The organism is Microbacterium marinilacus (genome assembly GCF_019753765.1).
GTDB classification, from domain to species: Bacteria; Actinomycetota; Actinomycetes; order Actinomycetales; family Microbacteriaceae; genus Microbacterium; species Microbacterium marinilacus.
In genome coordinates, this window is sequence record NZ_JAIJZW010000011.1 from 9762 (window position 1) to 65068 (window position 55307).

Sequence of the window (55307 nt, forward strand, 5' to 3'; positions counted from 1 at the left end):
CCCCCCCGCCCCCCCCCGCCCCGCTGCGCGCCCCGCACTCCCCTCGCGCTGCCGCCCCGGGCCTCTTCTCGCGCCGACCTCCAGCCGCTCGTGAGCGCGTACCGTTCTGGAGGCTCCGCTGCGGGAAGCAGAGTGGTCGCGCGAGCCTCTCGTCAGCGGCGATGGGACGAACGTCGCCGTGCTCGCGGGAGGCAGAGGATCACCCCGACGGCGAGGAGCGCGACGAGCCCTCCCGCCGCGAGGGCGAGCTGGAAGCCCTGCAAGCTCGGCACGGTCGCGCCAGCGGACGTGGTGGTCAGTGCCGCGAGGATCACGCCGCTGACCGCGGATGCGGAGCTGCTGCCGACGGACCGGATGAGCGTGTTGAAGCTCGTGGCCGATGCCGTCTCGTTGCCGGGGACGGCGCTCATGATCAGCATCGGGATCGCTCCGTACGCCAGCCCGACGCCGACGTTGATGACCACTATCGCCCCCATGACGCCCCAGGTGGAGCCGAGGAGCAGCAGGCTCGCGCCGTACCCGAGGGCGATCGCCAGGGCCCCGAGGGCCAGCGTGGTCCTCGGGCCGCGTGCCGCCGTCAGGCGCGCGCCGAACGGCGAGACGAACATCATCACGACGCCGCCCGGGGCGAGCCAGAGCGCCATCTGCAACATCGACTGCCCGAGCCCGTAACCGGTCTCGGCGGGCAGCTGCAGGATCTGGGGCAGGATGAGCGACTGCCCGTACATCGCGAAGCCGACCAGCAGCGATGCGAGGTTCGTGAGCGACACCTGGGGGTCGTGCAGGCTGCGCAGGTTCACGAGGGGCTGGGGCGCCTGGAGCTGCTGAAGCACCCAGTAGCCCAGCAGGAAGACGGCCGCCGCGAAGAGGCCGAGCGTGAGGGGGCTCGACCATCCCCACGCCGCGCCCTTCGAGACGGGCAGCAGCAGCGCGGCGAGGGCACCGGAGAGCAGAAGGGCGCCCGGCAGGTCGAAACGCGCACCGCGGACACGACCGGAGCCCGCTGGCACCAGCCACAGGACCAGGACGAACACGACGGCGCTGAGAGCCGCGAACGCCGCGAACATGATGCGCCAGCTCGCGTACTCGGCGATCGCCGCGGCGAAGGGCAGCGCGACCGCACCGCCGATGCCCATCGAGGCGCTCATCGTCGCCACGGCCGAGCCGATGCGCTCCGCGGGCACGACCTCGCGCAGCAGGCTGATGCCGAGAGGCACGACGCCCATGCCCAGCCCCTGCAGTGCCCGTCCGGCGATCATCGGCCCGAGGGACGTCGCCAAGGCGCACAGCACGGAGCCGGCGATGAGCGGGATCAGGCTCGCGAGCAGCACACGCCTCTTGCCGAGCATGTCTCCCACCCGACCGGCGATGGGCACGGCGGCGGCGGACGCGAGAAGGGTCGCGGTGACAGCCCAGGCGGTGTCGTCGGCAGCGGCACCCAGCAGCGCCGGCAACCGGCCGATGAGCGGGACGATCAGGGGCTGAGTGCCGGCGGCGATGATTCCGGCGAGAGCCAACACCGCGACGATCGCCGACGGGGTCTTGGCGGGACTCCTCTCTTCGGTGGACGGAGCGGGCGGGGCGAGAGCGGTCATGGGGATTCCTTGGATCTGCGGAAGGATCGGTCGCTGGTGGTCCTGCCGCCGCTCAGCGAAGGAGACGTGCAGCCTGCCCCGTGGTCTCGTACAGCGCATCGAACTCGCGGTCGATGAGGGGAGCCACCGTCGCGGCCCGTCGGCTCTTCACCGCCAGGTAGGCGAGGAACCCGCCCACCCAGCCGACCAGCCCGACGACTCCGAGAAGGATCGACAGCACGAGCAGCCCCCCGTTCATCAGGAAGATCGACCCGGCGAGCAGGGCGGCGCCGACGATGCCGAGCGTGACGGCCACGGCGATCGCGCGGGTGGTCTTCGACTTCTCGAGCCGGCTGATCGTCGCCAGCGACCCCTCCGCCTTGCGCTGGAGCGACTGCACCATCTGCCGGCTGCGGATGTTCCGGTCGCGCTTGAGCTTGAGGGTGATCGTCGTCGGCTGGATCGCCGGCGTCAGCGGCAGGGGGCGCACCGGGTCGGCGAGCTCGGTGGACTCGACGATCCAGCCGAAGCCGCGGTATGTGTCCTGGTAGAGCGACTCGAGGTCGCGAGGCGCCCGCACCGAGGCGTACTCGAAGGCGGTGAAGCCGCTGGTCTGCTCGGTGGTGGCGGGCTGCGGGGTCATGATGGTGATCTCCTTATGTGGGTCGGAAGTCGGCGCCGTCGGTGGCACACATCGATCGTCAGCGAGCAGACCGCCGCGCGAATCGTCCCCGCGGAGCGACGTCCCTACTGCGTGCGCAGTACGCGAGGACGGTAGGTACGCGAGAGGATGAGCCCATGGGCACAGCCGGCGACCTTCGGGCGGGACCACGGGGTGCCGTCTGGAAGGTCCTTCCTCGCGCGCTGGAGTCCGCGGTTCTGGTGATCCTGGTCCTGGCGGCGGGCACGGAGATCGTCACGGCCGCCGTCGGGGCGGCGACGGTCGTGCAGTACGCGCCCGTGGCGGTGATCGTGGCGGCGGTGATCGCCGGCTATAGATACCCGTACATCGGCCTCGTTCTCGCATGTGCGGCTCCTCTCCTGGCCGTGTGGGTCGGGCGCGCCCCCACGACGGGGATCTGGTCGATGGCGTGCTTCCTCGCGTTCCTGTTCACGCTCCGCGGGCTGCCGGCGCTGCTGACCGGCGCGGCGATAGCCCTCGCCAACTTCGGCGCGGTGGCGTGGGAGCTGGGCACCATCGACGTCAACACCGATGCCACCGCGTCGATCGCGGCCTTCGCGGCGGTCGTGTGCGCGGCGATCGGTAGTGCCGTGCGTGGGAACCATCGCTACCGGCTCGAGTCCGAGAGACGCGTTCTCGAGGCGGAGACGACGCGGCGGACCGCCGTCGAACGCGGCGTCGCACAGGAGCGACTGCGCATCGCCCGCGACCTGCACGACTCCGTCGGTCATCAGATCGCCGTGGTCAACATGCGTCTCGGGGCGGCGGAGGTGCACCTGCCGGACGGCGCGGAGGAGGCGAGGGCAGATCTGGCGGACGCCCGCGAGGGGGTGCAGGCGGTCCTGCGCGAGACCCAGCAGATCCTCGCCGTGCTGCGGGTGGGGGAGGGCGACGAGCGCTCCCGGCCCGCCCCGGGCCACGCGACGCTGCGGCAGCTCGTGGAGACGTTCCGGAACGCGGGGATGTCGATCGAGGCGAGCGTCGAAGACGTCACGAACGCGCTGTCCGCGTCGGCGAACGTCGCCGTCTACCGCATCCTGCAGGAAGCGCTGACGAACGCACAGAAGCACGGCACGGGCACGATCTCCGCTGCGGTGAGGCGACGCGACGACAGCGTCGAGATCGAGGTCGTCAACATCCGCGGCGCGCGTGACCTATCGACGAGCGGAGGCGGCAACGGCCTGGTCGGCATGGGCGAACGGGCGGGCTCCGTGGGCGGTACGCTGACCACCCGCGCGGATGAAAGGCTCTTCTGGGCGACCGCGTCGATTCCCGTGGAGAAGTCGATTCCCGTGGAGAAAGAGAGTCGTCGATGATCACCGTGATGCTGGTGGACGACCAGGAGATGCTGCGGACGGGGCTGAAGGTCATCATCAATGCGCAGCCCGACCTCGAGGTCGTGGCGGAGGCGGGCGAGGGCATCACCGCCGTCCATCTGCTCGAGTCGACGACCGTCGACGTCGTTCTGATGGACCTGAACATGCCCGGGATCGACGGCGTGGAGACGATCCGACGGATACGGGCTGCCCACGGGAGCCGGTCGCCGCGCATCCTCGTGCTGACGACCTTCGACCAGGACGACAATGTGCTGGCTGCGCTGCGTGCTGGAGCGGAGGGCTTCTTCAGCAAGGGTGCGTCGCCGGCAGAGCTCGCGGACGGGATCCGGCGCGTCGCATCGGGCGAGCACGCTCTGTCTCCGACCGCCATCGATGCGCTCGTGGTGCATGTCTCGGAGGATCCGGTGTCGCCCGCCGACCCCGAGAAGGAGGCGCTGTTCGCGGCGCTCACGCCGCGCGAGCACGAGGTGGTCGAGCTCATCGTCGCGGGCCTCGACAACGCCGAGATCAGTCGGCGTATCTTCATCTCCCCGTTCACCGTGAAGACCCACGCCAACCGCGCGATGATGAAGGTGGGCGCGCGTGACCGCGCGCAGCTCGTCTCCCTCGCCATCCAGGCGGGCGTTCGGGGATGACGACCCGGTGGCGTACTGCACGTGCAGTACGCGCGCCGCTTCTGCGAGACGACGTGAGCATCCCGGGTCGTTGAGACGGTGGACATGTCGCCGCCGGGCGGCCGAGAGATCAGCAGGGAGCAGACATGTCCACGAAGGCCAAGGTCCTCAACATCGGGATCGTCGTGGCCGTTGCCGCGATCGACGGTGCGATCGTCGCCGTCACGCGTCGGTCTCGGTGACGGCGGTGCCGCTCGCCGCGCGCGGTCCGTCGGCGCCCGGCGCCGCCGAGGCGGCGCCGGGCGAGCCGTCCGCTCGCAGTGGACCTCTCGCACGCGGCACGCAGCGGCTTTCGGCCCTGTTGCCCGCGTCCGGCCGCGCGGGACGCGTCGTCGCCGCGATGCGCGACACGGGACGGCGCAACATCTACTTCTCCCTCGCGGCGATTCCCTCCCACCTGCTGATGGCGGCGTGGAAGGGTGCCCTGACGATCGCCAGCCCGTCCCTGTTCATGTTCGCCAACGTCCTGTTCACGCTGGGGCTGGCCGCGGTCAAGCTACTGGTCGTGCTCGCCGACCGGCAGTCGCGTCGACGGGGTGACGGGGCCGTGCTCGCGCGCGCGTATCGCTGGAGCGGACTGGTCCTGGTGGTCTGCTCCCTCGGCTACGCGGCGCTGTGCCTTCCACTGGTGTTCGGCGAGGGCAGCACCGAGCGCTACTCGTACGAGGTCGCGATCGCGATCGCGACGGTGACCTTCGTCGAGCTGGGTTTCTCGATCCACGGCTTCATGTCGTCACGTCGTCGCCACGACCTGCTCATGGAGGCGGTGAAGCTCAGCAACGTCGCGGCTTCTCTGATCCTCTTGGTGCTCACCCAGACGGCGCTGCTGTCGATGACGTCCGAGACGGATCACTCCCGCTACAACGGCGTGTGCGGCATCGTCATGGCGGCCATCGCGCTGCTGATCGGCCTCCGGATGTGCCTGCGCAGGCTGCCGTCGCGCACCGACGCGCCGAGCTGAGGCGCCTCTCCGTTCTCTCGCGGGCCTGTGCGCAGCGGAGTGGGCGGCTGGCGTCGAGCCCACGGCGCTCGATCGGGCCGCCTCCGTGCGCACGCGCTCCACGCGTGCGCACCTACCGCCGGACCGAGAACGCCCGCGTGCTCGCGATCCGCCGCCGGCGGCTCCAGCGGCGCACGTGCTCGATCCGATCCAGTGCGGCGACGCCCAGCACCACGAGGCCGACTGCGCCGACGCTGCCGATGAGCGTCGCCACGTACATCTGCGCCAGTACCGGCATCTGTCCGTTCCCTTGTGAGCAGTCTCCATGGGTTCCTCCGTGTGCTTCCAGCCTCGTCGGCGCGCGCCTCGCGCGCGTCGTGCGGATGAAGCGCCACGCATACTCCGATGGATGTACACAAGGGGGCGCCGGGTGGTCCCGGCGCCCCCTCGTGGCGGTCGTGAGCGGTTCAGTCCTCTTCGCCGGAGTCCTTCTTGACGCCGGGGAGGTCGTCGAAGCGGCTCTTCGCCCCGGAGACGTGCTTCTCGAGGCGCTCGGTCTGCGCCTCGACGTGAGCGTCGATCTTGCGCTTCGCCGACGCCGCGGTGTCGCGGGCGAGGTTCTCCAGCTTGTCGGTGAGGCGGGCGTCCTTCTCGGTCATCGTCTTTGTCTCTCTCTTCCGCGGTGCCCTCGTGGGCTCCGTCATGTCTTCATCGTGGACGCCGGGTGCTTCGAGCGCGTCGTCCCGACGAAGCGTGCCGACTACTGCGATCGCAGCAGTCGGGACGCGCCTCGGGATCGCGAGGCAAGGCCTACCGCGCGGGCCGAGAAGACGGAATCGACCCGTGCGGATCGGGAAGTGGCGCGGCCCCTCACCTGCCCGCCGCGATCGTCGGTGCGATCAGCGCGCCGGTGCAGCGGCGGTCGACGCCCTCGGGTGCAGCTGCGGGCGGGGATCGTCGACGAGGATCTCGGTGCCGCCGGGGGAGTCGGCGAGCAGCTGACGCACCGCCAGGGCTCCCATCTCGTACAGCGGCAGACTGACCGTGGTGAGCGGCGGCACCAGATGCTCCGAGATCCAGGTGTCGTGGACGGCGGCGACCGACAGGTCGGTCGGGACCGACAGACCGCATCCGGGCGCCGCGCCGAGGATGCCCACGCCGATGAGGGAGTTGCCGGCGATCACCGCGGTAGGCCGGTCGGCTGAGCCCTGCCAGCGAGCGGCGAGCTCGATCATCGCCGCCCGGCCACCGGCGGACGACCAGTCGGTGTGCACGCGGTCCTCCTCGCGCAGTGAGAGCCCCGCGTCGGCCAGCGCGGAGGAGAACCCCTCTTCGCGCAGCATCCCGGTGGTCGAGTCGCGCGGGCCGGACACCAGGCCGATCCGGGTGTGCCCGAGGGCGAGCAGGTGCTCGGTGAGCAGCCGCGTGCCCCCGGGCTCGTCCGGGAACACGCTCGTCACCCGGTCGCGGGCGACCCGGCTCGGCGCGTTCACGATCACCGTCGGCAGCGCCTGCGCGATGTCGGCGATGCGCTCGTCGAAGCCGCCGTGGCCGCCCTGCACGATCAGGCCGTCGACGCGATTGCCGCTCACGAAGGTGCGGAAGCTCGTGTCGTCCTGCAGCAGCTCGTCGACGTCGCCCAGCACGAGGAAGTGCGCGTGCGCGGCGGCCTCCGCCCGGGCGCCCCGCATCAGCTCGAGATGGATCGGGCTCGACAGGTCGTGCACGACCAGGCCGATGAGCCCGTTGCGCCGCAGCCGCAGGCTCTTGGCGGCCACGTTCGGCACGTAGCCGAGCTCCGCCGCCGCCTCGAGGACGCGCGTCCGCGTCGCCTCGGTCGCGCGTGCCGCCGGGTCGCGGTTCAGGATGCGGGACGCGAGCGGGACGGACACGCCCGCCGCTGCCGCGACGTCCGAGAGGCGCACCTTCGGGCGCCGGCCCGGGCTCTTCGCGTTCGCGTGCGGCGACGTGTCCATCCCCCCACTATGCCCGCTCGCGTCAGGGCGTCGCGTCCTCGGCGACGGCTCGCGCGCCCGAGGCGCGACGCGTCTCCGGCAGGAAGAACATCCCCACGGCGGCGAGCAGCATCAGCACCAGGCAGTAGAGCGCGACGAGCCAGGAGCCCCCGCCGACCGCCCCGGTGAGGGCCGCGGCCACGAAGGGCAGCGTGCCGCCCACGATCGCGCCGGTGATCTCACGGCTGAAGGTGACGCCGGTGTAGCGGTAGCGGACGTCGAACAGCTCCGACATGAAGCCCGACTGCGCGGCGAGCATCGCGTCGTTGCAGAGCGTGAAGATCATCACCAACGCGATCCAGACGAGCAGCGGCGTGCCCGTGTCCAGCAGGAAGAAGAACGGGTAGACGAGGACCACCGCCCCGATCGCGCCCGCCAGGAACACCGGGCGGCGGCCGATGCGATCGCTCAGCCACCCCGCGGTCGGGATCGTGACGAACTTCAGCAGGTTGCCGATCAGGATGCCCGTGAGGCCGATCCAGGCCGGCGCCCCCACCACCGTCGTGAGGTAGGTGATGGCGTAGACCGAGGGGAGGTAGCTCGCGACGTTCGGGCCGATCGAGGCGAGCATGGCCAGCGGGATCCGGCGCCCTGCCGACCGGAACAGGTCGCGGATGGCAGCGCGCGGCACGCCGCCCTCCGCCTGCGTCCGCACGAACTCGGGGCTCTCCGGCACGCGCAGACGGATCACGATGCCGACCACGCAGACGGCGATGCTGAGGAGGAACGCGATGCGCCACCCCCAGGAGAGGAACGCCTCCTCGGGCAGCACGGTGTTCAGCAGGGTGAGCACGCCGGTGGCGAGCAGCGCGCCGGCCGCGTTGCCGGCTCCCGGGATCGCCGCGTTCAGCCCTCGGGACGAGTCGTTCGCGTGCTCCGCGGCGAGCAGGGTGGCGCCGGCGTACTCCCCGCCGGCGCCGAACCCCTGGAGGATGCGCAGGATGATCAGGATGACGGGCGCGGCCATCCCGATCGCCGCGGTGCTCGGCACGAGGCCGATGAGCGTCGACGATGCGCCCATCAGGATCAGGGTGAGGAAGAGCATCTGGCGACGGCCGAACCGGTCTCCCAGGTTACCGATCACGACGCCGCCGATGGGGCGGGCGAAGAAGCCGACGGCGAACGTGGCGAAAGAGGACAGCGTCGCCACGAGCGGGTCGCCGGACGGGAAGAAGACCGCCGGGAACACGAGCGCGCTCGCGGTCGCGTAGAGCGAGAAGTCATACCACTCGAGGGCCGTTCCCACGGTGGCGCCGATCGTGGCCTTGTTGATGCGAAACGTCATTGTTCTCTCCGTCATCCTTTCAGGGCGAGCCGGACGGAGACCGTGGCCCGCGTGGGGCGCCCGTCCTGCCCGGTCGCGGTGCCGGCGAGCCTGAGGAAGCCGCCGAAGTGTGAGACGCGGGCGAAGGCAGCACCGAGCGTGTCGACGACCGTCCCCTCGTCCAGCCAGCGGATGCCGTCCGCGCTCAGCTGCGTCTGGAGCACGAGACGGGTGCCCGGCTCGGGGTCGTGGAGCTCGACGAAGAACACCGCCTCGTCGGCCCAGCCGCACTCGTAGGGGTGGGTCTCGATCGTGCCGTCGAACTGCTGCCGCAGCTCGACCACGGACGTGTAGAAGGTCTTCACGCGTCGTCCCCCGTCTCTGTCGAGATGACCACCGAGTCCAGATAGAGGCTGACCCGTCGATCCGTGTCCGCCTCGACGAAGAAGACCGGGTTCAACAGACCCTCGATGTCGTCGTAGGCCGGCGCCCAGGTGGGGTGCGCGTCCTCGGGGAAGCGCAGGGTGCGGCCGCCGACGCGGAACTCCTCGTATCGGCGGGTGCGCAGGTCGATCGTGAGGGACAGCGGCGTCCAGTTCAGCTTGTCGTCCGACTCGTTGTAGATGAGGTGCTGCCGCCCCTCGTCGAACCACGTCGTCGCCGCCGTCGAGCCGTCGGGCTGCCGCGCCCCGAACCACTGCGGGTCGATGCCGGCCTTGTGCCAGCCGTCGACCCCGTAGCTCCACTCCGCGTCGGTCGCGTCGGTGGCGCTGTAGAACTGCCAGGCGCGCACCGGCCTGCCGGCCACGGCGTTCACGTAACGCACCCCGGGCATGTACCGGAACTCGCGGTCCTGCAGGTCGACGAACATGCCGAAAGCGCGCACGTCGTCGATTCCGAGACCCGGCCGGTCCTGCTCCGCCTTATACGTGAGGAGCGCCTCGACCCGCAGGCGCCGCGTCCGTGGCGGCACCGCGAGGCGCTTGATGGACAGGCCCATGGATCCCGGGGCAGGCGGCTGGTCCGGCGGCGCGGCGGCGGCGCGACTGGAGATCTTGAGCGAGTAGGTGCCCTGCGCCGAGCCATGGGTGCCCCCGAAGGTGAACGTCGCAGAGCTGAGCATCGTCGGCCCCCAGTGGATGAGGTCGATGTCCTCCGAATGCTCTCGGAAGCCGGGGGCCACGAAGTTGGGACGCAGATCGAGCCAGCCGCTCATGCCGCGGTCGAAGTCGTCGGCGACCAGCACCCGCGGGAGCGGATCGAAGTATCCGGAGAGCGCCATGCTCCTCCTTGAGCGATCGGTGAACAAACGATTTACCAGACGGTATCACTCGTCCTCGGGAGGGTCAACGGGAGGTGCGGGAGTGGGTCGGTGGTCGGAGTTCTAGCGCGCGCCGGCGTGCGCGAGCAGGGTCTCAGCGGCGCTGCGGGCTTGGCCTGCCACCGTGGGGTCGCGCAGGATCGCCGCCGTGGTCTGTGCGCCCTCGGCCAGGAGTGCGATCTGGACGGCGACGTCGTCCGTGGCGCCGTGCTCTCTCACGAGGCCGAGCACGTGCGCCCGGAACGCCGCCTTCTGCGCGCGGATGGCGCTCGCGACCTTCGGGGATCTCGCGCCGAGCTCCCCGAAGGAGTTGATGAAGGCGCAGCCGCGGAAGTCGTCCTCGCGGAACCAGTCGGACAGGAAGTCGAAGACCGACAGCAGCTTGCCCTCGGGAGACGCCTCTGCGGCGGCGGCCCGTGTGACGCCCTCGTTCCAGATCTCCGTCCGGTGCGCGAGCACCGCGACCACCAGGTCGTCCTTCGAGGGGAACAGGCCGTAGATCCTCTTGAGGGAGACGCCGGCCTCCGCCCGCACGGCGTCCATGCCGACCGACTGGATGCCGTGCGCGTAAAACAGGCGGTCGGCGGCCGCCACGAGCCGCGCCCGTGCTGCCTCGTCGTCGGTCGTCATCTCTTCCCCTTGCGCTGAGAACGTTCGTTCTCTAGTGTAGGGGACATCGCGGAGAACGATCGTTCTCCACTGGGTGCAAGGAGACATCATGGCCACCATCGCTGTCGGGCAGCAGAACGGCACGGACATCGAGCTCTACTACGAGGACCACGGCGCGGGGCAGCCCGTCGTCCTCATCCACGGCTACCCGCTGGACGGGAACAGCTGGGAACACCAGGCACGCGAGCTGCTCGCGGCGGGCTTCCGGGTGATCACCTACGACCGCCGCGGATTCGGCGGCTCCAGCAAGGTGTCGACCGGGTACGACTACGACACCTTCGCGGCCGACCTCGACACCGTGCTCGAGACGCTCGACCTCCGCGACGTCATCCTCGTGGGCTTCTCGATGGGGACGGGAGAGCTGGCGCGGTACGTCAAGAACCACGGCCACGACCGCGTCGCCAAGCTGGCGTTCCTGGCGTCGCTCGAGCCGTTCCTGCTGCACACCGAGGACAACGCGGAGGGCGTGCCGCAGCAGGTCTTCGACGAGATCGTCAACGCCGCCCGCACGGACCGCTACGCGTGGTTCACGCAGTTCTTCAACGACTTCTACGGCCTCGACGACAACCGCGGCTCGCGCATCAGCGACGAGGCGGTGACGGCGTCGTGGAACACCGCGACGCGATCGGCCCCGGTCGCGGCGTACGCCGTGGTGCCGACGTGGCTCGAGGACTTCCGTCCCGACGTCGCCGCCGTGCGCGAGGCGGGCAAGCCGACCCTGATCCTGCACGGCACGAAGGACGACATCCTGCCCATCGACGCCACCGGCCGCCGGTTCCGCGACCTGGTGCCCGACGCGGGGTACGTCGAGATCGACGGCGCGCCCCATGGGCTGCTGTGGACGCACTCCACCGAGGTGAACGAGGCGCTCTTGGCGTTCGTGAAGGCCTGACGGCCGACCCGTCGGTCCGGGTGCCCTCCCGCCATGCGCGGGAGGGCACTCCTGCAGCCAGACCCGGTCCGTGTCAAGCTCCTGGGGCCGCGGATCGAGGATGCGTAGCGTGGCCTGCACCACGAACCACAGGAGGAAGCGACATGGAGAACCTGCCCCACGCCACGGACGACGACCGCGCGACGATCGCGAAGATCGTGAAGGCCGCCAAGGTCGGGCTTCTGACCACCGTCAGCCCCGACGGGCAGCTGCACAGCCGGCCGCTCGTGGCCCAGGACGTGGAGTTCGACGGCGACCTGTGGTTCTTCGCCCAGGACGACAGCGCCAAGGTCCGCGACATCGCCGCCCACGGGCAGGTGAACGTCGCGTTCGAGTCCGGAAAGGGCTACCTGTCGCTCGCCGGCACCGCCACGGTGGTGCGCGACGAGCAGAAGATCGAGGAGTACTGGTCGCCCGGGGTGGAGGCCTGGTTCCCCGAGGGACGCGAGGACCCGACCGTGGCGCTCATCCGCGTGCACGCCGAGACGGCGGAGTACTGGGCCAACGACGAGCCGCGGATCGTGTCCGCCTTCAAGATCGCGAAGGCCGCGGTCGGCGGGGGCCAGCCGGACGTGGGCGAGAACCGCACCGTCGACCTCAGCTGACCTGAGCCGGCCGGCGCAGGGAGCGCGGCTCAGTCGATGCCGAGCTCCTTGCGCAGCCGCGCGACGTGTCCCGTCGCCTTGACGCTGTAGAGCGCCTTGACGACCGTGCCCTGCTCGTCGATGACGAAGGTCGAGCGGATGACGCCCTCGACGACCTTGCCGTAGTTCATCTTCTCGCCCCAGGTGCCGTAGGCGCGGTGGACCGCGGCGTCGGGATCGCTCAGCAGCTCGAAGGTGAGCCCGTCCCGCTCGCGGAACTTCGCGAGCTTGGCGGGCTCGTCTCGTGAGACGCCCAGCACGGTGTAGCCGGCGCCGGCGAGCGAGGCGATGCTGTCGCGGAAGTCGCAGGCCTGCGTCGTGCAGCCGGGAGTCATCGCCGCGGGATAGAAGTACAGCACGACCTTGCCGCCCCGCAGATCGCCGAGTGAGACCTGCTCGCCGTCCTGATCCTGCAGGGTGAAGTCGGGGGCGGGGCTTCCGGGTTCCAGGCGCGTGTCGGTCACGCCTCCAGCCTAGGCCGTGTCTCCCGGCCGCGGGATGGCCCGCGGCCGGGCGCGCATCAGCCGACGGGCACGGAGCCGACGACCACGCCGACGGCGAGCATCGCCAGCGACACGAGCAGCGCGCGCCACAGCACCTTGCGGTGGTGATCGCCGAGGTTCACGCCGGCGAGCGAGACGAGCAGCAGGATGGCCGGCACGAGGGGGCTCTGCAGGTGGACGGGCTGGCCGATAATCGACGCCCGCGCCATCTCCGCGGGGGAGATGCCGTACGAGGCGGCGCTCTCGGCCAGCACCGGCAGGATGCCGTAGTAGAACGCGTCGTTCGACATGAAGAACGTCATCGGGATCGAGAGCAGGCCGGTGATGACGGCGAAGAACGGGCCGAGCGACGGGGGCACGATGTCGACGACCCAGTCGGCCATCGCCGTGACCATCCCGGTGCCGTCCAGCACGCCGACGAGCACGCCCGCCGCCAGCACCATCGAGACCACGCCGACGATGCTCGGCGCGTGCGCGACGATCTCGGCGCTCTGCTGCTTCAGCCGGGGGAAGTTCACCACGAGGGCGAGCGCCGATCCGATCATGAAGACAAACGGCAGCGGCAGCACGTCGAGCACCAGCAGCGTCATCACCGCGAGGGTGAGGACGAGGTTGAACCAGACCAGCTTCGGCCGCAGCGTCTCGCGCTCCGGGTTCAGCATGGTGTCGGCCATCGCCGTGTCGCGCTCGTCCTCGGCGATCCGTGCCGGTCCTGCGGCCCCGGCGCCCTTCACGGTGAGGATGTTCCGCGTGCCGAGCGTGGCACGCGCCCCGGGGGTGCCGGCCGCGCCGACGCCGCCCGGCACCCGCATCGCGAAGCGGCCGGCGCGCTCGCCGACGCCGTCGCGGCGCAGCTCGAGCCGGCCGATGCGGTTGCGCTCCGAGACGCCCAGCAGCCAGCTCAGCCCGAAGGCGAGCAGGAGGCCGACCCCCAGCGAGGGCAGCATCGGGACGAACACCTCGGTGGGGGAGACGCCCAGGGCGGTCGCCGCGCGGACGGTGGGGCCGCCCCACGGGACGATGTTCAGGGTGCCGTTGACGAGGCCCGCCACGCAGGTGAGCACGACGGGGCTCATGCCCAGCCGCAGGTAGACGGGCAGCAGCGCGGAGGTGGTGATGATGAACGTCGTCGATCCGTCGCCGTCGAGCGAGACCGCACCGGCGAGCAGCGCGGTGCCCAGCACGACCTTCGCCGGGTCGTCGCCGACCAGGCGGGTGATCAGCCGGATCAGCGGGTCGAACAGCCCGACGTCGATCATGATGCCGAAGAACATGATCGCGAACATCAGCAGGGCGGCCGTGGGCGCCATGTCGGAGATCGCGTCGATCACCATGTCGCCCATGCCGAGTCCGGCGCCGGCGAACAGGCCGAAGATCGTCGGGACGAGGATGAGGGCGACCATCGGCGTGAGGCGCTTGGTCATGATCAGCACCATGAACGCGAGGATCATGGTGAAGCCGAGTGCGACGAGCATGTTTTCGACGTCCTTGTCTGTTCCGGCGACGTTGCGGTACCGAAGGAATCTAGGGCGATGCCCGCGGAGCCCCCGAGGTAGCGCGCATTGCGCGGGAACTGCGCGTTGCGCCAGTTGTGCGCATTCTGCGCACCGCGTCGGCGAGCGATACTCGGGAGATGCGGTTCGCGACGAGGGTGCTGGCGATGCAGCTGGCGGCAGCGGTCGTCGTCGTCGCGGTCTGCGCGCTCGCCTTCGGCGCCGTGGGGGTGCGCCAGCTGCGCGCGGAGACCGAGAGCACGGCGCTGGGCATCGCGCGCACGGCGGCGTCGGACCCGCAGGTGCGCGCCGAGGTCGCGGCGTACGCGGGGCCGGGCGGATACGACACCGCCGCCCTGGCCGACGGACCGCTGCAGCAGTACGCGCTCGCGGTGGCCGAGCGGACCGGTGCGCTGTTCGTCGTGATCGCCGACGACGACGGCATCCGTCTCGCGCACCCGGAGGACGCGCGGCTCGGCCAGCGGGTGAGCACCGGCTACGAGGCGGTGCTGGCAGGGCACGAGGTCGTCGAATGGGAGAGCGGAACGCTCGGGTCGTCGGTGCGGGCGAAGGTGCCCGTCCCAGGCCCGGACGGCGACGGCATCGTCGGAGAGGTGAGCGTCGGGTTCGCGACCGACCGGGCGTTCGCCGACGCGCCGGCGCTCGCCGGGGCCGTCGCGGCGATCGCGCTCGTGGCGCTCGCCCTGGCGCTCCTCGTCGCCCTCGTGATCCGCCGCCGGCTCGAACGCCTCACCCGGGGCGTCCAGCCCGACGAGCTCGCCGCCCTCCTGCAGAGCCGCGCGGCCGTGCTCGAGGGCGTGCACGACGGCGTGATCGCCGTCTCGGCCGACCGCGTCGTCCGCGCCTGCAACCCCGCCGCGGCCGAGGCCCTGTCGCTGGACGGCCACGAGGCCACCGGGCGTCCGATCGACGACCTGGACCTGCCGCCCCGGTTGCGGCGCACCCTCGACGCCGCCCTCGCCGGGGAGAGCACGGTGCACGGCGAGCTCGTGCTGACCGATCGGGTCGTCTTCCTCGAGGTGCACGGCGTGCGGCACGACGGCGACGACCTGGGCGTCGTGGCGGTGCTGCGCGATCGAACGGACGTCGTGGCCCTCGCGGAGCGCCTCGACGCCGTCCGGGCCGCGACGAACGCGATGCGCGCACAGCGCCACGAGTTCGCGAACCGCATGCACGTCGCGTCCGGCATGCTCGCGGCCGGCCGCGTCGAGGAGACGCGGGCGCTTCTCGCCGAGTTCGCCGACCGCGGCGCGCTTCCCGAAGAGGGACAGGTGGGCGTCGCCGAGCCCTTCCTGCGCTCCTTCCTCGCCGCGAAGGCCGTGGAGGCGGGCGAACGCGGCGTCGATCTGCGCCTCGGCGACGACACGCTCGTGCTCGGCACCGTGCACGAGCCGGAGGACGCCGCCGCAGTGCTCGGCAACCTGATCGACAACGCCGTCACCGCCGCCGTCGCGGCCGGCGCCCCGCGATGGGTGGAGGTCACGCTGCTCGACGACGGCGACCAGCTGGCGCTCACCGTCGCGGACTCCGGGCGGGGTGTCGACGCGCCCGAGAGCGTCTTCGAGCGCGCCCGCGCGCGCGAGGACGAGGCCGAGGCCGGCGAGGTGCACGGGCGCGGCATCGGACTGCCGCTCGCGCGGCGGTTCAGCCGACGGCGGGGCGGTGAGCTGTGGGTCGTCTCACCGGGCGGCGAGGGGCACGGGGCCGTGTTCGGCGCGCGGCTGCCCGGTGTGATGCTCCCGGCCGCCATCGCGACGGAGCCGGACCGGACGGGATCCGAAGACGATGGAGGACAGCGATGACGGTGCACGTGCTGATCGTGGACGACGACTTCCGGGTGAGCGGCATCCACCGTGACCTCGTCGAGGCGCGGCCCGGCTTCGTCGCGCTGCCTCCGGTGCGCGACGCCGCGTCCGCGCGGCGCGCGATCTCGGAGGACCGGCCCGATCTGCTGCTGCTGGACGTGTACCTGCCGGACGGCGACGGCATCGAGCTCGGTCGCGAGTCCGGGATCGACAGGTTCGTGCTGAGCGCGGCGGGCGACGGTGCGACGGTGCGGCGCGCGCTCGCCTCCGGCGCGCTGCACTACCTGATCAAGCCCTTCGACCCGGCGGCGCTGCACGACCGCCTCGACCGCTACGCGCGCTACCGCAACCTGCTGGCGGCGGGCGAGCTCACGCAGCACGCGATCGATCGTGCCGGGGCCGTGCTCCACGGCGGGCAGTCGACGTCCCCGGTGCGCGAAGGGACGCAGCAGCTGCTCCTGGGCGCGCTCGCCGAGGGCGAGGCGTCGAGCGCGGAGGTCGCCGAGCGCATCGGGGTGTCGCGGGCGACCGCGCAGCGCCACCTCTCGGATCTCGCTGCGCGCGGCGTCGTCGCCGTGACGCTGCGCTACGGAACGGCCGGGCGCCCGGAGCACCGCTACCGCGCGAAGTGACGAACGCGTCGCGAGTGCCATCTGGCACTCGCGCACCGCCGCCGAGCGCCATGTGGCACTCGCAGCCCGCAGCGGGCAGCCTCAGTAGTCCGTGCGGTCCTTGAACGTCTCGAGCAGGCGCTGCAGCGAGTCGACGCGGGAGGCGGACAGCCGGCCCTCCTCGACCGCCTCGTTGAGCGCGCAGTCGGGTGCGTCCGGCAGATGCGTGCAGCCGCGGGGGCACTCGTCCGCGACGGCGCCGAGATCCCGATACGCCCGCAGGATGTTCGTCGGGTCCACGTGGCCGAGCCCGAAGGAGCGCACCCCCGGGGTGTCGATCACCCATCCCGACCCGCCGGGGCCCTGATAGCGCAGCGAGACGGTCGACGAGGACGTGTGCCGTCCCCGGCCGGTCACCTCGTTGACGTGTCCGGTGGCACGGCCGGCGCTCGGGACGAGGGCGTTGACGAGCGTCGACTTGCCGACGCCCGAGTGCCCGACGAACACCGTGCTGTGGCCGACCAGCGCCTCGCCGATGGCCTCCAGCGGGGGCTCGTCGCGCGCGCTGGTGAACACGCGCAGGTCGTCCAGGCCGTCGAAGTGGGCGAGGAACGGGCCGGGATCGGCCAGGTCGGTCTTGGTGACCACCATGAGCGGCCGGACGCCCGCGTCCAGCGCGGCGACGAGGTACCGGTCGACGAGCCGCGGGCGCGGCTCGGGGTCTGCCGCCGCGACGACCACGAGCATCTGGTCGGCGTTCGCCACGATCACGCGCTCGACCTGGTCGGTGTCGTCGGCGCTGCGGCGCAGCAGCGACGTGCGCTCCTCGATGCCGACGATCCGCGCGAGCGTGCCCTCCTGGCCCGTCGTGTCGCCGACCACGCGCGCGCGATCGCCGGTGACGATCGGCGTGCGACGCAGCTCGCGGGCGCGCGTCGCCGTCACCTGCCGCTCGTCCGGCGCGTCCTCGTCCACCAGCACCGCGTACCGGCCGCGGTCCACGCCGAGCACCCGCGCGATGGTCGCGTCCTCGTGCGCCGGGCGCCGCTTCGTGCGGGGCCGGTTCGCCTTCGGGTTCGGACGGACGCGCACGTCGGTCTCGTCGAAGCCGAGGTCGTCGTCCTCGTCGTCGTCGGGCAGCCAGCTCACGAGCCCGACCGCCTCATGCGCCCAGCATCTCGTCCCACAGCTGCGTGAACTGCGGCAGCGTCTTGGCGGTGGTGCCGATGTCGTCGACGACCACGCCGGGCACCCGCAGGCCGACGAGGGCGCCGGTGGTGGCCATGCGGTGGTCGTGGTGCGCGCGCCACGACCCGGCCCGCAGCGGCACCGGGCTGATGCGGATGCCGTCGGCCATCTCCTCCGCCGCGCCGCCGAGCGCGTTCACGTTCGCCGCGAGCGCCGCGATCCGGTCGGTCTCGTGGCCGCGGATGTGGCCGATGCCGTGGAAAGTCGTGGGAGCGTCGGCGAACGCCGCGAGACCGACGAGGGTGGGGGTCAGCTCGCTCACCGCCGACAGGTCGAGGTCGACGCCGTGGATGGCCCGGCCGCCCGACACCGTCAGCGCGCCGCCCCGGCGGCTCACCCGCGCTCCCATCAGCTGCAGGATGTCCACGAGCTGCCCGCCCGGCTGCGTCGAGTGCGGAGGCCACCCGGCGACCGTCACCGAGCCGCCCGCGATCATGGCCGCCGCGAGGAAGGGGGCGGCGTTCGACAGGTCGGGCTCGATCGCGATGTCCTTCGCCCGCAGGGGTCCGGCCGGCACGATCCACTCGCCGGGCGCGGGGCGCTCGACGTGCACGCCGCGCCGGGCGAGCGCCTCGACGGTCATGTCGATGTGCGGCACGCTCGGCAGCCGGGCGCCCGTGTGGCGCAGATGCAGGCCCACGTCGAAGCGCGGCGCCGCCAGCAGCAGGCCGGACACGAACTGGCTGGACGCGGACGCGTCGATCGAGATCTCGCCGCCGCGGATGTGACCGTGACCGCGGACGGTGAACGGCAGCGACCAGTGCCCGCCGTCGTCGATGTCGACGCCGAGGTCGCGCAGCGCGCGGATCATCTCCGCCATCGGGCGGTGCAGCGCGCTCTCGTGCGCGGTGACGAGCACGTCGCCCGAGGCGAAGCCCGCCAGCGGCGCCAGGAAGCGCATCACCGTGCCGGCCTGCCCGCAGTCGACGGTGGCGCCGCCCGTGAGCGGGGAGGCGGGGTGCACGAGCAGGTCGGGACCGAAGGCCCCGTCGCCCGCGACCTCCTCGACCTCGACCCCCAGCGCGCGCAGGCCGTCGACCATGCGGCGGGAGTCGTCCGACTGCAGCGGCGACAGCAGGCGGCTGGGGCCTTCGGCCAGCGCGGCGAGGATCAGCTCGCGGTTCGTGAGCGACTTCGAGCCCGGAATCGTGAGGGTCGCCTCGATGGCGCCGCTCGCCGCGGGCGCGGCGTACTCGCCTTGCGGGGCCTCGGGGGAATACTCGCGCGTGCTCATCGGTTTCAACACTACTGAAGGTGCGCGCTCTCGCCGCGGGAAAGGAGACGGATGACCGCCACGATCGACGCCCCCGTCGGCGCACTGTCCGTCGACCTAGACTGGCTCGCGATGGATGACGTGCCAGGATCGGCGGACGAGTGGGCGGCTGACGGCCGAGACCGGTCCGAGGCGAGCCCCCGCGACCAGTTCGAGCAGCAGGCGCTGCCCTTCATGGACCAGCTCTACGGCGCGGCGATGCGGATGACCCGCAACCCCAACGACGCCGCCGACCTGGTGCAGGAGACGTTCGTCAAGGCGTTCGCGTCGTGGTCGTCGTTCACGCAGGGGACCAACCTCAAAGCGTGGCTGTACCGCATCCTGACGAACACGTACATCAACACGTACCGCAAGAAGCAGCGCGAGCCGTACCAGGGCACCATCGACGACCTCGAGGACTGGCAGCTCGGCGGGGCCGAGTCCACGACGGCCACGAGCAGCCGCTCCGCCGAGGCGGAGGCGATCGACCGGATGCCCGCGTCCGTCGTCAAGGACGCGCTGCAGTCCATCCCCGACGACTTCCGGATGGCGGTGTACCTCGCGGATGTCGAGGGCTTCGCGTACCAGGAGATCGCCGACATCATGAAGACCCCCATCGGCACGGTCATGAGCCGTCTGCACCGCGGCAGGCGTCTGCTGCGCGACCTGCTGAAGGACTACGCGGCCGAGCGAGGCATCCAGGCCGCCCCCACGAAGCGCCGAGCCTCTACCAGGAGCGAGAAATGACCGACTGCGGTTGCGAGAAAGCGCGGCAGGACCTCGAGGAGTACCTCCGCGACGAGGTCTGCAAGACCGAGCACTCCGACATCAAGGAGCATCTCGCCACGTGCGACGCGTGCCGTGATGAGGCGCTGGTGGCGCGCACGCTGACCGACGTGGTGGCACGCGCCTGCAGGGAGACCGCTCCCGAGGAGCTGAAGAACCTGGTGCTGGCGCGTCTGCGCGACGCGCAGGCCGCGCACTGAGGCGTCGGCGGCCCTGGGTACGCTCGGGGAATGGCCGACACCCTCGACGCCCGCACCCTCCCACTGGACGAGACCTCGCGCTCCGCGCTCGATGAGCGCGGTCTCGCCTACCGGCTGATCGACCACGCCGACGGGCTCGTGCTCGACGCGTGGTCGCGCGCCGTCCACCGCGGCTTCACGCACGGCGAGATGCCGGCGGAGGAGGTCGCCGAGTGGCGCGAGCCGATGTCGTGGCGCCGCCTGCTCGGCGTCTACGACCCGACCGTGCCGCAGGCGGATCTGCCGGTCGCGACGCTGAGCTCGTGGGTCGCGCCGATGTCGGTGCCCGGCGGCGAGCTGCCGATGTGGGCGATCAGCACGGTGACCGTGGCGGGCACGCACCGCCGGCGCGGGATCGCCCGGTCGCTGCTCGAGGCCGAGCTGCGCGATGCGCGTGCGGCCGGCGTCCCCATCGCGGGCCTCACCGCGAGCGAGGCGACGATCTACGGGCGCTACGGCTTCGCGCCCGCCACGACGATCGCGACCTGGAGGGTCGACACCGGGCGGGCGGCGTGGCGCGCGCCCGACGCGCCCGGTCGCGTGCAGTACCTCGACCGCGAGGCGGCGGCCGCGCTGATGGGCGAGGTGCACGAGCGCACCCGCACGGCGCGGCTGGGAGAGATCCCCGGCTGGCCGCGGCGGTGGCGTGGTCGCGTCGCGCTGGCGGAGAAGAAGGACGAAGAGGTGGTGACCGTCCGCTACGTGGACGAGTCCGGCGAGCCGCGAGGCGTGATGGCCTACCGCATCGAGGGGCACGCCGAGGAGGACGGGCGCGGCGTGCTGACCATCCGCTACCTCGTCGCCGACGATGACGTGGCGCTCGCCGCACTGTGGCGCTTCGCGCTGGAGCACGACCTCGTCGGCGAGGTCGTCGCGCCGATGCGCCCGGTCGACGAGCCGCTGCCCTGGCTGCTGGACGACCCCCGGGTGCCGGTCTCGTCGGTGACCGATCACGGCTGGCTGCGCATCCTCGACGTGCCGGCGGCGCTCGAGGGCCGCGCGTACGCGGCGTCCGCCTCGCTGGTGCTCCGGGTGACCGATCCGCTCGGCTACGCCGACGGCACGTGGCGCGTCGAGATCGCCGACGGTCGCGCGTCGGTCGCATCGACGGAGGACGAGCCCGACGTCGAGCTGTCCGTACTCGAGCTCGGCTCGGCCTACCTCGGCGGGTTCTCGCTGGCGGCGCTGAGCGCGGCCGGCCGGGTGGCCGGCACCGCCGACGCGATCGGCGCGCTGGACGCGGCGCTGCGGGTGCCGCGCGCGCCGTTCCTCAGCATCGTGTACTGATCCGGGACGGCCCGAGCGCGTGGCCGCCGCACTCGGGCGTTCTCCTGAGAGGATCCGAGTATGACGAGTTCCACGGTCGATGCGCTGTTCGCTGATCGGATCCCGGTTCTAAACGCCCCGATGGGCGGTGTCGCGGGAGGCGCGCTCGCCTCGGCGGTGTCGCGTGCCGGCGGCCTCGGCATGATCGGGATGGGAAGCTCCGGCAGCACGACGTCGCTGCGGCGCCAGCTCGCGGCCGTGACCGACGGCGTCGAGGTCGGCATCGGCCTCGTCGACTGGGTGGTGCAGCGCGACCCGGAGATGCTCGAGACCGCCCTCGACGCGTCGCCGCTGCTGCTCTCGGTGAGCTTCGGCGAGACGTACGAGTGGATCGGTCGCGCGCACGAGCGCGGTGTGCCGGCGGTGGCGCAGGTCTCCGACGCTCCGACCGCGGAGCGCGCGCTCGCCGCGGGGGCCGATGCGCTCGTCGCGCGAGGGAGCGAGGGCGGCGGGCACGGTCGGCCGCTGCACGATCGCGACACCCTGCTCGACGCGTTGCTGGCGCTCACGGACCGCCCGGTGTTCGCGGCGGGGGCGATCGCCACGGCGGAGGACGTGCGGCGGGTGCTCGGCCGCGGCGCCCGCGCCGCCTGGGTCGGCACCGCGTTCACGGCGTGCCACGAGGCGCTCTCGAGCCCCGGATCGAGGCGCGCGCTGCTGGCGGCGGGCCCCGAGGACACGGTGCTGACGTCGGCCTTCGACCAGGCCTCGGGATACGGCTGGCCGTCGGACATCCCGGAGCGCGTGATCGCCAACGACGCCACCCGTCGCTGGGGCGCCGCGCTCGACGACGGGGACGTCGACGTCGCGGGCCGCGAGCTGCGCGCCGCGACGGAGGCCGACGACCCGAGCGGCATGTCGGTGAACGCCGGGCTGGGAGTGGGCGAGCTGCGGGCGGAGCGCAGCGCCGCGGAGGTCGTCGCCGCGCTCGACCCGCGCTGACGTTCGGTTCGGCGAGTGCGTTTCCTTCGCCGAGCAGCGCCGGAGAGCGGGATCCCACGCCGAGCACGGCGCAGCGGCGGGGACGATGAGTCAATCCTGTCGGACCGCCGCCCAGGCGCCCGTCGGCACAGGGGTGCTGAGCTGGCTGCTCGTGAAGCGATCCGCGCGGAACGTGCGCAGCGCAGGGGGCACGCCGCCGGTGAGGATCTCCTCAGTGAGCAGCTCGCCCAGGATGAGGCCCAGTGTTGCGCCGGAGTGCGTGAACAGCACGTACAGGCCGGGGACCTGCGGCACGGCGCCCGCGACGGGGTTGCCGTCGCCCGGGATCGGCTTCCAGCCCGCACCGATCCGCGCGACCTTCAGCTCGGGTGAGCCGAGAAGCACGCGGGAGGCTTCCTGCAGCAGGCCCTCCACCGACGTCTCCGGGACCGAGAACGTCCTGTCCCCGGCCACGACTACGGTCTGCTCCGCCCAGTCGGCGTCCAGCACCAGTCCGCCGTCGGCTGCCGGCCTGACGGCGACGCGCGGCGTATTGAGCACTGTGCGGATGGGAACGTCGGTCGGCTCTGTGAAGAGCACGAACGCAGCGGGCGACGAGTTCGGCACGTTTACCCCGAGCCGAGCGAGCTCGGCGGGCGCAGCCGGACCGGTGGCGAGAACGACACTGTCGGCTCCCAGGATGTCGCCGTTCCCGAGGATCACCCCCGTTACTCGACCGTGCTCGGTCGCCACGTGCGTTTCGCCCGCATGCTCGAGGACTCGTGCGCCGGCACGCCTGGCTTGCTCTGCCAGCGCTGCCACGATCGCCGGGAGATCGACCCAGCCTTCGCCCGCGTTGAAGATCGCGCCCTCGTCTGCCACCGCCTCCGGATTCACATGGGGCGCCACGCGTGCGATGTCGGAGCGATCGACCCAGACCGCGTCGTAGCCCGCTGCCCTCTCGAACGCGAAGGTGTCACGCAGCGTCTCGCCGGGAGCGGCCCACTTCACCGCGCCGTCAAAGCGCAGATACGCGCGCCCGTCGGGGTGCTGTGACGCCCATGTTCGGTAGCGGTCGATGCCCATGAGCCGCAGGTGGTGATACTCGCGCGAGCGGTCACCGGACGAGTTCAGCCACGCGATCGATCGCCCGGAGGCGCCGTCGGCGAGGGCTCCCGCGGTGACGAGCGTCACGGTCGCGCCGGCACGGGCGAGGTGGGCGGCGGTCGATGCGCCAAGGATGCCGCCTCCGACGACGACGACCTTCTTCGCTGCGGACTCAGGCATGTCTCTCTCCTACTTCCTCTGTGTTGCTGTCTGTATTGCGGTGCGCCGTGCCATGGGGCGTTGCATCGTCGCGTTCTGGGTTGTGGTGCCGCGTGCCGGGCCGCTGTGTGGCCCGGCGTCTGGCGGCCGCGATGATCCGGAGGCCCGCCACGGCGTCTCGTGGATCGACCGGCGGTGCGGCGCCGCGAATGGCTTCGGCGAGCCTCGCGTAGAAGGCACCGTAGCCGCCGCTCCGCATCGGAACGGGCTCCGATCGGTCACCTCGGGTGAGCGTGCCCCACCGTTCGGGCGGCGTCTCGCCGAAGCCGGGATCGCCCGGTCGCGCGCCGGCGAGGAGCGCGGCCTCCTGGCCGTCCAGCCCCCAGGAGGTGAACGTGGCGTCCGAGCCCACCGCGCGGAAGCGCGGACCGGGAGCCGACGCGACGGCGCTCATCCACAGGTGCGAGATCACACCGGAGTCGTGCTCGAGCGCGACGAACGCGTCATCGTCGGCCGCGGCGCCCGCGCGGCGCGTGGCGAGCTCCGCGTGCGCACAGCGCGCGGGGCCGAACAGCCGCAGGGCCTGGTCGATGACGTGCGGTCCGAGGTCGAACAGGATGCCTCCGCCGTCAGCGGCGGCAGTCTGCGACTTCCATCCCTCCGGTGCCTCGGGCTGCCACCATTCGAAGCGCGACTCAAAGCGTCGCACCTCGCCGAGTCGTCCACCATCGATCAGCTCCTGCACGGTGAGGAAGTCGCCGTCCCAGCGACGGTTGTGGAACACCGTCAGCACGCGGCCGTGCTCATGCGCCCGCGCGATCAGCGCCTCGCCGTCGGCAGGGTCGGCGACGAGCGGCTTGTCGACCACGACGTGCAGACCGTGGTCCAGCGCGCGCTCGGCCAGCGCGCGATGACGGTGGCTGGGCGCTGCGACGACGACGAGATCGAGGTCGTCGGCGCGACGCCACAGCTCGTCGAGATCGGCGAACACGCTCGCGCCCGGGTGCTCGGCGTGCGCCGCGGCGGCGCGCTCGGCGTCGCTGCTGACGATCGCATCGAGCCGATAGGCCGGGTCGGTGGCGAGAAACGCGGCATGGAACCAGCGGCCCGCGACGCCGAAGCCGACGACCGCGGTCCGGATCGGGGCGTTCACAGCACCTCGGACAGGAACAGTCGCAGCCGCTCGCTCTGGGGGTCGTCGAATATTCGCGAAGGCGTTCCCGACTCGACGACGCGCCCCTCGTCCATGAAGACGACCTGGTCGGCCACCTTGCGTGCGAAGTTCATCTCGTGTGTCACGACGAGCATGGTCATGCCGCGCCGGGCCAGGCCGGCCATCAGCGTGAGCACTCCCTTGACAAGTTCCGGATCGAGAGCGCTCGTGGCCTCGTCGAAGAGCATGACCTCCGGCTCCATGGCAAGGGCCCGCGCGATCGCGACGCGCTGCTGCTGGCCGCCGGACAGGTCGCGGGGCCGGTGGCCCTCCCGTTCGGCGAGCCCCACCTCGGTCAGCCGCGCGAGCGCGATCCGCTCGGCCTCGCGCTTCGGCAGCCGCTTCACGTCGTGCAGCGCTAGCGCGACGTTCTGCAGCGCCGTGTGGTCCGGAAACAGGTTGAAGTGCTGGAAGACCAGTCCGACCCGACGGCGCAGCTCATCCGGGCGCAGGCTGAGCGCATCGTCGTCCGCAATGCGGACCGACCCTGCTTTCGGCTCGTGCAGGCGGTTGACACCACGGAGCAGCGTCGACTTCCCGGATCCGGATGGACCGATCACGCACGTCGTGGTGCCGGGGGCGACGGACAGCGAGACGTCGCGGAGCACCTCGACATCGCCGTAGGCCATCACGAGGCCGGAGATCTCGAGCGCCGAGCCCTCGTAGAAGCGGCCGTCCGTCACCGGAACGGGTGAGGTGTACGTCATGTGTTCTCTCCTCGGGTGAGTGCCGGGCTCAGGGTCTGCTCCTCGACCTCTTCCAAGCCGCTCTTCGGAGGCGCCGCCTTGCGGTGTCCGACGCGGAAGCGATTGTCGAAGTGATTGACGAGATGCGTCAGCGGCACGGTGATGACGAGATAGAAGACGCCCGCGAGCACGAGCGGCGAGAGGTTGCCCGTCAACACCGCGGCGTCCTGCCCGACGCGGAACAGCTCGCGCTCGCTGACGAGGAGGCCGAGGAAGTAGACCAGGCTCGAGTCCTTCACGATCGCGATGAACTGGTTCACGAGAGCGGGCAGCACGCGGCGGACGCCCTGAGGGACGACGACGAGGCGCATCGCGCTGCCGTAGCTCATACCGAGCGCCCGGCACGCCTCCAGCTGCCCGCGATCCACGCTCTGGATGCCGGCGCGGAAGATCTCGCCGATGTAGGCGCTCGCGATCAGGCTGAGCGCCAGGATCCCGAGCGGGTAGGGCGAGGGGCCGAACAGCTGCTGACTGAACCGTGCGAAGCCCTGGCCGATGAGCAGGATGGTGAGGATGGCGGGCAGGCCTCGGAACACGTCTGTGTAGACGCGCGCCGGGATCCGTAGCCAGGGGGTCTTGGCGATGCCCATGATGGCGAGGATCATGCCCATGACCGTGCCCAAGAGGGTCGCCCAGACCGAGATGACGAGGGTGTTGAGGAGCCCCGTTCCGAGCAGTTGCGGCAGTACCTGCAGCATCGAGTCGAAGTTCAGGAACGTCCTGATGACGTTGTCGAGCCAATCCATGTCGGTCTCCGCTTGTCGCGCCGCTGGGTGCCCGATCACTCGCCGTTCTGCTCGTCGCTGGGCAGGTACTGCTCGGGCATGGGGGAGCCCGGGAACCACTTCTCGTACAGCTCCTTCCAGGTGCCGTCCTCCATCGCCGCGTTCAGCGCCTCGTTGAGCGCCGCCTGGAACTCGGGCTTTCCCTTCGCGATCGCGAAGCCCGCCGGGGCGTCGAACGAGGGGATGTCGATCGCGTTCACCAATCCGTACTGCTGCGCATACTCCTTCGCCGCCTCGTAGTCGAGGAAGTGCGCATCGATGGTGCCGCTGTTCAGGCCCGAGACGGCCGCGTTGTTGTCGGGGAAGCGGACAAGCTCGGTCTCGGTGAAGTTCTTCTCGGCGTAGGCGTCCTGAAGCGTGCCCTGCACGACACCCAGGCGCTTGCCGGCGAGATCCTCCGCGTCGGAGACGCCCGCGTCGGGAGAGGCCATCACGGTGAGGTAGCCGGCGAGGTATCCGTCGGAGAAGTCGACTGTCTGCTCGCGCTCCTCGGTGATGCCGATCGCGGCGACGCCGACATCGAACTGTCCGTTGGCGACCGCGGCCAGCAGGCCCGAGAAGTCCTGCCCGGTGAAGACGACGTCGTCGATGCCGATGCGCTCCGCCACGTCGGTGAACAGCTCGACATCGAAGCCGGTGAACTCGCCGGACTCGTCGGTGAATGCGTAGGGCTTGGCATCTCCGAGCGTGGCCACGCGGATCTGGCCGGGGGCGATCAGGCCGTAGGGGTTCGCATCTGCCGTGTCCTCGGTCGAGTCCGAGGCGGCGGGTGCGCACGCGGTGAGCGCCAGCAGGCCTGCGAAAGCAACGGACCCGGCGATGCGGGTAAGACGGGTGCTCTTCATGATCGGGTGGGTCCTCTCGGTGGTGTGGCTCTGGGGGCCGCTGGTGGGGTGGGGAGGTGCCATGCAAGTGAGACCGGTCTCAATTGACTGTTTGAACAGTACATGCATAAATGCCATGGCGTCAATGCCCGGTCCGCCTCGGTAGAGTACGCAAGAACGGCCGAAGGGGGTCATCGTGATGCGGGAGCCGGGGCGGCGTGCGGCGACGGTGGCCGATGTCGCCGCAGCCGCCGGTGTCTCCAAAGCCACTGCCGCACGTGCTCTCGGCGCCTATGGCGCCGTCAGCGAGCGGGTTCGAGAGCGTGTGCGAGGAGCCGCTGACGACCTCGGCTACCGCCGCAACGAGGTCGCGCGAAGCATGAGCACGGGCCGTTCTCGAACGATCGGAATGATCGTCGGGGACATCGAGAACCCCGCGTTCGCACAAGCGACCCGAGGTGCAGCCGATGTCGCCGACGAGGCGGGGTTCGATCTCATCCTCTCCAACTCGGGGGAACGCGTGGACAGCGAGCGGAAGGCGATCGACGTGCAGCTGGCCAAGCGCGTGGACGGACTGGTGGTCGCGCCGGCCTCTTCCTCCACACTCGCCAATTACGCTCCGATCATCGAGTCAGGTCGACCAGTGGCGTTCTTCGATCGCCTCGTGCACGGCTTCGAGGCCGACGCGGTGATCGCCGCAAACCGCGATGGGGCGGCTCGTCTGGCCCGGCTTCTGCTCGGCTTCGGGCACCGACGTATTGCCTTCATCTCGACGCTCAGCGAGCTCGGTGACCTGGAGAGGCGGATCGTCATCGGCCGGGCGGGCGAGATCTTCTTCGAACCGCGCCTGGAGTCGTCTGCGATCGAGGATCGCGTCGCCGGATTCGCTGCCGCGCTTCGAGCGGCCGGCGTCGTCCGGCCTCTCGAGCACGTGCGCCTGGATGCGAGGACCCAGGGCATCGCGTACATCGTCCGGCAGCTGACCCGCGGCCCCGCTCCCGTCACTGCGATCGTTGCCTCCGACAGTATCGTGGCGATCGAGGCCTTCCGGGCTCTTCGAGAGTCGGGGCTGTCTGTGCCGGGAGACGTCTCACTGGTCGGATTCGACAATGCCGACTGGACGGCCGTGAGCGAGCCCGGCATCACCGTCATGTCACAACCATTGCGCGAACTCGGTGCGACCGCTGCACGGATGCTGATCGAACGGATCCAGGGCGTGCAGCGTCCGGCCACGGTGCGGGTGCTGCCGCAGGAACTCATCGAACGGGCGTCGGTCGGTCCCGCGTCTGTTGGCTGAACCTCGGAAGACATGAGCCCCGGTGGTGATGCCGATGCCGGTCCCTTCGGGAGCGCAGCGCCGCCGCGGTCGTCCTTTCCTCACCCTCATCCCGCCCTCGTAGCCGAGGAGCTCTCGCGCAGGGGAGCGGGCATGTGCAGGATCTAGGGCCGCTCGTGCCAGGCAGTCCTCGATCCCGCGCTTGTCCGCTTCCGCGCGGGCGCTCTCCTCGATCGTGTGCGCCGCGGAACGAGAGACGGGCGGCCCCCGGGGGCCGGCCGGCGCGCGGGGGGGGGGGGGGGGGCGCGCGCGCGGCGCCACAGGGGGCCGCCGCCGCTGGGGGGCCCCCGCCGCCCCGCCCGCGGCCGCCCGCGGGGGGCCCCCCCGTCTCTCGTCGGGCGTGGGTCAGGCGAGCGCGCGTCGCATCAGGTCGGCGTGCTCGTTGGCGTGCACCTTCGACGAGCCGGACGCCGGCGACGCCGACGCGGAGCGCGAGGCGACGCTGATCGAGCGTCCCTTGAGGCTCTTCGCGACCTCGAGGGCGATGAACGGCCAGGCGCCCTGGTTCTCCGGCTCGTCCTGCACCCACACCAGCTCGGCGTTCGGGTACGTGTCGAGCACCGCGTTCAGCTCGTCGACGGGCGCCGGGTAGAACTGCTCGAGGCGCACCAGGGCGATCGCATCGTTCGGGCGCTTGTCGAGCTCGCCGCGCAGGTCCCAGTGGATCTTGCCGGAGTGCAGCAGAACCTTCTTCACGCCCGCCTCGTCGAGGCCCCGGTTGTCGTCGAGCACCGGCTCGAAGCGACCCGAGGTGAAGTCCGCGACCTCGCTCGTGGCACCCCGCAGGCGCAGCATCGCCTTCGGGGTGAAGACGATCAGCGGCCTGCGCGGGCGGGCGTACGCCTGACGACGCAGCAGGTGGAAGTACGACGCGGGCGTCGAGGGACGCGCCACCGTCATGTTGTCCTGCGCGCACATCTGCAGAAAGCGCTCGATGCGGGCCGACGAGTGGTCGGGTCCCTGCCCCTCATAGCCGTGGGGGAGCAGCAGCACGACGCTCGACTGCTGGCCCCACTTCTGCTCGGCCGCCGAGATGTACTCGTCGATGATCGACTGGGCGCCGTTGACGAAGTCGCCGAACTGCGCCTCCCACAGCACCAGAGCCTCGGGGTTCTCGACGGAGTAGCCGTACTCGAAGCCCAGCGCCGCGTACTCGCTCAGCAGCGAGTCGTAGACCCAGAAGCGGGCCTGGCTGTCGGACAGGTTCACGAGCGGCAGCCATTCCTGGCCGTTCACGCGGTCGTGGAACGTCGCGTGACGCTGCACGAACGTGCCGCGGCGGGCGTCTTGGCCGGCGAGGCGCACCGGCTTGCCCTCGAGCAGCAGGGAGCCGAACGCGAGCAGCTCGCCGTAGCCCCAGTCGACCTGGCCGTTGCGGCTCATCTGCACGCGCTTGTCGAGCAGCTGCTGCAGCTTGCTGTGCACGGTGAAGCCGTCGGGCTTGTTGGCGTGCGCGTCGCCGATCTGGTGGATCACCTCGGTCGGGACGCCGGTGGTCTCCGGCGCGCCGACGGGCTCGGTCGAGACCGGGCCCGACGCGTCGACGATGGGGATCGAGCCGGTCTCGGCGGCGTGCGTCTCGGCGAAGGCGACCTCCAGGCGGTCCTGGAAGTCGCGCTTGGCCTGGTCGTACTCCTCCTCGGTGATGTCGCCGCGGCCGACGAGCGCCTCGGTGTACAGGCGGCGGGTGGAGCGCTTGGCCTCGATGAGGTTGGTCATCAGCGGCTGCGTCATCGACGGGTCGTCGCCCTCGTTGTGCCCGCGGCGGCGGTAGCAGACCAGGTCGATCACGACGTCGCGGTGGAACCGCTCGCGGTACTCGAACGCGAGCTCCGCGACGCGCACGACGGCCTCGGGGTCGTCGCCGTTCACGTGGAAGATGGGGGCCTGGATCGTCTTGGCCACGTCCGTGGCGTACACCGACGTGCGGCCGTCCTGCGGCAGCGTCGTGAAGCCGACCTGGTTGTTGACGACGACGTGGACGGTGCCGCCGGTGCGGTAGCCGCGCAGCTGCGACATCTGCATCGTCTCGACGACGACGCCCTGGCCCGCGAAGGCCGCGTCGCCGTGCACCAGGATCGGCAGCCACGTGAACGAGCCGACCGGCTTGCGGTCCTGCTTGGCGCGGACGATGCCCTCGAGCACTCCGTCGACGGTCTCGAGGTGCGACGGGTTCGCGGCGAGGTAGACGTCGAGCTTCTCGCCCTGCTCGGTCACGAACGTGCCCTCGGTGCCGAGGTGGTACTTCACGTCCCCCGAGCCGCGCTTGTTGCCGGGCAGCGCGCCCTCGAACTCCTGGAAGACCTGTCCGTAGGTCTTGCCCGCGATGTTGGTGAGCACGTTGAGACGGCCGCGGTGCGCCATGCCGATCGCGGCGCCCTCCAGGCCGGCCCCGGCCGCGCCCTCCAGGATGCGATCGAGCAGCGGGATGAGCGATTCGCCGCCCTCGAGCGAGAAGCGCTTCTGGCCGACGTACTTCGTCTGCAGGAACGTCTCGAACGCCTCGGCCTCGTTCAGCTTGCGCAGGATGCGCAGCTGGTCGTCGTGGTCGGGCTTGGTGTACTTGACCTCGAGCTTCTGCTGGAACCACTCCCGCTGCTCGTAGTCGTGGATGTGCATGTACTCGTAGCCGGTCGTGCGGCAGTACGAGTCGCGCAGCACGCCGAGGATGTCGCGGAGCTTCATCGTGCGGCGTCCGCCGAAGCCGCCGGTGACGAACTCGCGCTCCAGGTCCCAGAAGGTCAGGCCGTGCGACTCGATCTCGAGGTCGTGGTGCAGGCGCTGCACGTACTCGAGCGGGTCGATGTCGGCCATAAGGTGGCCGCGCACGCGGTACGAGTTGATGAGCTCCTGCACGCGCGACTGCTTGTCGACGCGCTCGGCGAGGTCGACGGCGACGTCGTTGTTCCAGGCGATCGGCGCGTACGGGATGCGGAGCGCGGCGAAGATCTCCTCGTAGAAGCGGCGCTGGCCGAGCAGCAGCTCGTGCACCTTCTTGAGGAACTCGCCCGATCCGGCGCCCTGGATCACGCGGTGGTCGTACGTGCTCGTCAGGGTGATCGTCTTGCCGATCGCGAGCTCGTTGAGCGTCTTCGCGCTCGCGCCCTGGAACTCGGCGGGGTACTCGAGGGCGCCGGCTCCGATGATGCAGCCCTGGCCCTTCATCAGGCGCGGGACGGAGTGGACCGTGCCGATGCCGCCGGGGTTCGTGAGCGACACCGTCGTGCCGGCGAAGTCGCCGGCCGTGAGCTTGTTGCCGCGGGCGCGCTTGACGAGGTCCTCGTACGCGGAGAGGTACTCGGTGAACGAGAGCGTGTCGGCGTTCTTGATGCTCGGCACCATCAGCGCACGCGTGCCGTCGGGCTTGGGCAGGTCGATCGCGATGCCGAGGTTCACGTGCGCGGGGGCCACGACGGAGGGCTTGCCGTCGACCTCGGCGTAGAACACGTTCTGGCTGGGGAACTCCTTCAGCGCCTGGATCAGCGCCCAGCCGATCAGGTGCGTGAAGCTGACCTTGCCGCCGCGGGTGCGCGACATGTGGTTGTTGATGACGATGCGGTTGTCGATCATCAGCTTCGCCGGGATGGTGCGCACGCTCGTGGCCGTGGGGACCGTGAGCGACTCGTCCATGTTCTTGGCGAGCGTCTTCGGCATGCCCCTGAGCGGCGTGACGACGTCCTCGGCGGGCTTCGGCTCGGCCGACTCGGCGGGAGCCGAGGCCTTCTGCGGCGCGTCGGCGGGGATCGGCGCGGGCGCGGCCGGCTTCGCCGTCGTGCGCGCGACCGGCTGCTGGCCCGTGCTCGGCGTCGGCGCGGCGGCCTGGGCCGGGGCGGCGGCCGGCGCCTGTGCCTGCGCGGAGGCCGGCTGCGTGCTCTGAGCGGCGGCGGACGGAGCCGCCGGCTGCGGGGCGGCGGCTTCTCCCTGAGAGGCGTCGTAGGCCTCGAGGACCGGCCACCACTCCTTGTCCACGGAGTTCCTGTCCGCCTTGAACTGCTGGTAGAGCTCATCGACGAGCCATTGATTGGCCCCGAACTCCCCTTCGTTCGAAGTCCCGGTGCCCGTTACCTGGCTCGACACGGCCGATTCGCCTTCTTTCATCGATGAAGTCATGTCCGAATGCACGCCTGTGCGCGCCTCGCGTACGCCTTGAAAGCCTAGCCCAGATCGCGGATCGGCCCACCCGCCGGGGCGTCATGAGGAGACCCCTCACAGGCGGGCGACGGGCCTGGTGCCGCTGGGCGGGAGCGGCGTCGGCGAGCGCATCGTGTGACGGGATGTCCCGGCGCGTCCTCGGCACCCGATAGGTTGAGCGGCAGAAGCGGGCGCAGGGCAGACGCTCGCCGTATCGAACGGAGAGACCCGGTGGATCCCTTCTCGCTGTTGTTCACGGTCGGACCGATCGCGGTCGGCGCGGTCATCCTGGCGCTGATCATCCTGTTGCTGTTCCGCGCCTGGTATCGCATCGCGAAGGCCGACGAGGCGCTGGTGATCGTCGGAAAGAACCAGCGCGGCGCCGACGGCGAGACCTCGCGGATCACCGTCGTCACCGGTGGCGGCGCGATCGTCAACCCGATCACGCAGCGCGCCGAGCTCATCTCGCTGCGCGCCCGCCAGATCAACGTCGAGCCGACCGCGCAGTCGTCGAACGGCGTCACGGTCGACGTCACGGGCGTCGCGCTGTTCAAGATCGGCTCCGACGCCGACCAGGTGCGCCGTGCCGCCGAGCGCTTCGCCTCGCAGGACGGCGCGATCGAGCAGTTCACGCGCGAGCAGCTCGAGGGATCGCTGCGCGGAGTGGTCGCGATGCTGACCGTCGAGCAGCTCATGCGCGATCGCCAGCAGCTCTCCGACCAGATCGCCGAGAACATCAAGGGCGACCTCGAGGCGCAGGGACTCATCCTCGACTCGTTCCAGATCCAGGGGATCACCGACAAGAACGGCTACATCGAGGCTCTGGGAGCCAGCGAGATCGAGCGCGTCAAGCGCGACGCGCAGGTCGCGAGCATCACCGCGCAGCGTGAGGTGCAGCGCAACAAGATCGCGACCGACGAGCAGAACCTCGTCGAGTACACGGCGTACCAGAAGAACACGGCCAACGCGAAGGCCGAGATCGGACGGGCGAACGCCGAGGCCGAGGCCGCCGAGAAGCTCGCCCGCGAGAAGCTCGAGCAGGGCGTCCTCGAGCAGGCCGCGATGAACCAGGCGGCGAAGCTCGACGCCGAGGTGCGCCGCGTGGCGGAGGCGGCGGCCTACGAGCGCCAGCAGAGGGCGGACGCCGAGGCGTACGAGCAGCAGAAGGCGGCCGACGCGGAGGCGTACTCGCGCATCAAGGAGGCCGAGGCCCAGGCGAAGATCGCCGAGCAGAAGGCGCTCGAGGTCAAGACCCGCGCCGCCGCGGACGCCGAGACCGTGCGTCTCTCCGCCGAGGCGGACGCGGGCGCCCAGCGCGCCGCCGGTGAGGCGGCCGCGTTCGTGGCCCAGCAGGACGCGCAGGGAACGAAGTTCCGCGCCGAGGCCGACGCCGAGGCGATCCGGCTTGCGGGTGACGCCAAGGCGTCGGCGATCAAGGCCGAGGCCGCGGCGATCGCCGAGCACGAGGAGGCGCTGATGGCGCAGCGCGCGATCGAGGCCGTGGTGCCGATGATGGCCGAGTTCGCCAAGGGCTACCAGCGCGTCGGGTCGATCACGGTGCTCGGCGGCGAGGGCGGCGCCTCCGCCCACCTCGCGAGCGAGCAGGCGGTCGGGATGCGGGCGACGTTCGACGCCGTCAAGGCGGCGACCGGCGTCGACCTGGGCGCGATCATCTCGGGCCGCGCGGTCGGCGAGGGCATCGGGGAGGGCATCCGCGCGGCGGGAGGCGCGGACGCCGCCGCTCCCGCCGCGAAGGCTCCGGCACGGCGGCCCGCGGCCGCTCCCGCCGACGGCCCGGAGGCCTGATCGCGCATCCTGCGACGGGGGGGGGGGGGGGGGGGGGGGGGGGGCGGGCGGGGGGGGGGGGGGGGGGGCGCCGCCAAGCAACACGCCCCGGCGCCGCGCGGCCCTCCCGCCCCCGCCCCCCGGGGCGGCCCCCCCGCCCGCCCCCCCCCCCCCCCCCCCCCCCCCCCCCACGCCCCTAGACTGCTGAGCACGATGGACGACCCTCCCAGTTGCAGTAGTTCGCCCCACAGCCGCACCTCGCCCCTTCGGGGAGGTGATTCTTGATGGACGTCATCCTGATCGGCGTGGGGCTCCTCCTGACGGTGGGCACCGGCCTCTTCGTCGCCAGCGAGTTCGCGCTCGTCAACCTCGACCGTGCTGAGCTCGAGGCCCGGCAGCAGCGCGGCGAGCCGCGCCTGACCATGACGATCTCCGCGCTGCGACGCACGTCGACCCACCTCTCCAGCGCGCAGCTCGGCATCACGCTGACCACTCTTCTGACCGGATACACGCTCGAGCCGGCGTTCTCGCACCTGATCGCGCCCGTCCTGCTCTCGTGGGGGATCGCGGAGGGCGCCGTCGCGCCGATCGCGACCGTCGTGGCGATGACGGTCGCGACGATCCTGTCGATGATCCTCGGCGAGCTGGTCCCGAAGAACTTCGCGCTCGCGGTGCCGCTCGCCACGGCGAAGATCGTCGCTCCCTTCCAGATCGCGTTCACCGCCGTGTTCCGGCCCGCGATCGCGCTGCTCAACGGCAGCGCCAACGCGGTGCTGCGCTCGATGGGCATCGAGCCGAAGGAGGAGCTCTCGGGGGCCCGCACTGCCGAGGAGCTCTCCTCGCTCGTGCGGCGTTCGGCGGTCGCCGGCGTGCTCGAGGAGGACACGGCCACGCTGCTCGACCGCACCCTGAACTTCTCGCGGCTGTCCGCCGGTGACGTGATGACGCCGCGCCCGCGCGTGCACGCCGTCGCCGCCGGCGACTCGACGGACGACGTGATCGAGCTCGCACGCCAGACCGGCCACAGCCGGTTCCCGGTGTTCGACGAGTCGATGGACGACATCGTCGGGATCGTGCACCTCAAGGCCGCCGTGTCGGTGCCGCGCGGTCGGCGGGCCGACGTGCCGGCCGCCGCGCTCGCGACGGAGCCGCTGCGCGTGCCCGAGACCGTCCACCTCGACCAGCTCGTGTCGGAGCTGCGCTCGCGCGGCTACCAGATGGCGATCGTCGTCGACGAGTACGGCGGCACCGCGGGCGTCGTCACGCTCGAGGACCTCGTGGAGGAGATCGTGGGCGAGGTCGCCGACGAGCACGACCGGCGCCTCGCCGGCGTCGTGCGCCACCGCGACTCGCTGACCTTCCCGGGTCAGCTGCGCCCCGACGAGCTGCGCGACCGCGCCGAGATCGTGGTGCCCGAGGACGACGCCTACGACACGGTCGGCGGCTACATCATGAGCGTGCTCGAGCGGATCCCCGTGGTCGGCGACGCGGTGCGCGTCGAGGACGGCGTGCTGGCCGTCGAGCGGATGGACGGGCGACGCGTCGATCGCGTGCGGTACACCCCCGACCCGCTGCCGAGCGACGGGAACGACGACCTGCCCGGCATGGTCTCGGAGAAGGGGGGCGAGGCATGAGCGACTGGATGGGAATCGTCTGGCTGGTGGTGCTGCTGCTCGCGAACGCGTTCTTCGTGGGCGCCGAGTTCGCGGTGATCTCCGCGCGCCGCTCGCAGATCGAGCCGCTCGCCGAGCGCGGCTCGCGCGCGGCGAAGACCGCGCTCTACGCGATGGAGCATGCGACGCTGATGCTCGCGACGTCGCAGCTGGGCATCACGATCTGCTCGCTGCTGATCCTGAACGTGTCGGAGCCCGCGATCCACCACCTCTTCGCGGTGCCGATCGGCCTGCTCGGCCTGCCGGAGGCACTGGTGGACACGGTCGCGTTCGTGATCGCGCTGCTGCTGGTGTCGTACCTGCACGTGGTGTTCGGCGAGATGGTCGCCAAGAACATCGCGTTCTCGGTGCCGGACAGGGCGGTGCTGATCCTCGCCACGCCTCTGGTGTGGGTGTCGAAGGTCTTCCACCTGGTCATCTGGGCGCTGAACTGGGTCGCCAACGCGGTGCTGCGGCTGTTCCGGGTGGAGCCCAAGAACGAGGCCGCGTCGACGTTCACGCTCGACGAGGTCGCCACGATCGTCACCCAGTCGCGCCGAGAGGGCGTGCTGGACGACGTGTCGGGCGCCGTCGCCGCCGCCGTGGAGTTCACGGACAAGAAGGCCGCGGACGTCGCGGTGCCGCTGGGCGACATCGTCGCCCTGCCCGAGACGACCACGCCCGAGCAGATCGAGCGCGCCGTCGCGAAGCACGGCTACTCGCGGTACGTGATCGTCGACCCCGAGGGCGAGCCGATCGGGTACGTGCACCTGAAGGACGTGCTGCGCGCGGCCGGCGACGGGGACGTGCCCGAGAAGGCGCTGCGCCCGATCCCGGCCAAGCGGATCCACCACATGGTGCCGGTGCAGGAGACGACCGACCTCGAGGACGCGCTGGCGCTCATGCGCCGCGCGGGTCGTCACCTCGCTCGCGTGCGCGACTCCGAGGGCCGCACCACGGCCGTGCTGTTCCTCGAGGACATCCTGGAGGAGCTGATCGGCGAGATCCACGACGCCACCCGGCGCACCCGATGACGCACCGGTGAGAGACGGCCCCTGCCCGACCGGGTGGGGGCCGTCTCTCGTACGGGGTCAGCGCGTCGGGCGGAAGGCCCTGATGTACTGCGGTGGCCAGATGCTCTCCGGCGCCTCGCCCAGCTCCCCGGCGGCGCGCAGGCCGAAGTGCGGGTCGCGCAGCCACTCTCGCGCCGCGAAGATCGCGTCGGCATCGCCGTCCCGGAGGATCTGCTCGGCCTGGACCCCCGACGTGATGATGCCCACCGCGGCGACGGGAGCGTCCGAGAGCTCGCGCACCCGCGCGGCGAACGGCACCTGGTACCCCGGGCCCACCGCGAGCTGCTGGTGGGCGACGAGCCCGGCGCTCGAGACGTCGATGAGGTCGGCGCCGGCGTCGACCGCCCAGCGCGACACCTGCGCGACGTCGTCGGGCTCCAGGCCGCCGGGCGCGGCGTCGGACGCCGAGAAGCGCACGAGCACCGGCACGCCCTCGCCGGCCTCGGCGCGCACCGCGCGGACGACGTCGACGACGACGCGCGCACGGTTCTCGAGCGTGCCGCCCCATTCGTCGGAGCGACGGTTGCTGAGCGGCGAGAGGAACTCGTGCAGCAGGTATCCGTGCGCGGCGTGCACCTCCAGCACGTCGAACCCGGCGTCGAGCGCGCGGCGCGTCGCGGCGCGGAACGCCTCGACGAGCGCCTCGATCCCGGACGCGTCCAGGGCGACCGGCTCGGCGAAGCCCTCGTAGGCGACCGCCGAGGGGGCGACGGCGGTCCAGCCGCCGTCTGCGGCCGGCACGCTGCCGTGGAGCGCGAGGCCGTCGCGCGTGGCGAACGGCCACCACGTCGACCCCTTGCGGCCGGCGTGCGCCAGCTGGATGCCCGCGAGCGACCCGCGCGCGTGGATCGCGTCGACGACCGGGCGCCAGGCGTCGCGCTGGTCGTCGTTCCAGATGCCGGTGTCGCGCGGGGAGATCCGCCCCTCGGGAACCACGGCGGTGGCCTCCGCCACGACGAGTCCCGCGCCGCCCGACGCGAACTGCGCCAGGTGCACGTGGTGCCAGTCGTTCGGCACTCCCTCCTCGGCGGAGTACTGACACATCGGCGCCACCCACAGGCGGTTGCGGAAGGTCGTCTCGCGCAGGGTCAGGGGGCTGAACAACAGGCTCATGTATCTCCGATCGCACCGGACCCCCGGCGGGGGACGTCGCGGTGGGCGTTATCGTGGCGGGCATGACGGCACGCGAGTGGACCGCGCGGGACGCGGCAGGCGTCCTGCAGGTGCCAACGGCGACCTCCCACAAGTATTCCCGGGGAGTGGTGGGCCTGCGCACCGGCTCGCCCGCCTACCCGGGGGCCGCGGTGCTGACGGTCGAGGGGGCGGCGCGCGCCGGGGCCGGGATGGTGCGCTGGCTCGGGGAACCGGAGGTGGCGCGGCTCGTGCTGCACCGCCGGCCCGAGACCGTGACCGGCGAGGGGCGCACCGACGCGTGGGTGCTCGGGTCGGGTGTGGACGCGCGGTCGCGGCCGGACGAGGTGCGCGCGGCGATGCTCGGAGCCCTGCGGTCGGGCGCGCCCACGGTCGTCGACGCCGGCGCGCTCGACCTCGCCGCGGAGGCGCGGGGTCCGATCGTCGTCACGCCGCACGACGGCGAGCTGCGCGAGGTGCGCATCCCCCTCGGCCTCGGCGTCGACGACCTCGAGGGGGAGGACCCGCTGCAGGACCGCCTGCGGCGCGGCTTCGACGAGCGGCTGCTGGTGGCGCGCGAGACCGCCGTCGCGCTCGGCGGCGTCGTGCTGCTGAAGGGCGCGGTGACGATCGTCGCCGCGCCGACCGGGTGGTGGACGGCCGTGCGCGCGGGCACGCCCTGGCTCGCGACCGCGGGCACCGGCGACGTCCTCGCCGGCGCCATCGGGGCGCTGGCCGCCGCCGCGGCGGCGAACGGCCCGATCGACGCCGACGCCCTGGGGCCGGTGGCGGCGACGGGCGCGTGGCTGCACGGCCACGCGGGGCGTCTGGCCTCGGGGGTCGCCGGCGGTGAGGCCGGTCACCCCGTCACGGCTCTGGACGTCGCCGCGCACCTGCCGGCCGCGTACGCGGCGGCGCTCGCCGCTTCCTAGGATGGTCGCGTGCAGACACGTCGGTTCGGTGCGGCGCGCGCCGGCGGGGGACGCGGCGTGAGGGCCTGGCTGTGGGCCGGCTTCCTCGTCGTGCACGCTCTCGTGGCCTGGCTGGGCTGGGCGCTGCCGAACCAGCCGATGGGCGACGTGTACCTCGTGTACGAGCCCTGGTCGACGTCTGCGCTGCAGGGCGCCGGCGTCGTGGGGATCACCGAGGACTGGGTGTACCCGCATCTCGCGCTCGCGCCCATGATCCTCGCGCACGCCTTCGCGTGGCTCGGCGGCTACACGGTGGCGTGGGCGGTCCTGGTGACCCTGCTCGACGCCGTGGGCTTCTGGCTGCTGCTGGGCGACGGCCGTTCCCGTGGCCGACGGGCGGCGGCGCGGTTCTGGCTCGCTTTCGCGCTGCTCCTCGGCCCGGTCGGGATGTACCGCATCGACGCCGTCACGGTGCCGCTCGCCGTCGTCGGGCTGCTGCTGCTCGCGCGGAGGCCCCTCGTCGCGTCGGCGCTTCTGGCAGCGGGGGCGTGGATCAAGGTGTGGCCCGCGGCGCTGCTCGCTGCGGCCGTCGTCGCCGTCCGCCGCCGCGGGGAGGTGCTCTCCGGCGCGCTCGTGACGACGGCGGTCATCGTCGTCGTCGTGCTGCTGTCGGGCGGGGCCGCGCATCTGCTCGGCTTCGTCACGGCCCAGACCGGCCGGGGGCTGCAGCTCGAGGCGCCCGTGAGCACGGCGTACGTGTGGGGGGATGCGCTCGGAGTGGAGGGCTGGTGGCTGTTCTACGACGACCAGATCCTGACGTTCCAGGTGACCGGCCCCAACGTCGACGTCGTGATCGCGCTGATGACGCCGCTGCTCGCGGCCGTGGCGCTCGCGCTCATGCTGATGGGCGCGGTGAAGGTGCGCCGCGGCGCCTCGGTCCTCCGGCTGCTCCCGCCTCTCGCCCTCGCGCTGGTCGCCGCGCTGATCGCCCTGAACAAGGTGGGCTCGCCGCAGTTCCACGACTGGCTGATCGCCCCGCTCGTGCTCTGGATCGTCCTCGACCGGCGACGGGCCCGGCCGCTCGCGGCGCTCGCCCTCGTGGCGGCGGCGCTGACGCAGGCCGTGTACCCGGTTCTGTACGGTGGCCTGCTCGCCGCCGAGCCTGTCGCCGTGTCGGTGCTGACCGCTCGCAACGTCGTCGTCGTCGCGCTCATGGTGTGGGCGATCGTCCGGCTCGCACGGGTGCCCGTCCCCGATCGCGTCCGCGTGCCCCGCGGGACCGTGCCGGCCGTGGGGCGCACCATCGGAGGGGGTGCGCCGGCCCGTCCGGCCATCGCCGCGCCGGACGGCGAGAGTCCGGGAAGCCCGTAGGCCGGAAGACCACGCGCCGAGAGGCGCCAGACCGAGGAAGAGGACCACCGCCATGCTCGTCGCCTTCTCCGTCGCCCCCTCCGGGGCGGCCGCCGACAACCCGGACGGCTCCGTCCATGACGCCGTCGCCGCCGCGGTCAAGGTCGTGCGCGATTCCGGCCTGCCTCATCGCACGACGTCGATGTTCACCGAGATCGAGGGCGAGACCTGGGACGAGGTGATGGACGTCGTCAAGCGCGCGACCGAGGCCGTCCTGCCGTTCGGCAGCCGCGTCTCGCTGGTGCTGAAGGCCGATATCCGTCCCGGCCGTTCCGGGGAGATCGACGGCAAGATCGAGCGTCTCGAGGCCGCGATCTCCGATCTGGAGTGACGCGCGGACGGGCGCTCAGGCGTTCTGGATGCGCGCCAGGGAGCGCCGAGCGAGCGCCATGAACTCGGCCGTCGCGGGCGAGATCGATCCGCGGCGGCGGGTGATGAACGCGTAGCTCTCCTCGACGGCCGGCTCCAGGCGGGTCCACGACAGCCCGCGGTCCGCCATCACCGACCGCCCGACGTGGTACGACACCAGCGAGTCGCCCACGCCCTGCGCGGCCAGCTCGAGGGCGTGCGTCTGGAACTCGACCTCGATGATCGGCTCGAGGACGATGCCGGCTGACTGGGCACGTTCCAGCAGGGATACGCGGAGGGGATCGCTCGTCGACCAGCGAGCCTCCGAGAGGATGAGCTTCCGCGTCGCCAGGGTCGCGATGTCGATCGGGGCCGCGGTGTTCGCCTTCTCCCGGGAGACGTAGACGACCTGGTCGACGAACGCCGTGCGGGAGACCTGCAGCTCGCGGGCGTCTATCGGCAGCTGGACCAGCCCGGCCTCGATGCGTCCGGCGCGCACGGCATCGGCGACCTCGGCGGAGTTGAGGCCGGTGACCTGGATCTGGACCCCGGGATGCAGGGAGTGGAACTCGCGGATCAGGTCCGTGAGCAGGTACAGGTGCGCGCTGTTGAACGTGCCGAACGACACGGTGCCCTCCTCCAGGGCGCGCACGCTCCGGCCGAGCTTCGTGATCTCCACGACGTCACCGATCGCCTTCTCGGCGAGCGGCAGCAGCTGCTTGCCCGCGTCGGTGAGCAGCACGCGGCGCGACGTCCGCGTGAACAGCCGCACGTCGAGGGTCCGCTCCAGCACGGTGATCTGCTCGGAGAGGCTCGGCTGCGCGATCCGCAGCTCGAGGGCGGCGGCCGCGAAGGTGCCGAGCCGCGCGGCGGTGACGAAGTACTCGAGCTGGCGGATCGTCGGGAGCGGCATGGCGCACCTTCCTCAAGGTTTTACCTATCGCGAACATACAACAATCAGGCTTGTCCTAGTTCGCGGATCCCGATTCGATGAACGGGTGCCACATCTGAACGAGGGACAGGACCTGACCACGGCGACCGGCGTCGCCCTCATCACGGGCGCCGCCAGCGGCATGGGGCTGAGCACCGCCGAGCTTTTCCTGAGCCGCGGGTGGACCGTGCTGGCGCTCGACATCACCGCGGCCGCGATCGAGCCGACGGGGTCGGGCCGGCTGATCGCCCTCGCCGCCGACGTCCGCTCCCGCGACGCGGTGTCGGCGGCGATCGGCGCGGCGTTGCCGGAGGGCGAGCGGATCGACGTCGTCGCCAACATCGCCGGCGTCTATCCTCCGACCACGCTCGACACCTACACCGACGAGCTCTACCGCCGGGTCTTCGACATCAACGTGCTCGGCGTGCTGAACGTCATCGCCGCGGCCCGCCCCTGGCTGCGCGAGGGAGCCAGCGTCGTCAACTTCGCCTCGGTGGACGCCTACGAGGTGTCGCGGGGCCAGCTGCTCTACGGCGCCTCGAAGGCCGCGGTGGTCATGCTGACGAAGTCGCTGGCACTCGAGCTCGCGCCGGCTCGCATCCGCGTGAACGGGATCGCGCCGGGCTGGGTGGCGACGCCGGGGAACGCCGCCACGGGCCGGATGGAGGCCGCCGCGGCGTCGATCCCGCTGGGGCGCGTGGCCCAGCCTGCCGAGATCGCCGCCTGGGTGTGGCTCATCTCCCACGGCGAGCACGCGGGCTTCCTGACGGGCGAGACGATCGTCCTCGCCGGCGGCGACGTGATGCGATGAGCGCCGTCGTGATCACCGGGGCCGCGAGCGGGCAGGGCGCCGCCCACGCCGCCGTGCTGAGCGCCGCCGGTCATCGCGTCGTCATCGCCGACGTCCAGGACGAGGCGGGCGAGACCCTCGCCGCCGGGCTGCGGGCGACCGGTGGGGACGCTGTGTACCGCCGCCTCGACGTCGGCGACGAGGGCGGCTGGGCCGCGCTCGCGGACGAGCTGCGCGAGCGGCCCGAGCCGGTGCACGGTCTGGTGAACAACGCGGGCATCCTGCGCCACGCCCTCATCGCCGACACCTCGGTGGACGCGTGGGCGCGGCAGGAGCGGGTGAACTCGCTCGGGGCGTTCCTCGGCATCCGGACGATCGCCCCGCTGATCGTCGACGGCGGGGCCATCGTGAACGTCTCCTCGACCGCCGCGCTCGTGGGGTCGACCGGATACGCCGCCTACTCCGCCTCCAAGGCCGCCCTGCTCGCGCTGACACGCGTCGCCGCCGTCGAGCTCGCGCCTCGGATCCGTGTGAACGCGATCTGTCCCGGAGGCGTGGCCACGCCGATGAACGACGACGAGCCGCCGGGAGGCAGCAGCTCGGGCACCCCGCTCGGGCGCAGAGCCCGACCGGAGGAGGTGACCCCGTTGATCCGCTACCTGCTCTCGGACGCCGCGTCGTTCGTGACGGGCTCCGTGTTCACGATCGACGGCGGCCTCACCGCGACCTGACCAGTCCCACCCCACCCGATACAGCGGAAGGACCCCACCCATGCACCGAGACACCCCCCTCCCTGGCGCGCGAAGGCTCGCCCTGCGAGCCGGCGCCGCCGCGTCCGTCGCCCTCGGCCTGGCCCTGGCCGGCTGCTCCAGCGCCGGACCCGCCACGTCGTCCGTCGCCGCCGACTGCACGCCCGCACACGACGACCTCACCACCTTCACCGAGGGGACCCTCACGGTCGGGGTGCCCGAGAACCTGCCCTACTCCGGCACCAGCGGCACCGACGCCACCGGCGCCGACGTCGACCTGCTGAAGCTCGTCGCGGAGACCGAGTGCCTCGAGATCGCCTACGTGCCGATCACCTACGCGAACGGCATCGCGATGATCACCGAGCAGCACAAGGCCGACGTCATCACCGGCGGCTGGTACGTGACGGAGGATCGCGCGAAGCAGGTCGGCTTCACGAGCCCCACCCAGTACGACGCGATGGCGATCGTCTCGGCGGACGGCATCAGCACGGTCGACGAGCTGCTGGAGGTCGGCGACGTCGGCTCGGGCGCCGGATTCTCCTGGGAGGCGGACTCGTCCGCCCTGCTGGGCGACAGCTACAAGAGCTATCCCGGCACGGTCGAGATGAAGCAGGACCTGGTCAACGGCCGGATCCAGGCGTCCCTCGACGGCTACGCCGTCGCGCTGATCGCCTACGAGGGCACCGACTTCGAGGTCGAGGCCGTCGAGCCGGACTCCCGGATCGCGGTCACCGAGGACCCGCCGATCATCTCGTACCCGATCGACCCCGACAACCAGGCGCTCTCGGATGCCGTCAGCGAGCTGATCGACGGCTGGCGCGAGGACGGCACGCTCGCCGACGTCCTCGGCGAGTACGACCTGGCCGACCTCATCGTCCCGGCCGACGTGGCCGCGACCTCCCTCCGCTGACCCCTCGACGGGGTCGGCCGGCGGCCGGCCCCGTCCCTACCCAGAGAGGAGCTGCTGTGCCCAGCCCCCTTCTCACCCAGCAGAACGAGCTGGCCATGGCCGGGGTCGAGATCGAGCACCTGTCGAAGAGCTTCGGCAGCAACCTCGTCCTCGACGACATCTCGATGTCGGTCCGCCCCGGCAGCGTCACGGCCCTGATCGGGCCCTCCGGCTCCGGCAAGAGCACCCTGCTGCGGTGCGTGAACCTGCTGGAGACCCCCGACGCCGGTCGCGTCACGGTCGGCAGCCAGTCGATCGACGCCGGGACCCCGCTGCCCGCCAAGGACCTCCTGGCGCTGCGTCGCCAGATCGGCATGGTCTTCCAGTCCTTCAACCTGTTCCCGCACCTCACCGTGCTGCGCAACATCGCCTTCCCGCAGGAGAGGATCCTCGGACGCAGCCGCGAGGAGGCCGAGGCCCGCGCGCTCACGCTCCTCGAGCGCGTGGGTCTGCGCGACAAGGCGGGCGCCCACCCCGCCCGGTGCTCAGGCGGGCAGCAGCAGCGCATCGCGATCGTCCGTGCCCTGGCGCTCGGACCGCGCGCCATGCTGTTCGACGAGCCCACGAGCGCGCTCGACCCCGAGGTGGGCGTCGAGGTGCTCGCCGTGATGCGGGAGCTCGCGGACACGGGGATGACGATGATCGTCGTCACCCACGAGATGCAGTTCGCGCGCGACGTCTCCGACCACCTGGTCGTCATGGCGGACGGTCGGATCATCGAGGAGGGCGAGCCGGGACGGATCATGTCCGATCCGCGCGAGGAGCGCACGCGCCGCTTCCTGTCCGCCGTGATGGGGCGCTGATCCGCATGCCGGAGGTCGTCTCGATCGTCCTGCTGGGCCTGCCCCTGACTCTCCTCGTCACGGCGCTGTCGTTCGCGATCGGACTGGTCGGAGGGGTGCCCATCATGCTCGGGCTGCGGTCGCGCTTCGCGCCCGTGCGCCTGTCGCTGCGCCTCGTCGTGGACCTCGTCCGCGGCGTGCCGCCGCTCGTGTGGCTGTTCCTGCTCTACTTCGGCGTGTCCGTCGGCTCGGTCCGGCTCGACTCGCTCACCGCGGCGGTGCTGGCGCTCGGCGTGATCTCGTCCGCCTATCTCGCGGAGATCTACCGGGGCGGCTTCGCGACGCTGCCCGGCGGGCAGGCCGAGGCGGCCGCCGCGCTCGGGCTCAGCCGGGCGACGTCGTTCGGCCGGATCCTGGCCCCGCAGGCGCTGCGCACCGCGCTGCCCTCCATGACCGCGTTCCTGCTGTCGCTCATCAAGGACTCGTCCCTGGCCTCCACGATCGGCGTCGCCGACATGGTCTTCCAGGCGAACCTCTTCACCCGGCAGAACACCGCCGAGGGCGGCTTCACGGCGTTCTTCGTCGCCGCGGCCGTCTACCTCGTCATCAGCGTCCCCATCGCGATCCTCGCGAGACGCCTCGACACCCGGATGCAGAGGAGCCGCTGATGGGCGCCCTGGAACACCTGCCGGTGCTCGGCCGGGGTCTGGTCGTCAGCCTCGAGCTGACCGCCATCTCCGTCGTCTTCGGCTACGCGCTCGGGCTGCTGCTGGCGCTGGGGGTCGCGTCCCGCAGGCCGTGGCTGAAGTGGCCGACGCTGGTGGTCGTCGAGATCGGCCGGGGCATCTCCGCGCTCGTCGTGCTCTACATCGTCTACTTCGGGCTGCCGTCGCTCGACATCGTGTTCGACTCGTTCTGGTCGGCCGCGGTGGGCCTGACCTTCACGGCCGGCGCCTATTCGTCGGAGATGATCCGCGCCGGCATCCAGTCGGTGCCCCGGGGCCAGACCGAGGCGGCGTCCGCGCTCGGCCTGACCGGCATGACGTCGTTCCTCCGGATCGTCCTGCCGCAGGGGCTGCGATCGGCCATCCCCGCGCTCATGGGGCTCGCCATCATGTCGTTCCAGGCCACCTCGCTGGCCTACTCGATCTCGGTCGGCGAGCTCATGGGCGAGTCCTATCGCGCCGCGGCCGTCACGTTCGAGTACCTGCAGGTGTACGCGATCACGGGCCTGATCTACGCCGTGATCTCCGTGCCGGCGACGTGGCTGTCCGTGATGGTCGAGCGGCGGCTCGCGCGGGGGCACGCGTGACGGCGGCGGACGGGGGACGGACGGTCACCTGGCTGGAGGCGACCGTCGGCGACCCGGCGCTCGGCGAGCTCTGGGACTTCCTGGCCGACCAGGTCGCGCTTCTCGCCGACGGGCGCGTCCGCACACGCATCCGGCACGTCGGCGTCGACGCGGGCGGCATCCGCACGCCCGCCAACCGGCTGCTCAGCGACGCCGCGATCCTGGCCACCGCGCTCGACGTGCAGGAGCAGTCGGACGCGATCGTGATTGGCTGCTGGGGAGCGCCGACGGAGCCCGTGCGCGCCGCGAGCACGGTGCCCGTCACCAGCCTGCCCGACGGAGCGAGCCGCGCCGTCGGCAGCCTGGCGCGCCGCGCGGTCGTGGTGACCGTGTCGCCGGCGCTCGTGCCGATCTTCCGCGACGACCTCACCCGGCTGGGCCCCGCCGGATTCCTGGCCGAGAGGCCCGTGCGGTCGTACGATCCGGAGTCGAGCCATGCCGACGTGGTGCGCGCCATCCACGACCCGGAGCCGCTCATCGAGCGCTTCGACGAGGTCGCGCGTGCGGCCGTCGAAGACGGCGCCGACGCGGTCGTCGTCGGCTGCGGCTATCTCGCCCCGTTGTTCACGCATCACGGCTACACGTCCGTCGGCGGTCACCCGGACGTGCCGGTGCTCGACTGCAACCGGCTCGCGTTCAGCCACGCCCTCCAGCTGCTCGACCTGGCCGCGGCCGGCATCGGTCCCACGGCGCGCGGGTACGTGCGGCCGTCCGGGGCGCGCGGGGTCGCCCTCGCCGCGGCGGCGATGCGCATGTCCTCGACGGCCGACGAGCCGTCCCCGCGCCCATGAGAAAGGAACACCATCCATGACCAGGTATTGCGTGATCGGAGCCGGCGCGGCCGGCCTGTCGACGCTCGATCAGCTGCGTCGCGCCGGCTACGAGGCCGACTGCTTCGAGCAGACCGATCGCGTCGGCGGGCACTGGCACACCGACTACGAGGCGCTGCATCTCATCACCGCCCGCGACCAGACCGTGTTCGAGGGCTTCCCGATGCCGGCCGAGTACCCGCACTTCCCGCGCCGAGACGAGGTGCGCGACTACATCGAGTCGTTCGCCCGCGAACGGGGGCTCTACGAGGCCATCCGGTTCGGCGCCCGGGTCGCGTCCGTCGTGCCGCTGCCGACCGACGGCACCCCGGGCGCGGGCGGGTGGCGGGTCACGCTGAGCGACGGCGAGGCGAGGGACTACGACGGCGTGTTCGTCGCCAACGGCCACCTCTGGGACGCGAAGGTGCCTGCCGTGTCGCAGGGCTTCAGCGGCACTCAGCTGCACTCGAGCGCGTACCGCAACACGGACGACCTGGGGGAGGGGCGCGTGCTCGTCGTGGGCGCCGGCAACTCGGGATGCGATCTCGCGGTGGACGCCGCGCAGCACCGGCACGAGGTCGACGTCGTGGTGCGGCACGGCGTGTTCTTCCAGCCCAAGTCGTACTTCGGCGTCCCGCGGCAGCAGCTCCCCTGGATGGAGCAGTTCTCGCCGGAGGAGCAGGACTTCATCGCCCGCATGCTCTCGCGGGTCTCGCTCGGCGACCCGGAGGTCTACGGGCTGCCGGCTCCGGCCGAGAAGACGCTCGCCGAGGGGCGGGCCGTCGTCAACAGCCTGCTGCTGTACTGGCTGCAGCACGGTCGCATCCACGTCGTGCCCGGCATCGACCGGATCGAGGGACGCACCGTCCGCTTCGCCGACGGCACGTCCCGCGACTACGGCACCATCCTGTGGGCGACGGGCTTCCATGCGTCGCTGCCCTTCCTGGACGACGCGCTCGTCCCGCGACGCGACGGGGTCCCGCTGCGCTACGCGGGTGGCCTGGTGCCGCAGGGGCTGGAGAAGCTCTACTACATCGGGCTGACGGCGCCCCGGGGCCCGCAGATCCCCGTGTACGGGATGCAGGCGAGGCTCGCCCTGCGTCTGCTCGCTCTGCACGAGGCGGCACCGGGCGGCACCGCGGACGTGCAGGCCTATCTCGCCGGGCTGCAGACGGCAGACGACCGCATCGACATCGTCCGGGTGGAGTGGTACGACCAGCTCGCCGACACCGAGCGACTGCTCGACGCGTACGCGGCGGCACGCGCGGCGGTCCCCGCCGTCTGAGCCGCCTCATCCGTCCCTGGGGCGGGGCACAGCCGCCCCAGGGACCCCGTCCCGTGCCGCTCTGCGGGCCACCCGGCGTCGACCGGCGCGCGGCGGCCGTAGGCTGTCATCCATGACCTCCTCGACCCCGTCGAGGGGGGCGGCGATGTGGGCGCTCCTCTCCCTCGCCCTCGGTTCCTTCGGCATCGGCATGACCGAGTTCGTCTCGATGGGCCTGCTCCCGGGCATCGCCCGTGACCTGCTGTCCGATGCGTGGACGACCGGGCAGGAGGGCGCGATCGCCCAGGCCGGCCTGCTGATCAGCGTCTATGCCCTCGGCGTCGTGATCGGCGCCCCGCTCATCGCGGGGTACGCGGCGCGGTTCGCCCGGCATCGCGTGCTGATCGTGCTCGCGTCCGGGCTGCTCCTCGGCAACCTGCTGACGGTGCTCGCGCCGACGTTCGAGACGGTCGCGGTGGCCCGCCTCATCGCGGGGCTCCCGCACGGCGCGTACTTCGGCATCGCGGCGATCGTGGCCGCCGACCTGCTCGGACCGGGAAAGCGTGCGCAGGGCGTGTCGATCGTGATGAGCGGTCTCACGGTGGCGAACGTGGTCGGCGTGCCCGTGGGCACCTGGCTCGGCCAGCTCGCCGGCTGGCGCGTCGCCTACGGCGTCGTGGTGGGGCTGTTCGCGCTCGCCGCGGTGATGATCGCGCTCGTGGTGCCCGCGTCTCCGGGGGACGGGTCGAGGTCGCTGCGCCACGAGCTGGGCGTGTTCCGACTCGGGCAGGTGTGGCTGACGCTCGGCATCGGCGCGATCGGCTTCGGATCGTTCTTCGCCATCTACAGCTACATCTCGCCGCTGATGACCGAGGTCGCCGGCGCCCCGGAGTGGACGGTGCCGATCGTGCTGGTCTCGACCGGGCTCGGCATGACCGTCGGCAACCTGGTCGGCGGCGTCGTCGCGGACCGGAACCTGCCGCGCGCGCTGGTCGTCGCCTTCGTGCTGCTCGCGATCGGGTCGGCGGTCGTCGGCGTCGCGGCGGCGAACCCCGTGACGCTCGTGGGCGCCATGTTCCTCTTCGGCGCGATCAGCGCGCTCGCCGGCCCCGCGGTTCAGACGCGGCTCATGGACGTCTCGGGCGACCGTCCCACGATCGCGGCGGCGCTCAACCACTCGGGCATGAACGTGGGCAACAGCCTCGGCGCCGCGCTCGGGGGCGCGGTGATCGCGCTCGGCTGGGGCTACGTGGCGCCGGCGTGGCTCGGCATCGTGCTGGCGGTGCTGGGGGTGGGGATCGTGATGACGAGCCTCGCGGTCGAGCGGCGAGCGGTGGTGCTCGCCGCCTGAGCGCGAGGTCCCGGGTCGTGGTGCGCGGCGGGCGGCGTCAGATCGTCGACGCGCGCACCACCAGCTCGGGCGGCAGCAGCTGCGATGCGGGCTCGCCCCCGGCGATCAGGTCGGCCAGCGCGACGAGGGCCCGGCGCCCCATCTCATGCATGGGGGACCGGATCGTCGTGAGCGGGATGCTGACCGACGCCGCGAGCGGCGTGTCGTTGTAGCCGACGAGCGCCACGTCGTCGGGCACGCTCAGGCCGTGCTCGCGCAACGCGCCGAGGCAGCCGATCGCGGCGAAGTCGTTGGTCGCGAACACGGCGTCGGGGCGCGCACCCGCGGCCAGGATCTCCCGCATCGCCTCCGCGCCGGCGGGCGCGTCGAAGCCCCGGTAGACGATCCGCTCCGGCGGCACGTCGACCCCGGCCTCGGCGAACCGGTCGAGCAGGCCCTGGGTGCGGTCCATCGCCGTGGAGGCGAACTCGAGGCCGGCGAGCACGGCGACGTCGACGCGGCCGATCTCGAGGAGGTGCTCGGCGACCAGGCGCCCGCCGAGGTAGTCGTCGCACGTGACGGAAACATGCGGCGGCTTGCGCCGCGAGGTCAGCACGAACCGCACCCCCTGTTCCGCCAGCTCGTCGAGGAAGGGGTCGTTCAGGTGCGCGTCGCCGAAGATCAGCCCGTCGACCCGGCGGTCGAGCATCTCCTGCGTGCGGGTGCGCTGCTGGTCGACGCGGTCCAGCGAGTTGGTGACGAACGTCGAGAACCCGCGCTCGGCCGCGGCCTCGTCCACTCCCTCGTAGATGGTCGCGAGCACGAAGTCCTGCAGGCGCGGCACGATCATCGCGACGGTGTTCGACCGGGCCGTCCGCAGGCTCGCCGCATGCGGGTTGCGCCGGTAGCCGTGCGCGGCCGCGATGCGCAGGATCTCCTCGACCTTCGCGGGGGAGGCCCAGCGGGAGGCCTGGTCGGCGTCGGCGGCGAGCACTCGCGAGACCGTCGTGATCGAGACGCCGGCGAGCTGGGCGATCGCGCGCTGCGTGATGGGGCGGCGCGGGGGGAGGTGGGGCATCGACGTCCGTTCGGTGGGAGCTGTTGACGCAATATTGCCGCAAATCCTCGCAACACGGAATTTACATAATCGTTCACGTCAAACGTTTGCGGAAATCGGTTGACGTCGCCAAGGTGGACCCAGGAGAGCCGCCGCGACGAGGCGGCGGCGGAAGGAGCGAGATGTCGCACGTCGTACTGCTCGGCACCGGCGGGACGATCGCCTCGCGCGATCAGGCCGGGGGCGGCGCGCGCGCGACAGACGGCAGCGCGACCCTGATCGCCCAGCTCGAGGGCGCTGCCGACGGCTCGCCGGAGGTCCGCACCGTCGACGTGCTCAGCGTGAACTCCTTCAACCTCACGCTCGGCCACCTCCGCTCGATCGGAGACGCGGTGCGGGCGGCCCTCGCCGAGCCCGATGCGCTCGGCGTCGTCGTCACGCACGGCACCGACACCCTCGAGGAGACGGCGGCGTACCTGGCGGCGGTGCACGCCGACCCGCGGCCGGTCGTCCTGACCGGAGCCCAGCGAGCCGCCGACCGGCGGGACAGCGACGGGCCCGCCAACCTCGCCGACGCGATCCGCGTCGCGGGGGCGGAGGAGAGCCGGTCGCGGGGTGTGCTGGTCTCGTTCTCCGGCGAGATCCACGCCGCGCTCGGCATCCGCAAGACCCACACGATCGCACCGCGTCCCTTCTCGAACACCCTCGGCGGCCCCCTCGGCCGCATGGCCGACGACGGCCCCGCGTTCCACCTCAGCCCCGCTGCGGGCATCCGCGTGGCACAGCCCGGTCCCGCGTTCGACGGGATGCGCGTTGACATCGTCCTTGCGTATCCCGGTGCCGACGGCGGGCTGATCGACGCCGCGATCGCGCAGGGCGCCGCGGGCGTGGTCGTGCTCGGCGGAGGCTCGGGCAATCCGGGCCGGGAGATGACCGACGCGATCGCGCGCGCCACGGCGGGCGGCGTCGTCGTCGCACTCGGCACCCGCACCGGGGCGGGACCGGTGCAGCCCGTCTACGGCGGCGGCGGAGCCGTGGACGCCGTCGAGGCGGGTGCCGTGCCCCTCGGCCCGTTGCCCGCCACGCAGGCCCGGGTGCTCCTGGCGATGCTGCTCTCGGCCCACCCCGCCCCCGAGGCGGCGGAGCGGCTCCGCGCTCTCGTCAGCACCCTCTGACCGTACGAATCCACCCACAGAAAGGCACCATGATGGCAAAAGAGATCTTCGTGGCATTCGGCATCGACGTCGATGCCGTCGGCGGCTGGCTCGGGTCCTACGGCGGCGAGGACTCGCCCGGGGACATCTCGCGCGGCGTCTTCGCGGGCGAGGTGGGCGTGCCCCGCCTCAACCGGCTGCTGGCGAAGTACGACCTGCCGAGCACCTGGTTCTGGCCGGGCCACTCGATCGAGACGTTCCCGGAGCAGTTCGACCAGGTCGTCGCCGCGGGGCACGAGATCGGCGTCCACGGCTACAGCCACGAGAACCCGATCGCGATGACCCGCGAGCAGGAGACCGAGATCCTGACCTACTGCATCGACCTCATCGAGAAGCGGTCGGGACGGCGCCCCACCGGGTACGTCGCCCCGTGGTGGGAGTTCTCGCCGGTGACGAACGAGCTGCTGATCGAGCAGGGCATCACGTACGACCACTCGCTGATGCACCGCGACTTCGAGCCGTACTACGTCCGCGTCGGCGACACCTGGGACAAGATCGACTACGGCCGTCCCGCGAGCACCTGGATGAAGCCCCTCGTGCGCGGCCGCGAGACCGACCTCGTCGAGATCCCCGCGAGCTGGTACCTCGACGACCTCCCCCCGATGATGTTCATCAAGTCGAGCCCGAACAGCCACGGCTTCGTCAACCCGCGCGACATCGAGCAGATGTGGAAGGACCAGTTCGACTGGGTCTACCGCGAGCAGGACTACGGCGTGGTCACGTTCACGATCCACCCGGACGTCTCGGGACGCCCGCAGGTGCTGCTGATGCTCGAACGGCTCATCGAGCACATCAACGCCCACGAGGGCGTGCGCTGGGCGACGTTCGACGAGATCGCCGGCGACTTCCTCGTGCGCTCGCCCCGCGCCTGACCGGCGCCCGCAGACGCCCCACCCGCGCCGATCCCCGTCGGCGCGCCCGTCCCCACCCCTCACCCCACTCACCCCAGAAAGAAGACTGATCATGGCGACCCCCACGCTGCGCAGGGTCGGTGTCAAAGAGACCCGGCGCGCCACCGGCATCGCGTTCTTCGCATGGACCATCGCGGTCTACGACTTCATCCTCTTCGGCACACTGCTGCCGCGGATCGAGGAGGGCTTCGGCTGGGACACCAGCTTCGCGCTGCTCGTGTCCACGCTCGTCAGCATCGGCACCTTCGTGGTCGTGATGCTCGTCGGCCCCCTCGTCGACCGGCTCGGCCGCCGAAAGGGCATGGTGATCTCCGTCGGCGGCACCGCGGCCTCCTCCGCGGCGACCGCCCTCAGCCAGGGCGCCGTCTCCCTCGTCGGCGTCCGCTCGATCTCGGGCCTCGGACTCGCCGAGCAGTCGGTGAACGCGACCTACCTCAACGAGCTCTACGCCCTCACCGAGGACACCAAGATCAAGCGGAACCAGGGTTTCGTCTACTCGATGGTGCAGACCGGGTGGCCGATCGGCGCGCTGCTCGCCGCCGGCTTCGTCGCGATCGTCACCGCGGTCTTCGGGGCCGAGAACTGGCGCATCGCCTTCCTGCTCGCCACCATCCCGGCCGTCGTCGTGGCGCTCGTCTGCCTCGTCCTCAAGGAGAGCCCCCAGTTCGTCGCCATGCGGCACATCCGCAAGCTGCGCGCCGACGGCCAGGCGGCCGAGGCGGAGGAGTTCGCCCGCGCCGTCGGCCTCACGGCCCACAAGGGCGCGCCCTTCCGCCGCATCTTCGAGAAGAAGCACCTGCGCAACACGATCGTGCTGTCGCTCGCCTGGCTGTTCAACTGGTTCGGCATCCAGACCTTCTCGGTGCTCGGCACGACCGTGCTCGAGACCGGCAAGGGCATCGACGCGTCCAACGCGCTGCTGATGATCGTGGTGTCGAACCTCGTCGGCGCCGCCGGCTACCTGACGCACGGCTGGCTCGGCGACCGCCTCGGCCGCAAGAACGTCATCGTGGGCGGCTGGCTGCTCGGCGGCGTCATGTTCGCCCTGATGCTGCTGGGGCCGAGCGACACGGGGTTCGTCCTCGTGACCTACATGCTGGGGCTGTTCTTCCTGCTCGGCCCGTACGCGGCGATCATGTTCTACCAGGCCGAGTGCTTCGACGCCGACTGCCGTGCGACCGGCTCGACGTTCATCGGGGCGATGAGCCAGCCGGGTGCCGTGATCGGCGGCTTCATCCTGACCGGACTCGTCTCGGCCGCCGTGCCGTTCTCGCTGGCGGCGCTCGTGGTCGGGGCGGCGGGCACGTTCGTCTCCGGCCTGGTGATGATGTTCGCCAAGCACGTGGTGCCCGACCGCGGCGAGCCGGCCGAGATCCCGGCGCCCGCCGAGGTGCCCGCATGAGCGCCGGCGCGGTCACCCTGATCTCGGGCGGCGCGTCGGGCATCGGCCGCGCCAGCGCCGCGCGGCTGGCCGCCGACGGGCACCGGGTCGTCATCGGGCACTACGCCGCCGACCCGCACGACCCCGAGGAGACCCTTGCGCTGGTGCGCCAGGCCGGCGGGGAGGCGATCGTCGCCGACCTGGACGTGTCGAGCACGGCGTCGACCGACGCGTTCGCGCAGGCGGCGCTGTCGGCCTACGGGCGGATCGACCACATCGTCGCGAACGCCGGCATCCTGCGCCGCGCCGCGTTCGCGGAGATGACCGACGAGGCGTGGGACGCCATGCTGCAGGTCGACCTGCACGGCGTGATGCGTCTCGCCCGCGCCGCCGTGCCGCACCTCGGTGTGGGCGGCTCGATCGTGGCGGTGTCGTCCATCGCGGGCGGCGTCTACGGCTGGGAGGAGCACGCGCACTACGCGGCCGCGAAGGCGGGCGTGCTGGGTCTCGTCCGCAGCCTCGCCGTCGAGCTCGGGCCGCGCGGCATCCGCGCGAACTCGATCATCCCCGGCCTGATCGAGTCGCCGCAGTCGCTCGACGAGGTCAACTCCCTCGGGCCCGACGGGCTGCGGGCAGCCGGCGAGTACATCCCCTGGGGGAGGGTCGGACGCCCCGAAGAGGTGGCGAGCGTGGTCGCGTTCCTCCTCTCCGCGGACGCCGCCTACGTCAGCGGGCAGGCGATCGTCGTCGACGGCGCCCTGACCGTCGCGATGAGGAGCTGAGCCGTGATCGGCTACGCAGGCCTGCTGGCGGGGCGCACCGCTCTGGTGACCGGCGCCGCCAGCGGCATCGGTCGCGCGGGCGGCGAGCACCGGCGCCGCGCCGGGGCCCGCGGCGTGCGCGCCGAGCGCCGCCCCCGGGT

General features: G+C 71.7%; 53 protein-coding genes. 31 read left to right on the plus strand and 22 right to left on the minus strand.

Annotated features, from left to right (window positions below):
- Window positions 1–152: 152 nt before the first annotated feature.
- Both K5S26_RS15450 and K5S26_RS15455 read right to left on the minus strand, forming a co-directional pair.
- Window positions 153–1595 carry an MFS transporter gene (locus tag K5S26_RS15450; protein WP_221859821.1) on the minus strand — a complete coding sequence of 481 codons (1443 nt, stop codon included), beginning with the start codon at window positions 1593–1595 and terminating at the stop codon, window positions 153–155.
- A gap of 52 nt (window positions 1596–1647) precedes the next feature.
- The gene (locus K5S26_RS15455) at window positions 1648–2217 is read right to left on the minus strand and encodes a hypothetical protein (protein WP_221859823.1); all 570 of its coding nucleotides are present in this window, start codon (window positions 2215–2217) and stop codon (window positions 1648–1650) included.
- 155 nt (window positions 2218–2372) lie between these two features.
- Here K5S26_RS15455 and K5S26_RS15460 point away from each other — a divergent pair, with 155 nt between their 5' ends.
- The 3 genes from K5S26_RS15460 to K5S26_RS15470 all read left to right on the plus strand — a co-directional run bounded on the left by K5S26_RS15460 (window position 2373) and on the right by K5S26_RS15470 (window position 5228).
- Window positions 2373–3572, plus strand: coding sequence for a sensor histidine kinase (locus tag K5S26_RS15460; protein ID WP_221859825.1), 1200 nt, complete (start codon window positions 2373–2375; stop codon window positions 3570–3572).
- Complete coding sequence (locus K5S26_RS15465; RefSeq protein ID WP_221859827.1) at window positions 3569–4228, plus strand: response regulator; 660 nt, start codon at window positions 3569–3571, stop codon at window positions 4226–4228. The genes K5S26_RS15460 and K5S26_RS15465 overlap by 4 nt, the downstream gene beginning before the upstream one ends.
- Before the next feature lie 217 nt (window positions 4229–4445).
- Window positions 4446–5228 carry a hypothetical protein gene (locus K5S26_RS15470; protein ID WP_221859829.1) on the plus strand — a complete coding sequence of 261 codons (783 nt, stop codon included), beginning with the start codon at window positions 4446–4448 and terminating at the stop codon, window positions 5226–5228.
- 112 nt (window positions 5229–5340) lie between these two features.
- On the opposite strand, the gene K5S26_RS15475 is transcribed toward K5S26_RS15470, so the two are convergent.
- The 7 genes from K5S26_RS15475 to K5S26_RS15505 all read right to left on the minus strand — a co-directional run bounded on the left by K5S26_RS15475 (window position 5341) and on the right by K5S26_RS15505 (window position 10437).
- Window positions 5341–5505, minus strand: coding sequence for a hypothetical protein (locus tag K5S26_RS15475; RefSeq protein WP_221859831.1), 165 nt, complete (start codon window positions 5503–5505; stop codon window positions 5341–5343).
- Window positions 5506–5674: 169 nt separating this feature from the next.
- A complete protein-coding gene (locus tag K5S26_RS15480; protein ID WP_221859833.1) occupies window positions 5675–5866 on the minus strand; it encodes a hypothetical protein in 192 nt (63 codons plus the stop codon).
- A 240-nt stretch (window positions 5867–6106) separates the two neighbouring features.
- Window positions 6107–7183 (minus strand): LacI family DNA-binding transcriptional regulator, encoded by a 1077-nt coding sequence (locus K5S26_RS15485; RefSeq protein WP_221859835.1) that lies wholly within the window; start codon window positions 7181–7183, stop codon window positions 6107–6109.
- 22 nt (window positions 7184–7205) lie between these two features.
- The gene (locus K5S26_RS15490; protein ID WP_221859837.1) at window positions 7206–8507 is read right to left on the minus strand and encodes an MFS transporter; all 1302 of its coding nucleotides are present in this window, start codon (window positions 8505–8507) and stop codon (window positions 7206–7208) included.
- An 11-nt stretch (window positions 8508–8518) separates the two neighbouring features.
- The gene (locus K5S26_RS15495; protein ID WP_221859839.1) at window positions 8519–8851 is read right to left on the minus strand and encodes a hypothetical protein; all 333 of its coding nucleotides are present in this window, start codon (window positions 8849–8851) and stop codon (window positions 8519–8521) included.
- Window positions 8848–9768, minus strand: a complete 921-nt coding sequence (locus tag K5S26_RS15500) for a DUF6772 family protein (RefSeq protein ID WP_221859840.1) — start codon at window positions 9766–9768, stop codon at window positions 8848–8850. The genes K5S26_RS15495 and K5S26_RS15500 overlap by 4 nt, the downstream gene beginning before the upstream one ends.
- A 102-nt stretch (window positions 9769–9870) precedes the next feature.
- The gene (locus K5S26_RS15505; protein ID WP_221859842.1) at window positions 9871–10437 is read right to left on the minus strand and encodes a TetR/AcrR family transcriptional regulator; all 567 of its coding nucleotides are present in this window, start codon (window positions 10435–10437) and stop codon (window positions 9871–9873) included.
- Window positions 10438–10525: 88 nt separating this feature from the next.
- On the opposite strand from K5S26_RS15505, the gene K5S26_RS15510 reads away from it, so the two are divergent.
- Both K5S26_RS15510 and K5S26_RS15515 read left to right on the plus strand, forming a co-directional pair.
- Complete coding sequence (locus K5S26_RS15510; protein ID WP_221859844.1) at window positions 10526–11368, plus strand: alpha/beta fold hydrolase; 843 nt, start codon at window positions 10526–10528, stop codon at window positions 11366–11368.
- Window positions 11369–11511: 143 nt separating this feature from the next.
- Window positions 11512–12012: a pyridoxamine 5'-phosphate oxidase family protein gene (locus K5S26_RS15515; protein WP_221859846.1), complete on the plus strand. Its 501-nt coding sequence runs from the start codon at window positions 11512–11514 to the stop codon at window positions 12010–12012.
- Between the two features lie 29 nt (window positions 12013–12041).
- Here the strand turns inward: K5S26_RS15515 and bcp are convergent, their stop codons facing one another.
- Both bcp and K5S26_RS15525 read right to left on the minus strand, forming a co-directional pair.
- On the minus strand, window positions 12042–12515 hold the full coding sequence (gene bcp / locus K5S26_RS15520) for a thioredoxin-dependent thiol peroxidase (protein ID WP_221859847.1): 474 nt from the start codon (window positions 12513–12515) through the stop codon (window positions 12042–12044).
- 56 nt (window positions 12516–12571) lie between these two features.
- A complete protein-coding gene (locus K5S26_RS15525) occupies window positions 12572–14029 on the minus strand; it encodes a CitMHS family transporter (RefSeq protein ID WP_221859849.1) in 1458 nt (485 codons plus the stop codon).
- Between the two features lie 158 nt (window positions 14030–14187).
- Here K5S26_RS15525 and K5S26_RS15530 point away from each other — a divergent pair, with 158 nt between their 5' ends.
- Entirely contained in the window at window positions 14188–15870 is a 1683-nt protein-coding gene (locus K5S26_RS15530) for a sensor histidine kinase (protein ID WP_221859851.1), read from the plus strand.
- A complete protein-coding gene (locus tag K5S26_RS15535; protein ID WP_221859853.1) occupies window positions 15867–16505 on the plus strand; it encodes a response regulator in 639 nt (212 codons plus the stop codon). The genes K5S26_RS15530 and K5S26_RS15535 overlap by 4 nt, the downstream gene beginning before the upstream one ends.
- Before the next feature lie 81 nt (window positions 16506–16586).
- Here the strand turns inward: K5S26_RS15535 and rsgA are convergent, their stop codons facing one another.
- Together rsgA and aroA are read right to left on the minus strand one after the other, a co-directional pair.
- Window positions 16587–17633: a ribosome small subunit-dependent GTPase A gene (gene rsgA / locus K5S26_RS15540; RefSeq protein ID WP_221859854.1), complete on the minus strand. Its 1047-nt coding sequence runs from the start codon at window positions 17631–17633 to the stop codon at window positions 16587–16589.
- A gap of 13 nt (window positions 17634–17646) precedes the next feature.
- The gene (gene aroA, locus K5S26_RS15545; RefSeq protein ID WP_221859856.1) at window positions 17647–18966 is read right to left on the minus strand and encodes a 3-phosphoshikimate 1-carboxyvinyltransferase; all 1320 of its coding nucleotides are present in this window, start codon (window positions 18964–18966) and stop codon (window positions 17647–17649) included.
- Window positions 18967–19017: 51 nt separating this feature from the next.
- On the opposite strand from aroA, the gene K5S26_RS15550 reads away from it, so the two are divergent.
- From K5S26_RS15550 to K5S26_RS15565, 4 genes are read left to right on the plus strand one after another with little or no spacing between them, the layout of a single operon-like run.
- Window positions 19018–19731 carry a sigma-70 family RNA polymerase sigma factor gene (locus tag K5S26_RS15550; protein WP_221859858.1) on the plus strand — a complete coding sequence of 238 codons (714 nt, stop codon included), beginning with the start codon at window positions 19018–19020 and terminating at the stop codon, window positions 19729–19731.
- The gene (locus K5S26_RS15555) at window positions 19728–19970 is read left to right on the plus strand and encodes an anti-sigma factor family protein (protein WP_221859860.1); all 243 of its coding nucleotides are present in this window, start codon (window positions 19728–19730) and stop codon (window positions 19968–19970) included. Before K5S26_RS15550 ends, K5S26_RS15555 begins: the two co-directional genes overlap by 4 nt.
- A 30-nt stretch (window positions 19971–20000) precedes the next feature.
- Window positions 20001–21296 carry a GNAT family N-acetyltransferase gene (locus tag K5S26_RS15560; protein WP_221859862.1) on the plus strand — a complete coding sequence of 432 codons (1296 nt, stop codon included), beginning with the start codon at window positions 20001–20003 and terminating at the stop codon, window positions 21294–21296.
- A 60-nt stretch (window positions 21297–21356) separates the two neighbouring features.
- A complete protein-coding gene (locus K5S26_RS15565; RefSeq protein WP_221859864.1) occupies window positions 21357–22277 on the plus strand; it encodes an NAD(P)H-dependent flavin oxidoreductase in 921 nt (306 codons plus the stop codon).
- A gap of 90 nt (window positions 22278–22367) precedes the next feature.
- On the opposite strand, the gene K5S26_RS15570 is transcribed toward K5S26_RS15565, so the two are convergent.
- The 5 genes from K5S26_RS15570 to K5S26_RS15590 are packed head-to-tail and all read right to left on the minus strand — an operon-like array spanning window position 22368 to window position 27111.
- Entirely contained in the window at window positions 22368–23543 is a 1176-nt protein-coding gene (locus K5S26_RS15570; RefSeq protein ID WP_221859866.1) for an NAD(P)/FAD-dependent oxidoreductase, read from the minus strand.
- Complete coding sequence (locus K5S26_RS15575; protein ID WP_308123018.1) at window positions 23536–24675, minus strand: Gfo/Idh/MocA family protein; 1140 nt, start codon at window positions 24673–24675, stop codon at window positions 23536–23538. The genes K5S26_RS15570 and K5S26_RS15575 overlap by 8 nt, the downstream gene beginning before the upstream one ends.
- On the minus strand, window positions 24672–25442 hold the full coding sequence (locus K5S26_RS15580; protein ID WP_221859868.1) for an amino acid ABC transporter ATP-binding protein: 771 nt from the start codon (window positions 25440–25442) through the stop codon (window positions 24672–24674). The genes K5S26_RS15575 and K5S26_RS15580 overlap by 4 nt, the downstream gene beginning before the upstream one ends.
- A complete protein-coding gene (locus K5S26_RS15585) occupies window positions 25439–26227 on the minus strand; it encodes an amino acid ABC transporter permease (RefSeq protein ID WP_221859870.1) in 789 nt (262 codons plus the stop codon). The genes K5S26_RS15580 and K5S26_RS15585 overlap by 4 nt, the downstream gene beginning before the upstream one ends.
- Window positions 26228–26262: 35 nt before the next feature.
- Complete coding sequence (locus tag K5S26_RS15590) at window positions 26263–27111, minus strand: ABC transporter substrate-binding protein (RefSeq protein WP_221859873.1); 849 nt, start codon at window positions 27109–27111, stop codon at window positions 26263–26265.
- A 178-nt stretch (window positions 27112–27289) separates the two neighbouring features.
- Here K5S26_RS15590 and K5S26_RS15595 point away from each other — a divergent pair, with 178 nt between their 5' ends.
- Window positions 27290–28387, plus strand: coding sequence for a LacI family DNA-binding transcriptional regulator (locus K5S26_RS15595; protein ID WP_246604123.1), 1098 nt, complete (start codon window positions 27290–27292; stop codon window positions 28385–28387).
- Between the two features lie 384 nt (window positions 28388–28771).
- On the opposite strand, the gene K5S26_RS15600 is transcribed toward K5S26_RS15595, so the two are convergent.
- Window positions 28772–32503: a multifunctional oxoglutarate decarboxylase/oxoglutarate dehydrogenase thiamine pyrophosphate-binding subunit/dihydrolipoyllysine-residue succinyltransferase subunit gene (locus K5S26_RS15600; protein ID WP_221860019.1), complete on the minus strand. Its 3732-nt coding sequence runs from the start codon at window positions 32501–32503 to the stop codon at window positions 28772–28774.
- 285 nt (window positions 32504–32788) lie between these two features.
- Here K5S26_RS15600 and K5S26_RS15605 point away from each other — a divergent pair, with 285 nt between their 5' ends.
- The 3 genes from K5S26_RS15605 (at window position 32789) to K5S26_RS15615 (ending at window position 37028) form a co-directional block, all read left to right on the plus strand.
- Window positions 32789–34363, plus strand: a complete 1575-nt coding sequence (locus tag K5S26_RS15605) for an SPFH domain-containing protein (RefSeq protein ID WP_221859877.1) — start codon at window positions 32789–32791, stop codon at window positions 34361–34363.
- Window positions 34364–34626: 263 nt separating this feature from the next.
- Window positions 34627–35976: a hemolysin family protein gene (locus K5S26_RS15610; protein ID WP_221859879.1), complete on the plus strand. Its 1350-nt coding sequence runs from the start codon at window positions 34627–34629 to the stop codon at window positions 35974–35976.
- Entirely contained in the window at window positions 35973–37028 is a 1056-nt protein-coding gene (locus K5S26_RS15615) for a hemolysin family protein (protein WP_221859881.1), read from the plus strand. The genes K5S26_RS15610 and K5S26_RS15615 overlap by 4 nt, the downstream gene beginning before the upstream one ends.
- 57 nt (window positions 37029–37085) lie before the next feature.
- On the opposite strand, the gene K5S26_RS15620 is transcribed toward K5S26_RS15615, so the two are convergent.
- On the minus strand, window positions 37086–38180 hold the full coding sequence (locus tag K5S26_RS15620) for an NADH:flavin oxidoreductase/NADH oxidase (RefSeq protein WP_221859883.1): 1095 nt from the start codon (window positions 38178–38180) through the stop codon (window positions 37086–37088).
- A gap of 62 nt (window positions 38181–38242) precedes the next feature.
- On the opposite strand from K5S26_RS15620, the gene K5S26_RS15625 reads away from it, so the two are divergent.
- From K5S26_RS15625 to K5S26_RS15635, 3 genes are read left to right on the plus strand one after another with little or no spacing between them, the layout of a single operon-like run.
- Window positions 38243–39130 (plus strand): ADP-dependent NAD(P)H-hydrate dehydratase, encoded by an 888-nt coding sequence (locus K5S26_RS15625; protein ID WP_221859885.1) that lies wholly within the window; start codon window positions 38243–38245, stop codon window positions 39128–39130.
- A 9-nt stretch (window positions 39131–39139) separates the two neighbouring features.
- Window positions 39140–40480 (plus strand): hypothetical protein, encoded by a 1341-nt coding sequence (locus tag K5S26_RS15630; RefSeq protein ID WP_308123019.1) that lies wholly within the window; start codon window positions 39140–39142, stop codon window positions 40478–40480.
- 52 nt (window positions 40481–40532) lie between these two features.
- A complete protein-coding gene (locus tag K5S26_RS15635; protein WP_221859887.1) occupies window positions 40533–40850 on the plus strand; it encodes a thiamine-binding protein in 318 nt (105 codons plus the stop codon).
- Between the two features lie 15 nt (window positions 40851–40865).
- On the opposite strand, the gene K5S26_RS15640 is transcribed toward K5S26_RS15635, so the two are convergent.
- On the minus strand, window positions 40866–41780 hold the full coding sequence (locus K5S26_RS15640) for a LysR family transcriptional regulator (RefSeq protein WP_221859889.1): 915 nt from the start codon (window positions 41778–41780) through the stop codon (window positions 40866–40868).
- A gap of 85 nt (window positions 41781–41865) precedes the next feature.
- On the opposite strand from K5S26_RS15640, the gene K5S26_RS15645 reads away from it, so the two are divergent.
- From K5S26_RS15645 to K5S26_RS15685, 9 genes are all read left to right on the plus strand, one after another.
- Window positions 41866–42609 (plus strand): SDR family NAD(P)-dependent oxidoreductase, encoded by a 744-nt coding sequence (locus K5S26_RS15645; RefSeq protein ID WP_221859890.1) that lies wholly within the window; start codon window positions 41866–41868, stop codon window positions 42607–42609.
- Window positions 42606–43319, plus strand: coding sequence for an SDR family NAD(P)-dependent oxidoreductase (locus K5S26_RS15650; RefSeq protein ID WP_221859892.1), 714 nt, complete (start codon window positions 42606–42608; stop codon window positions 43317–43319). Before K5S26_RS15645 ends, K5S26_RS15650 begins: the two co-directional genes overlap by 4 nt.
- A gap of 40 nt (window positions 43320–43359) precedes the next feature.
- On the plus strand, window positions 43360–44247 hold the full coding sequence (locus tag K5S26_RS15655; RefSeq protein ID WP_221859894.1) for a transporter substrate-binding domain-containing protein: 888 nt from the start codon (window positions 43360–43362) through the stop codon (window positions 44245–44247).
- A 95-nt stretch (window positions 44248–44342) separates the two neighbouring features.
- On the plus strand, window positions 44343–45089 hold the full coding sequence (locus K5S26_RS15660) for an amino acid ABC transporter ATP-binding protein (RefSeq protein WP_221860021.1): 747 nt from the start codon (window positions 44343–44345) through the stop codon (window positions 45087–45089).
- 5 nt (window positions 45090–45094) lie between these two features.
- Window positions 45095–45736: an amino acid ABC transporter permease gene (locus K5S26_RS15665; protein ID WP_221859896.1), complete on the plus strand. Its 642-nt coding sequence runs from the start codon at window positions 45095–45097 to the stop codon at window positions 45734–45736.
- Complete coding sequence (locus tag K5S26_RS15670; RefSeq protein ID WP_221859898.1) at window positions 45736–46380, plus strand: amino acid ABC transporter permease; 645 nt, start codon at window positions 45736–45738, stop codon at window positions 46378–46380. The genes K5S26_RS15665 and K5S26_RS15670 overlap by 1 nt, the downstream gene beginning before the upstream one ends.
- Window positions 46377–47210 (plus strand): aspartate/glutamate racemase family protein, encoded by an 834-nt coding sequence (locus tag K5S26_RS15675; protein WP_221859900.1) that lies wholly within the window; start codon window positions 46377–46379, stop codon window positions 47208–47210. The genes K5S26_RS15670 and K5S26_RS15675 overlap by 4 nt, the downstream gene beginning before the upstream one ends.
- A 16-nt stretch (window positions 47211–47226) precedes the next feature.
- Complete coding sequence (locus K5S26_RS15680; RefSeq protein WP_221859902.1) at window positions 47227–48513, plus strand: flavin-containing monooxygenase; 1287 nt, start codon at window positions 47227–47229, stop codon at window positions 48511–48513.
- A gap of 112 nt (window positions 48514–48625) precedes the next feature.
- The gene (locus K5S26_RS15685; protein ID WP_246604111.1) at window positions 48626–49843 is read left to right on the plus strand and encodes an MFS transporter; all 1218 of its coding nucleotides are present in this window, start codon (window positions 48626–48628) and stop codon (window positions 49841–49843) included.
- A 37-nt stretch (window positions 49844–49880) separates the two neighbouring features.
- Here the strand turns inward: K5S26_RS15685 and K5S26_RS15690 are convergent, their stop codons facing one another.
- The gene (locus K5S26_RS15690; RefSeq protein ID WP_221859904.1) at window positions 49881–50900 is read right to left on the minus strand and encodes a LacI family DNA-binding transcriptional regulator; all 1020 of its coding nucleotides are present in this window, start codon (window positions 50898–50900) and stop codon (window positions 49881–49883) included.
- 161 nt (window positions 50901–51061) lie between these two features.
- Between K5S26_RS15690 and K5S26_RS15695 the strand changes: the two genes are divergently transcribed.
- From K5S26_RS15695 to K5S26_RS15710, 4 genes are all read left to right on the plus strand, one after another.
- Window positions 51062–52054: an asparaginase gene (locus tag K5S26_RS15695; protein WP_221859906.1), complete on the plus strand. Its 993-nt coding sequence runs from the start codon at window positions 51062–51064 to the stop codon at window positions 52052–52054.
- 32 nt (window positions 52055–52086) lie between these two features.
- Window positions 52087–52965: a polysaccharide deacetylase family protein gene (locus K5S26_RS15700; RefSeq protein ID WP_221860025.1), complete on the plus strand. Its 879-nt coding sequence runs from the start codon at window positions 52087–52089 to the stop codon at window positions 52963–52965.
- A 91-nt stretch (window positions 52966–53056) separates the two neighbouring features.
- A complete protein-coding gene (locus K5S26_RS15705) occupies window positions 53057–54406 on the plus strand; it encodes an MFS transporter (RefSeq protein WP_221859908.1) in 1350 nt (449 codons plus the stop codon).
- A complete protein-coding gene (locus K5S26_RS15710) occupies window positions 54403–55167 on the plus strand; it encodes an SDR family NAD(P)-dependent oxidoreductase (protein WP_221859909.1) in 765 nt (254 codons plus the stop codon). Before K5S26_RS15705 ends, K5S26_RS15710 begins: the two co-directional genes overlap by 4 nt.
- Window positions 55168–55307 lie beyond the last annotated feature (140 nt).

Coding starts and splice junctions, on each gene's coding strand:
- K5S26_RS15580 (WP_221859868.1), bottom strand. CDS start 25,442: ATGACGTACACCTCACCCGTTCCGGTGACGGACGGCCGCTTCTACGAG.
- K5S26_RS15500 (WP_221859840.1), bottom strand. CDS start 9,768: ATGGCGCTCTCCGGATACTTCGATCCGCTCCCGCGGGTGCTGGTCGCC.
- K5S26_RS15555 (WP_221859860.1), top strand. CDS start 19,728: ATGACCGACTGCGGTTGCGAGAAAGCGCGGCAGGACCTCGAGGAGTAC.
- K5S26_RS15475 (WP_221859831.1), bottom strand. CDS start 5,505: ATGCCGGTACTGGCGCAGATGTACGTGGCGACGCTCATCGGCAGCGTC.
- K5S26_RS15670 (WP_221859898.1), top strand. CDS start 45,736: ATGGGCGCCCTGGAACACCTGCCGGTGCTCGGCCGGGGTCTGGTCGTC.
- K5S26_RS15700 (WP_221860025.1), top strand. CDS start 52,087: ATGGCAAAAGAGATCTTCGTGGCATTCGGCATCGACGTCGATGCCGTC.
- K5S26_RS15560 (WP_221859862.1), top strand. CDS start 20,001: ATGGCCGACACCCTCGACGCCCGCACCCTCCCACTGGACGAGACCTCG.
- K5S26_RS15590 (WP_221859873.1), bottom strand. CDS start 27,111: ATGAAGAGCACCCGTCTTACCCGCATCGCCGGGTCCGTTGCTTTCGCA.
- K5S26_RS15610 (WP_221859879.1), top strand. CDS start 34,627: ATGGACGTCATCCTGATCGGCGTGGGGCTCCTCCTGACGGTGGGCACC.
- K5S26_RS15530 (WP_221859851.1), top strand. CDS start 14,188: ATGCGGTTCGCGACGAGGGTGCTGGCGATGCAGCTGGCGGCAGCGGTC.
- K5S26_RS15550 (WP_221859858.1), top strand. CDS start 19,018: ATGACCGCCACGATCGACGCCCCCGTCGGCGCACTGTCCGTCGACCTA.
- K5S26_RS15655 (WP_221859894.1), top strand. CDS start 43,360: ATGCACCGAGACACCCCCCTCCCTGGCGCGCGAAGGCTCGCCCTGCGA.
- K5S26_RS15665 (WP_221859896.1), top strand. CDS start 45,095: ATGCCGGAGGTCGTCTCGATCGTCCTGCTGGGCCTGCCCCTGACTCTC.
- K5S26_RS15640 (WP_221859889.1), bottom strand. CDS start 41,780: ATGCCGCTCCCGACGATCCGCCAGCTCGAGTACTTCGTCACCGCCGCG.
- K5S26_RS15705 (WP_221859908.1), top strand. CDS start 53,057: ATGGCGACCCCCACGCTGCGCAGGGTCGGTGTCAAAGAGACCCGGCGC.
- K5S26_RS15650 (WP_221859892.1), top strand. CDS start 42,606: ATGAGCGCCGTCGTGATCACCGGGGCCGCGAGCGGGCAGGGCGCCGCC.
- K5S26_RS15595 (WP_246604123.1), top strand. CDS start 27,290: ATGCGGGAGCCGGGGCGGCGTGCGGCGACGGTGGCCGATGTCGCCGCA.
- K5S26_RS15585 (WP_221859870.1), bottom strand. CDS start 26,227: ATGGATTGGCTCGACAACGTCATCAGGACGTTCCTGAACTTCGACTCG.
- K5S26_RS15680 (WP_221859902.1), top strand. CDS start 47,227: ATGACCAGGTATTGCGTGATCGGAGCCGGCGCGGCCGGCCTGTCGACG.
- aroA (WP_221859856.1), bottom strand. CDS start 18,966: ATGAGCACGCGCGAGTATTCCCCCGAGGCCCCGCAAGGCGAGTACGCC.
- K5S26_RS15525 (WP_221859849.1), bottom strand. CDS start 14,029: ATGCTCGTCGCACTCGGCTTCACCATGATCCTCGCGTTCATGGTGCTG.
- K5S26_RS15565 (WP_221859864.1), top strand. CDS start 21,357: ATGACGAGTTCCACGGTCGATGCGCTGTTCGCTGATCGGATCCCGGTT.
- K5S26_RS15485 (WP_221859835.1), bottom strand. CDS start 7,183: ATGGACACGTCGCCGCACGCGAACGCGAAGAGCCCGGGCCGGCGCCCG.
- K5S26_RS15625 (WP_221859885.1), top strand. CDS start 38,243: ATGACGGCACGCGAGTGGACCGCGCGGGACGCGGCAGGCGTCCTGCAG.
- K5S26_RS15635 (WP_221859887.1), top strand. CDS start 40,533: ATGCTCGTCGCCTTCTCCGTCGCCCCCTCCGGGGCGGCCGCCGACAAC.
- K5S26_RS15695 (WP_221859906.1), top strand. CDS start 51,062: ATGTCGCACGTCGTACTGCTCGGCACCGGCGGGACGATCGCCTCGCGC.
- K5S26_RS15460 (WP_221859825.1), top strand. CDS start 2,373: ATGGGCACAGCCGGCGACCTTCGGGCGGGACCACGGGGTGCCGTCTGG.
- K5S26_RS15490 (WP_221859837.1), bottom strand. CDS start 8,507: ATGACGTTTCGCATCAACAAGGCCACGATCGGCGCCACCGTGGGAACG.
- K5S26_RS15620 (WP_221859883.1), bottom strand. CDS start 38,180: ATGAGCCTGTTGTTCAGCCCCCTGACCCTGCGCGAGACGACCTTCCGC.
- K5S26_RS15690 (WP_221859904.1), bottom strand. CDS start 50,900: ATGCCCCACCTCCCCCCGCGCCGCCCCATCACGCAGCGCGCGATCGCC.
- K5S26_RS15710 (WP_221859909.1), top strand. CDS start 54,403: ATGAGCGCCGGCGCGGTCACCCTGATCTCGGGCGGCGCGTCGGGCATC.
- K5S26_RS15660 (WP_221860021.1), top strand. CDS start 44,343: ATGGCCGGGGTCGAGATCGAGCACCTGTCGAAGAGCTTCGGCAGCAAC.
- K5S26_RS15515 (WP_221859846.1), top strand. CDS start 11,512: ATGGAGAACCTGCCCCACGCCACGGACGACGACCGCGCGACGATCGCG.
- K5S26_RS15510 (WP_221859844.1), top strand. CDS start 10,526: ATGGCCACCATCGCTGTCGGGCAGCAGAACGGCACGGACATCGAGCTC.
- K5S26_RS15505 (WP_221859842.1), bottom strand. CDS start 10,437: ATGACGACCGACGACGAGGCAGCACGGGCGCGGCTCGTGGCGGCCGCC.
- K5S26_RS15465 (WP_221859827.1), top strand. CDS start 3,569: ATGATCACCGTGATGCTGGTGGACGACCAGGAGATGCTGCGGACGGGG.
- K5S26_RS15615 (WP_221859881.1), top strand. CDS start 35,973: ATGAGCGACTGGATGGGAATCGTCTGGCTGGTGGTGCTGCTGCTCGCG.
- K5S26_RS15450 (WP_221859821.1), bottom strand. CDS start 1,595: ATGACCGCTCTCGCCCCGCCCGCTCCGTCCACCGAAGAGAGGAGTCCC.
- K5S26_RS15455 (WP_221859823.1), bottom strand. CDS start 2,217: ATGACCCCGCAGCCCGCCACCACCGAGCAGACCAGCGGCTTCACCGCC.
- K5S26_RS15570 (WP_221859866.1), bottom strand. CDS start 23,543: ATGCCTGAGTCCGCAGCGAAGAAGGTCGTCGTCGTCGGAGGCGGCATC.
- K5S26_RS15535 (WP_221859853.1), top strand. CDS start 15,867: ATGACGGTGCACGTGCTGATCGTGGACGACGACTTCCGGGTGAGCGGC.
- K5S26_RS15480 (WP_221859833.1), bottom strand. CDS start 5,866: ATGACCGAGAAGGACGCCCGCCTCACCGACAAGCTGGAGAACCTCGCC.
- K5S26_RS15685 (WP_246604111.1), top strand. CDS start 48,626: ATGACCTCCTCGACCCCGTCGAGGGGGGCGGCGATGTGGGCGCTCCTC.